We start from the raw sequence: 48,406 nt of genomic DNA on the forward strand, positions 1-48,406 counted from the left end.
AGCTGGCTTTGTCCCTCCTCCTCCCTTCAAGTCTAACCATACAAGCTGGCTTGCCAGCGATGAGGCCAGAACAAACAACAGAAAACTATTTTTCACCACACATTACCGGCATCGGCTCTGCCGCGAACGCCAATGGCTCCCGACGCCCGAAGTACAAGGCCGTCAGCAACCCCACCGTGCCCATGACAAGACAAAAGCCGACACACACCCACGGGCTCCACGGCATCAGCGCAATCAGCGCCAGCGGCGTGGTGCTGGCCCAAAGAGCGTAGGCCACGTTATAGGTGAAGGAGATGCCCGACACGCGGATCTCGGCCGGGAACAACCCGACCATCACTGACGGCACCACGCCCACCACGCCGCAGGACAGGCCCGCCAGCGCATAGGCCAGCCAGGTCACGCCCCACTGTCCCACCAGGCTGGCATACAACGCGCCGATGCCCACCGGCAGCAACATGCTGTAGAACATCAGTGCGCGCCAGGCGCCTGCACGGTCGACCAGCAGCCCGGCCAGCACGCAGCCGATGTTGAGGAAGACGATGCCCACGCTGCTAAGGGCAAAAGTGTGCCCGGCACTCATGCCGAAGCGCTGCTGCATCACTGTCGGAGTAATCACCACCAGCACCACCACGGCGGAAGTCAGCACGCAGGTCAGCAGCGCCGCCGGGATCAACGCCCGGCGGTGTTCGCCCAGCACCCGCCGCAGCGGGAAGCTCACCGGCTGCTCCTGGCGCGCGCGCAGGGCAAGGAACACCGGTGTTTCGCTGAGCCAACGACGCAGCCACACGCCGATCACGCCGAATACCCCGCCGAGCAGGAACGGATAGCGCCAGGCGTAGTCGAGGATTTCCTGCGGGGTGAACACTTGCGCCAGCAAGGTCGCGGTCAGTGCCCCCAGCAGATAACCAAAGGTCAAGCCGGCCTGCAGGAAGCCCAGGGCATAACCGCGCCGCCCGGCTGGCGCGTGCTCGGCGACGAAGGTCCAGGCACTCGGCACCTCGCCGCCCACCGCCGCGCCCTGCAAGATACGCAGTGCCAGCAGGATCAGCGGTGCAGCGTAGCCGATGTCGGCGTAGGTCGGCATCACCCCGATCAACAGGCACGGCAGGGCCATCATCAGGATGCTCAGGCTGAAGACCCGCTTGCGTCCCAGGTGGTCGGCGAAGTGCGCCATAAGGATGCCGCCCAGCGGACGCGCCAGGTAGCCGGTGACGAAGATTCCGAAGCTTTGCAGCAGGCGCAGCCACTCGGGCATCTCGGGCGGGAAGAACAACTGGCTTAGGGTCAGCGCAAAGAATACGAAGATGATGAAATCGTAGATCTCCAGCGCGCCGCCCAACGCCGCCAGGCCCAGGGTCCGGTGGTCGCCGCGGCTGAACCGTGGCGGGCGAGCGGTATCGATGGCAGTCATGGCAGGGTCCGCAAATCGGCAAAGGGCAAGAGGATAGCAAATAGCTGCCCCCTTGCCCCGCCCGCTGCGGCTTTAGCGGTTGAACAGGGTGTTGACGAAATTGGCCTTCGGCAGTGGCCGCGCCGTGGCAACCGGCATGGCGCCCGGCAGCGGTAGCCTGCCGACCTGCAGCGGCGAATCGATGATCGCCATGAATGCCTCCAGTGCCTCGTTGTCGGGCACCTGGGGCAGGCTCATGCTGACGGCCTGCCGCTCGGCCTGCGGCACCAACGGCACTTGCAACTGGTTGGAGTGATAAAGCAGGGCATGCTGGATCTGCGTGCTGACGCGACAGAAGCGCGCCAGATCGACCCCGACATGACTGGCCAGCTCGATATTGCCCAAAAGCAGGTGGAAAGGCTGCAAGGCACTCAGCACCAGGCGCTGCAGCTCCTCGAAGCTTTCCACTGGCGCTATCCGGTAGTAGCCCAGGCCGTTGAGCAGCCGCTCCAGTTGCAAGCGCTGGCAGGGGTGTGCATCGGCGATGAGGATGCGCAGGGTCTTTTTGGCCATGGTGGGACCTGGGCAGTTGGGTAACGGTTAGGCTCCATGACCATACTGCGCCAGTAACGGCTGCTGCCTAGGCTACGCCTGGCAGGGGTCTTCTTTGATAGAAGTCGGGAAAGCCGTGGAAATCAAGTGATCGACTGACGGAATTTTCATCTGCCTTCAACCCGGCGATCACGATTCCCACTCGCGCATGCGCACACGACAGTGCTTCATGGCGTTGACGATGTGCTTTTCCACCAGGCTGCGGGAAATACCCAGGTGCTCGGCAATCTGCTGGTGTGACAAGCCTTCGAGCTTGCGCAGCAGAAAGCAGTCGCGGCAGACCTTGCTTAGCTCATCCAGGGCACGCTGCATCAGCGCCAGGCGCTGGTCGAGCTGCATGTCATGGGTTGGCGCCGGGGTGTGCCAGCGCTCGTCGTTGTCCAGCACCTCCAGTGGCTCGGCCTGGCGCACCTGGTGCCGGCGGTGGCGGTCGACAACCAGGTTGAGCGCGGTGCGGTAGAGGAAAGCACGCGGGTGCTCGATGCGCTCTGCGTCGGTGCGCTCCAGCACTCGCAGGTAGGCATCATGCGCCACGTCTTCGGCGGCCTGACGACTGCCCAGGCGCGAAGAAAGAAAACCCACCAGTTCGCGATAGTAATGTTCCACGACGTTACCTGAGATCGTCCTGCCAGCCTATGCCAGAAAGCCCTTTCAGGCAGCAACGCGGGACCGAGTGATGTCAACGTGCGATCTTACAAATTATAATTATTCTCAGCAACAAGGGTATGTCATGGGCTATCTAGCGCCTGTCGCCATACACCTGTCAGCCCCTGCTCAATACTCGCTAAATCCCCTCCTGCCGCTTTCGTCTATCTGGCACCCACTCGGCTGGATGTCTGCATGAGACCTTTAACCAACACCCGTCGCCGGCTCCTGCTCAGCGGCCTGGGCCTGCTCGGCCTGGGCAGCCTGCTGGCCTGGAAGGCCCTGCCCTACGGCGCACAGCCGCTCAGCACGGTTGCCGTGACCCGCGCCGACATCGAAAGCAGCGTTACCGCACTGGGCACCCTGCAACCAAGGCGCTACGTGGACGTCGGTGCCCAGGCATCGGGGCAGATCCACACCCTGCATGTGGAGGTCGGCGACATGGTGCGCAAAGGCCAGCTGCTGGTCGAGATTGACCCTTCTACCCAGCAGGCCCGGCTGGATGCCGGCCGCTACTCGATCGCCAACCTCAAGGCCCAGCTGGCCGAACAACGCGCTCAGTTCCAACTGGCCCGGCAGCAGCTCAAACGCCAACGGGAGCTGGCCGCCGCCGGCGCCACCCGTGACGAGGACGTGCAAACGGCCGCCGCACAGCTGAAAGTCACCCAGGCACGCATCGACATGTTCCAGGCGCAGATCCGCCAGGCCCAGGCCAGCCTGCGCAGCGACGAGGCCGAGCTGGGCTACACGCGCATCTACGCGCCGATGGACGGCACGGTAGTGGCGGTGGATGCCCGTGAGGGGCAAACCCTCAATGCCCAACAGCAAACCCCGTTGATCCTGCGCATCGCCAAGCTCTCGCCGATGACCGTGTGGGCCCAGGTGTCGGAGGCCGACATCGGCAAGGTCACCCCGGGCATGACCGCCTACTTCACCACCCTGGCCGGCGGCAAGCGCCGCTGGACCAGCACCGTGCGGCAAGTGCTGCCGATCCCGCCCAAGCCACTGGAGCAGGCCAGCCAGGGCGGCGGCAGCCCGGCCAGCGTCAGCAATGGCAGTGCCGGAAGCCAGGTGGTGCAGTACAGCGTGCTGCTGGATGTCGACAACCCGGACGGCGCCCTGATGGCCGAGATGACCACGCAGGTGTTCTTTGTCGCCGGCAAAGCCAGCCAGGTGCTGACCGTACCACTGGCCGCGCTGGACGAAGGCGATGGCCTGCGCCTGGCGCATGTGCTGACCCGCGACGGCAAGGTGGAACAGCGCCAGGTGCGCACCGGCCTGAGCGACCGCCTGCGGGTGCAGGTGCTGGACGGCCTGAACGAAGGCGAACGCCTGGTGATAGGCGCCCCTGGCGTCAGCGGAGGTTGAATGAGCACACCCCTGATCGAGCTGGTCGACATCCGTAAATCCTACGGCGGCATCGAAACGCCCAAGGTCGATATCCTTCATGGCATCAGCTTGCGCATCCATCCCGGCGAGTTCGTCGCCATCGTCGGCGCCTCTGGCTCCGGCAAATCGACCTTGATGAATATCCTCGGCTGCCTCGACCGCCCCACTTCCGGCAGCTACCGCTTCGCCGGCAAGGATGTGGCCGAGCTGGGCAGCGACGAACTGGCCTGGCTGCGCCGCGAGGCATTCGGCTTCGTGTTCCAGGGCTACCACCTGATCCCCTCGGGCTCGGCCCAGGAAAACGTCGAAATGCCGGCCATCTATGCCGGCATCGCCGCCAACGAACGCCACGCCCGTGCCAGCGCCCTGCTCGGCCGCCTGGGCCTGGCCAACCGCACTGGCAACCGCCCGCACCAGTTGTCTGGCGGCCAGCAACAACGGGTGTCGATTGCCCGGGCGTTGATGAACGGTGGCCATATCATCCTCGCCGATGAACCCACTGGCGCCCTCGACAGCCACAGCGGCACCGAAGTGATGGCGTTGCTCGACGAGCTGGCCAGCCAGGGCCACGTGATCATCCTGATCACCCATGACCGCAATGTCGCGGCGCGGGCGCAGCGCGTGATCGAAATTCGCGACGGCCTGATCATCAGCGATTCGGCCGCCGAAAAGCCCATGGTCGAAAACAGTCGCGGGCTACAGGCCGACCAGCTGCGCCAGCGCCTGGACCATGGCGCAACCTTGCACGGGGCATGGAAAGGTGAATTGTTCGAAGCCCTGCAGGCGGCCTGGCGGGTGATGTGGGTCAACCGCTTCCGCACCGCCCTGACCCTGCTGGGGATCGTCATCGGCGTGGCCTCGGTGGTGGTGATGCTGGCAGTGGGCGAAGGCAGCAAGCGCCAGGTCATGGCGCAGATGGCAGCCTTCGGCTCGAACATCCTCTACCTGAACGGCAAGCCGGCGAGCCTGGGCGAGCAGGCCGGCACCATCACCCTCGACGATGTCGCTGCCATCGGCCAACTGCCGCAGGTCAAGCACGTGATGCCGGTGATCGGCGAAAAGATGATGGTGCGCCACGGCAACAACAGCCAGCGGTTCTATGTGGGTGGCAACAACACCGGGTTCACCGAGATTTTCAACTGGCCGGCGGTGCAAGGCAGCTTCTACAGCGATGCCGATGAAGCCAACGCTGCCGCGGTGGCGGTGATCGGCCAAAAAGTGCGGGAGAAGATGCTCGACCCTGGGCGCGACCCTTTGGGGCAGTACCTGTTGATCGGCAATGTGCCGTTCCAGGTGGTCGGTATCCTGGCCGGCAAGGGCGCCAGCTCTGGCGACCAGGACAGCGACGGGCGCATCGTGGTGCCCTACTCCGCCGCAGCCATCCGCCTGTTCGGCCAGCGCGACCCGGACTACATCGCCGTTGCCGCCCTGGACTCCACGCGGGTCAACGAAGCCGAAGCGGCCATCGACAAGCTGCTGCGCCAGCGCCACAACGGCCGCCAGGACTTCGAGCTGACCAATGACGCGGCGCTGATCCAGGCCGAAGCGCGCACGCAGAACAGCCTGTCGCTGATGCTGGGGGCGATCGCCGCGATCTCGCTGCTGGTGGGTGGCATCGGCGTGATGAACATCATGTTGATGACCGTGCGCGAGCGCACCCGTGAAATCGGTATCCGCATGGCCACCGGCGCGCGCCAGCGCGACATCCTGCGGCAATTCCTCAGCGAGGCGGTGATGCTGTCGATGGTCGGCGGCCTGGCCGGCATCGTCCTGGCCCTGGCCATCGGTGGCGGCCTGATGCTGGCCGAAGTGGCGGTGGCCTTTGCCCTGCCCGCCATGCTCGGCGCCTTCGCCTGTGCTGTCGTCACCGGCATCGTGTTCGGCTTCATGCCAGCGCGCAAGGCCGCCCGCCTCGACCCGGTCAAAGCCCTTACCAGCGAATAACCCATGACTCTGCCTAGCCGCATCAGCCTGTTGCCCCTGTGCGTATGCCTCGCCGCCTGCAGCACGCCGCAAACACCCGCCAGCGGTATTGCCGCGCCATCTGCCTGGCAAGGCGAGGCCGCATCACCCTCGGCCCAACTGCCAACGACGCAGTGGTGGCAAGCCTTCGCCAGCCGCGAACTCGACCGCCTGGTGCAGCACGCCCTGCACAATGCCCACGACCTGGCTGCTGCCACGGCACGGGTACGCCAGGCCCAGGCCCGCGCAGTCATCGCCGGCGCGCCGCTGCTACCGGAGCTGAAGCTGGGCCTGGATGGTAGCCGCCAACGCCTGCTGCACGGTGACGGCTACGACCAGCTGGATGTCAGCCGCAGCGAACCCACCAGCACCTCGTTCGACATGCAGCTCAGCGCCAGCTACGAAATCGACTTCTGGGTTGGCCTGCGAGCGACCCGTGACAGCGCCCTGCGCAGCCTGGATGCCAGCCGCTTCGACCGCCAGACCGTGGAGCTGACCTTGGTCAGCGCGGTGGCCGACAGTTACCTGCAGGGCCTGGCTTTGCAGGAACAGTTGCGCATTGCCCGCCTCAACCTGCGCAATGCCCAGGACGTGCTGGGCCTGGTCGAGGCACGCCAGCGCAGCGGTTCCGCCACGCGCCTGGAACTGGCCCAGCAGCGCAGCCTGGTGGCCGCGCAGCAACGCCAGCTGCCGTTACTGGAGCAGAAGTGGCAAGACAGCCGGGTCACCCTGGCGACCCTGCTCGGCGACCCGGTGCAGTCGCTGCCCACCAGCCAGGACGCGATCAACACCCTGCAATGGCCCGCCATTGGCAGCGGCGTGCCCAGCGAGCTGCTCACCCGCCGCCCCGACATTGCCGCAGCAGAAGCTCGGCTCGCCGCCGCCAGCGTCAATGTGCAGGTCGCCCGCGCCGCCATGCTGCCCAAGCTCACCCTCGGGGCCAACCTGGGGGCTGGCGCCAATACCTTTGCCCATTTGTTCGACAGCTCCTACTACACCCTCACCAGCGGCCTGGTCGCACCGATCTTCAACAACGGCCGCCTGCGCGCCGCGCATGAACTGGCCGAGGCTGAACAGGCAGAGTTGCTGGAGAACTACCGCAGCAGCATCCTGGCCGGTTTTGCCGATGTCGAGAAGGCGCTCAATGCGATCCAGGGCGTGGACCGCCAGCGGCAGTGGCAGGATGAAGAAGTGGCGCAGGCGCGCCTGGCATTCGACCTGGCGCAGCAGCGTTATGGCGCGGGAGCGGAGACGCTGTTGAGCGTGCTGGAGACCCAGCGCACCTTGTATGCGGCGCAGGACCAGCAGGCCCAACTGCGCCTGGCCCGGTTGCAGGGTAGCGTGGCGTTGTACAAGGCATTGGGGGGTGGTTGGGTGGTCAGCCAGTAGGGTCACCTGTACCGGCCTATCGCCGGCAAGCCAGCTCCCACAGGATCTGCACCGGGTCAAGACATGCGCTGTACCTGTGGGAGCCGGCTTGCCGGCGATAGGGCCGCTACAGGCAGCAGCTAGTTCCGCACCTTCAGGTTGCGCGCATACCACGGCCGCTGCGGTACCTTGGGCCGCAGCTTGTCGAGCAGGTCGTCATCGCTGTAGATGATGCGCAACGCCAGCTTCATGGTCTCGGGGTCCATCTCTACACTGCGCCCGGGCCGCAAACCCGGCACCGTCGAGCAACCATGGGTATCCGGCCCTAGCCACGGGTCGGCCACCTCCACCCAGCGCCCTGGGGCAAACCATGGCACACCATTGACTTCCAGGCGCCGCACCTCGCCCGGGTGCAGCCGCTCATGAGCGTGGAACCAGTCCTCGATGCGGTCGTCGATCCAGCCATGAAAGTGCCAGAACACCGGGTTCACATGGGATGAAAACGGGTCACCGAGAAAATCGTTCTGTTCTGCGAACCAGCGTTCGGCAAAATCATCCGGCGTGCGCGCCGTCGGCACCGGCATGCCGTTGGAGGGGTCGCGCGGCACCGATGCCCAGCGCATGTGCAGCCAGTCGTGCAGGCCCAGCTCCACTTCCGAACCGAACTGGCCCAGGGTCAAGGTGCTCAGGTACTCCGGGTCGGTGTAGCGTGACTCCCAGACCTGAAAGTTGCCATGGAAGGTATCCGGCGTCTTGATGTCGCGCACCCACTGGGTGTATTCCGCATCACCGCTGGCCAGCCAGGTGGGCGGCAGGGCATTGCCGTCATGGTTGTCGAAGTAGCGGGCGAATCCGGCCCGGTCGCGCTCCAGTTCCGGCTGCGGCAACGGGAAGCGCGTCCATGACGGCAAGTCCTGCAAGGCACGGGCCCTGCCAAGCATGTGCCGGTGCATGAAGAAAAAGTCTTCGCCCGAGCCGTTGCGGTCCTTGTGCCGGCCCCGCGCGTCACGCTCGCGATCACGAGGCCCGGGCTGCCAGCCCAGGCCACGCAGGGCGCCCTGCTTGTCCTTGCCCAGTTTGTGCCATTTGTCCCGCGACGAATGCCACAGCTGGTGGAACAGGCGATGCTCCGGGGCGGTCAGCCAGGCCAGCAGTTGCGGGTTCAGCGGGGTACGCTCGCGCGCCTCGGGGAAGGTTCGCTTCAAGGCCAGGAACTGGTTGTCCTCCACGGGCAATGTCAGAGCGCGGTCCAGGCGTGCAATGCGCCCGTTGAGGGTCGCCGGCCCGGCGTTGCCGAACCGGCCCCAGACCTCGTCGAGCACGATATGGCATTCATAGCGGGCACGGGCCGAAAACAGACGCCAGCGCAGGGTGCCCGGTTTGTCTGCCAACAGGTCGCCTACCACGCGGTAGCGCGGCTCTTCCTGCCCCCGCAGGCGCTCGGGGGTATCCAGGTAGCCGCGCAGGGAGCGCCCGCTGGTTGCCACATCCAGGAACAGTTCCAGTTCACCTGTGGGCAGGCCGTCCAACCCCGCATCCTTGCCTTGCAGGGTCCAACGCCAGATCCCGCGCAGGGTATCGCCCAACTGCTGCAGGCGGGTATCGGCCAACTCGACTACGGCCTCGCCAGGGGTTTCCGGGAATTCCTCGGCGGCACGCTGGCGCTGCACATACAGCGCCCCCAGCGCACCGGGCACCACCACACCCGTCAGTGCCACACCGGCGATGAAACCGCGTCGGGAAATCGTCATTGCATACCTGTGCATTCATTGCGGCCATGGAGCACGGCCCGTCCAAGGCTAGAACGTTGCACGGCAGGCGAAATTTAGCGGCTTGCCACCCCCGCCCTGAGGGCAACTCGGTCAATGTAGGAGCGGCCTTGTGTCGCGAAAGGGCCGCAAGGCGGCCCCGGCAATTTTGCAGAGGTGCGAAGATCCTGGGGCGCTGCGCACCCCTGTCGCGACACAAGGCCGCTCCTACAGGGCCCTGCGCCAGCGACCTAATAGCGGCTAAATTTCCCGGGTGCGAGCTCGTTCACTGCAGGTAGCGGCGACCTCTGTGCCCATCCCTCGACGGTGAACCTACTGAGACCAAGATGACGACTCCACGCTGGAAGAAAGCCCTGTTTATCAGCCTGTCCGCGGCGGTTGCCGCTGGTGCCGGGTTTGCCGCCTGGCACTACTTCGCCACACCCGCTGGCTATTCCAGGGAGGTGACCCGCCAGGCCAACGACCTGCAGGAACGCATCATCTCGTTCGACAGCCACGTCACCCTGCCGCTGACCTTCGGCACCGAAGGCAGTGAGGCCGACAAGGATGGCGATGGCCGCTTCGACCTGGCAAAGGCCGCACGCGGGCGTTTGTCCGGCGCGGCCCTGACCATCTTCGCCTGGCCAGAGTCCTGGACCGGAGACGGCGGCCCGCACCGCCCGACCCCAGGTTTCGTCGAAGCCGCCCGCCACACCCAGGAGGTGCGCTACAACGCCATCACCGCCATGGTCCGCGACTTCCCGCAGCAGGTGGGTATTGCCTATACCCCGCAAGACATGCGGCGCCTGCACGGCGAAGGCAAGCTCGCGGTGTTCCTCAGCATGCTCAACGCCTATGCGCTGGGCGATGACATCGACCAGCTCGACCGCTGGGCCGCGCGCGGCGTGCGCATGTTCGGCTTCAGCTATGTGGGCAACAACAGCTGGGCCGACTCCTCGCGTCCGCTGCCGTTCTTCAATGACACCGCCGATGCCCTGGACGGCCTGTCGCCGGTCGGCAAGCGCGCCGTGCAGCGGCTGAACGACCTGGGTGTGATCATCGATGTGTCGCAAATGTCCAGCAAGGCGCTGGCCCAGGCCGTTGCCCTCAGCCGCGCGCCGGTGGTGGCCTCGCACTCGGTGCCACGGGCGATGGTCGACATCAGGCGCAACCTCTCCGACAAGGAGCTGCAGCTGATCAAGGACAGCGGCGGCGTGGTCCAGCTGGTGGCTTTCTCCACCTACCTCAAGCCCTTGAGCAGCAAGACCCAGGACAAACTCAACGCCCTGCGCGCCCACTACGACCTGCCACCACTGGCCAACCTCGACTACGCACTGATGCCAGGTGACCCGGTGATTGCCGGCTGGCCCGAGCAGAAGGTCGGCCAATATGCCAACGCGCTGTACGGCATTCTAGAGGAGGAACCGCCGGCCACGCTCAAGGACTATGGCGACGCCATCGATTACACCGTGCGCAAGATCGGCATCGATCATGTCGGCCTGAGCTCGGACTTCAACGAAGGCGGTGGCATCGACGGTTGGCAGAACGCCAGTGAAGCACGCAACGTCACCGCCGAACTGATCAGCCGCGGCTACTCCGAAGCGGATATCGCCAAGCTCTGGGGCGGCAACTTCCTGCGGGTGTGGGAGCAGGTGCAGCGCGCCGCTCAACCTGTCGCCACCTCATCCCCCTGACCCTTGCGAGCCATTTGATGAACGATCGTCGCACCTTTCTCAAGCAGGCCGGCCTGCTTGCGGCCGCCCTGCCCCTCACAGGCCCACTGCTGCCTGCCGCCCAAGCGGCGGCTGCGCAGCCTGCAACCGCCAGCGACTGGGCCGGGTTTCGCAACCTGTTCGAGCTGGACCCGGCGTACGCGCACTTTGCCAACTTCCTGATCACCTCGCACCCAAGGCCCGTGCGCGAAGCCATCGAGGCGCTGCGCGCCCGCTTCGACCGCCACCCGGCCCGCATGGTCGACTGGGACAGCCAATCGGAGTGGAAGCACGAGGCCGCCGTGCGTGAATGGGCAGCCCGCTACCTCGAAGTGACGCCCCGGCAAATTGCCCTGACCGGCAGCACCACCGAAGGCCTGGGGCTGATCTATGGCGGGCTGAAGATTGCCCCGGGGCAGGAAATTCTCACCACCGTGCACGAGCATTCGGCCGCCCGCCATACCATGGGCTTTCGCACCACGCGCGATGGCACACCGGTGCACCGGTTGCGCCTGTTCGACGACCCCGCCAAGATCAACAGTGATCAGGTACTGACCACCATCGCCGCGGCCATTGGGCCGAAAACCCGGGTACTGGGCATGACCTGGGTGCACTCGGGCAGTGGCGTGAAACTGCCCGTCGGCGAGATCGGCGCACTGGTGCGCGAGGTCAATCGCCAGCGTGACGAGCAGCACCAGATCATCTACGTGATCGACGGTGTGCACGGCTTCGGCGTCGAAGACATGCGCTTTGCCGATCTCAACTGCGACTACTTCATCGCCGGCACGCACAAGTGGATGTTCGGGCCGCGGGGTACCGGGATCATCTGCGCGGCGTCCACCGAACTGAAGCAGCTGAACCCGACCATTGCCACGTTTTCCGAGAACGAGGACTTTGCCACGGTGATGACGCCCGGGGGTTACCACGCGTTCGAGCACCGCTGGGCATTGGGCAAGGCGTTCGAGTTGCACCTGCAGCTGGGCAAGGCGGCGGTGCAGGCACGGATTCATGGGCTCAATGACTATCTCAGGCAGCGGCTAGAGGCGCTGCCGGGGGTCGAACTGGTGACACCGCGCAGCACGCAGTATTCGGCGGGGTTCACCTTCTTCCGGGTCACGGGGCAGGATGCTGACGAGGTGGCCCGGTATCTCAACAGCCAGCGCATCGTGGTCGATGCGGTGTCTCGGGATGTCGGGCCGGTGGTGCGGACGGCGCCTGGGCTGTTGAATACCGAGGCAGAGATCGAGCGATTGGTCGATGTGTTGAAGAAGCACCTTCGCGGGTGAGGCCGGGGGGCCGCTTTGCGGCCCATCGCGACACAAGGCCGCTCCCACATGGTTCGGTGGGCGCTGTGCTTTGGTGGGAGCGGCCTTGTGTCGCGAAAGGGGCGCAACGCGCCCCCGGCGAGCTCAAGTCAGGACTGGCCACCGACCCGCTTCAACCACGCCCCGACATCCCGGTAAATCCCCTCCACCTGCCCCACGATCCCCGACATGCGCAAGAAGTCATGGGTCAACCCCTCCACCCGGGCAAAGGTCACCGCCGTCCCACCCGCCACCAGCCAGTCACGATAAGCCATGCCCTCATCATGCAACGGGTCATATTCGGCCACGAACAGGTAAGCTGGTGCCAACGGCTGGCGCAGCGTCGACAGCAACGGCGATACCCGCCAGTCAAGGCGCTGCTCGCGCTGCGGCGCATAGTGCTGGTAGAACCACTCCAGGGTAGGCGTCTCCAGCAGGTAACCCTCGGCATGCTCGCGATGGGACTCACGCCAGCAGGAGATATCGGTCACCGGGTAGAACAGCAACTGTGCCAGCGGCTTGAACGCCAGCGCCTCGGGCTGCTCCACTGCCGTAATGGCCAGCACCGCCGCCAGGCTGGCGCCCACGCTGTCCCCTGCCAGCACCACCCGGCGGTTGTCCAGGCCCAGCGAGGCCGCCTGCTCAGCCAGCCAGTTGGCGGCGTCCAGTACATCGTGCAGGGCCTTCGGGAACTGCTGCTCCGGCGCCAGCCGGTAGTCCGCCGCCAGCACCGCGAACTCGCCCAGGGCCGCCAGGCGACGGCACACCGAGTCATGCGAATCGAGGCTGCCGACCACATAGCCGCCGCCATGCAGGTACAGGATCACTGGCTGCAAAGCAGCTCCAGCATTGCCCTGGCGGTACAGACGAGCAGCCAGACGGGCACCGTCGCGCGCGGTAATCTGCAACTCGCTGGCCGTGACGTTGCCGGGCGGGCTCGGGTCGAGTACCTGCGAGCTGCCTTCGAACTCGGCACGGGCCTGGGTCACGTCCATCGCGTGCATGGGCAGGCTCCTGCCCGTCAGCCGGCCAAATTCGACCAGTTCCAGAAATGCCGCCAGATCAGGGTGCAGTGCCATGTGGGTTCCTTGGGTGAACAATGTGACTCGAGCCTCCCTACGGGACGTAGCAGCACGCCGAAAAATTACCCGCCCACACGGCTAAATCGTTGGTGCAGGCACTCGTTATCCCTGCACAACGAAAGACCGCCAGAGGCATACCGTGGACCTTCAGAGCATCCTCAGCAAACTGTTCGCCAACGCCCATGCCGTGGGCATCGAAGGCGTTTTCCAGTTCGTCTTCGGCCAGGACCGGGCCTTCTGGTCGGAGGTGCGTGACAGCAGCCGCACCGGTGCCGGCCGGCACAGCGCCCCGGACGTCACCATCGAGGTGGCCGAGCGTGACTTCCTCGGCATCATGGGCGGCACCGCCAACGTCGAAGAACTGTTCGCCAGCGCCCGCCTGAAGATCAGCGGCAACATGGGTTTGGCCACCCTGCTGCCGCAGATCATCAGCAACGCCCGGCGCGGCGCGCCGGCGACCAAGGTATCGATGAACCAACGCTACCCGACACCGGCACGCCTCAGCGAACGGGTGTCGGCCGCGCAACCGGTGCAGCGCGAGGTGGCACGCGTTGCCCGCGCCGACATGCCGCTGGCGCGCTTCCAGGGCGAATACCTGGCGCACGGCACGCCGGTGGTCATCAGCGATGCCCTGCAGGACTGGCCGCTGTTCACCATGGGCCGCGAAGCTTCGCTGGAGCATTTTGCCGAACTGCAGGGCATCACCCGGCACGGCGACTACGTGAAGAAGACCTTCTCCACCGACCGCGACTTCCGTTCCACTTCCATGGCCGACTTCATCGCCTCGCTGGACACCCCTGCCAAACCCGGCGAAACCCCGGCCTACATGGGCAACAACATCGTGCCGGAAAAGCTGCTGAGGCTGATTCGCTACCCGCATTACTTCGCCCGCGAGAAGTTCATTGCGCCGCGCATCTGGATCGGTCCCAAGGGCACACTGACGCCATTGCACCGCGACGACACCGACAACCTGTTCGCACAGGTATGGGGGCAAAAGTCGTTCATCCTTGCCGCGCCGCACCATCGCCCGGCCCTGGGTACCTGGTCGACCAGCCCCAAGGGCGGCCTGGACGGCTGCGACTTCAACCCCGACGCCCCGGACTACCAGCGCTTCCCGGCGGCGCGCGAGGTGCCGTTCCTGCGCGTGGTGCTGCAGGCCGGTGACCTGTTGTTCCTGCCCGAAGGGTGGTTCCACCAGGTGGAGTCTATGACCACCTCGCTGTCGGTGAACTTCTGGGTGAATTCCGGGCGCGGCTGGTAGCCGGGATTGCCAGGGGCCGCTGCGCGGCCCCGGCAATCGATCAGACCGCCGCGATCAACGCCTCGGCAAAGCGCTGCGCGACCTCGTCGATCTGCTCGCCACTGATGATCAACGGCGGCAGGAAGCGCACCACTGCCCCATGCCGCCCACCGAGTTCCAGGATCAGCCCGCGCTTGAGGCACTCGCGCTGCACCTTCGCCGCCAACTCACGGTTGGCCGCCGGATGCCCAAGCGCATCCCTGTGGCCTTGCGGATCCACCAGTTCCACCCCAAGCATCAGGCCACGCCCGCGAATATCACCCAACTGCGGATAATCTCGCTGCAACTGCTGCAGGTGCTGGCGCAGGCGCTGGCCCATGGCCTCGGCATGCTCTGCCAGGCGATGCTCGACCAGGTAATCGATCACCGCCGAACCCGCCGCCATGGCCATCTGGTTACCACGGAAAGTGCCGGCGTGGGCGCCCGGCTTCCAGGTGTCCAGCCAGTCGCGATACACCACCACCGCCAGCGGCAGGCTGCCGCCAATGGCCTTGGACAAGGTGACCACATCCGGGATGATGCCGGCATGCTCGAAGGCGAACATGCGCCCGGTACGGGCGAAACCGCTCTGGATCTCATCGACGATCAACGCCACGCCGGCCTGCTCGGTGATACGGCGTACCCCCTGGAGCCACTCGATTTCGGCCGGGATCACCCCTCCCTCGCCCTGCACCACCTCGAGGATCACCGCCGCTGGCAGCGGCACGCCGCTTTCCGGGTCGAGCAGCAGGGTTTCCAGGTAATGCAGGTTGGCCCTGACCCCGGCTTCGCCGCCCAAGCCGAACGGGCAACGGTAGTCGTAGGGGTACGGCATGAACTGCACACCGTTGCCCAGCAAGGCCCCCAACGGCTGCTTCGGCCCATGGCTGCCCATCAGGCTCAGCGCCCCCTGGCTCATGCCATGGTAGGCGCCCTGGAAGGCCAGCACGGTGCTGCGGCCGGTGGCAGTGCGCACCAGCTTCAGCGCTGCTTCCACCGCATCGGTACCGGTCGGGCCGCAGAACTGGACCTTGGCTTCACGGCGTAACGCCTCGGGCAGCACACCGAACAGGTCCTGGACGAAGCGGTCCTTGACCGGCGTGGTCAGGTCCAAGGTGTGCAGTGGCAGTTCATCGGCCAGTACCCGCTGGATCGCCTCGACCACCACCGGGTGGTTGTGGCCCAGCGCCAGCGTGCCGGCGCCGGCCAGGCAGTCGATGAACTGGCGGCCTTCGACATCCTCCACATGGATGCCACGGGCGCGCTTGAGTGCCAGCGGGATGCGCCGCGGGTAGCTGCGGGCGTTGGACTCCTGTTGTTGCTGACGTTGCAGCAAAGGCGAATCGGTGAACTCGTACAAGCCACGCGGCGCGCTGGCCGACGGGACCTGGGCAAGGCAGGAAGCGGTGGACATGGGTGAATCCTCGCAAGCAAGCGAAAGTGCGGGTGTTCGTCGCTTGAAAAACGCTTGAGTGCGGGGAGGATTTAGCGGTTGCTGTGGGATTTTTGAAAGCAGGCCCGGCCTCTTCGCGGGTAAACCCGCTCCCACAGGATTGGCACAGATCTCAGGGTTGATGCAGTACCTGTGGGAGCGGGTTTACCCGCGAAGAGGCCGGCACAGGCAATAAAAATCAATGCCCCGAGCGCGCCGGCACTTGCAACAACACCCGCAACCCATCACTGCGGCTGTCGAACTTCAGGCTACCGGCACAACGCTGCACGATCGCCTGCACGATCGCCAGCCCCAGCCCGCATCCACCACTCTGCCCGTTACGCCAGAAGCGCTCGGTCAGGTGCTCAAGGTCCGCCTCGGCAATCCCCGGCCCATGGTCCCGCACCATGAAGCCCACCTGGCCGTCAGCCATCTGCACCTCAAGCTCCACCGCCTCGTCGCCGCCATGGCGCAAGGCGTTGTCCAGCAGGTTGCGCAGCGCCGCCACCGCCAACGGCGCAGGCATACCCAGGTAGATCTGCGTAGCGGCTTCAGGCAAGCGCAGCACGATGCGCCGGTTGTCACCGCCGCCGGCATCCTGCACCGCCTGCCGGGCCACCTGCTCGGCGCTGCACTGTATGCCATCCTCGAACGACAGGCTGCCCTCTACCCGCGCTAGCATCAGCAACTGCTCCAGCGTGCGGTGCATGCGGTCGGCGCCCTGCTCGGCATGCTCCAGCGCCTGCTCGCGCACGGCGCCATCGGTCATCCGTGCTACCTGCAGGTGGGTCTTGATCGCCGTCAGCGGGCTGCGCAGTTCATGCGCGGCATCGTCGGTCAGGCGCCGCTCACGCTCGATGGTCTGGGCAATGCGCAGGAACAGCTGGTTCTGAGTTTCCAGCAACGGTTGCAGTTCGCCGGGCATGCCCGCCACCTGCAGCGGCTCGACGCTGTCCGCGCGCCGGCGGCGCAGGGCATCGCGCATGCGGTTGAGCGGCTCCAGGCCCTTGCCCAGGCCGATCCACAACAACCCCAGGCTGCCAAGCAGGGCCATCAGCACCGGCGCCGAGGCCGCCAGCAGGATCGACTGGTTCAGTGCCTCTCGCTCCATGTGCCGGTCGGCGGTAGTAATGCGCACATCGCCATGGTTATAGGTAAAGGTGCGCCACAGGGCATCGTCGATGGTCTGGTCTCGGAAACCACTGCGTTCATCGTCCATGACGCCATCGTGCTTGTGGTTGCTGGCGAGAATCTCGCCACGCAGTGAGCTGACCTGGCAAGCCATGCCGTCCGGCACGCTGAACTGGTCGGCGGAAAAGTGCGCCTCCCCACCCTTGGCAGTCAGCGGCTGCGGCAGCTGGTCTATCAGCCCGGCAACCATGCGCGCCGAAGCCACCAGGCGCTGGTCGAGGGAGAACATCATCTGCTGGCGCAGGTCGCGCAGCATCCACGCGGCGGCCAGCGCCCAGATGATCACGAAGGCGCTGCCCAGGATCAGGCTCAGGCGTACCCGCAGGCTCATGATGCCGCCTCCTCCGGTGCTTGCGCCGGGCCCAGCCGGTAGCCCAGGCCGCGCACGGTCTCGACGATGCCGTTGCCCAGCTTGCGCCGCAGATGATGGATATGCACGTTCAGGGCATTGCTCTCGACTTCGTCGCTGAAGCCGTACACGCAGTCTTTGAGCTGCTCGCTGGACAGCACCCGCCCGGGGTTCTGCAGCAGCGCCTGGAGCAATGCCTGTTCACGCCGGGACAGGTCGACCGGCTGGCCGGCCAGGGTTGCCTCGCAGCTGCTCGGGTCGTAGCGCAGCGGGCCGTGTTCGATCACATTCACCGCCCGCCCGGCTACGCGCCGCAGCAGGGTGTGCAGGCGAGCAGCCAGCTCGCGCAGGTCGAACGGTTTGAGCAGGTAGTCGTCGGCGCCGGCCTGCAGGCCATCGACCCGGTCGGTAACCGCATCACGGGCAGTGAGCACCAGCACTGGCAGCGTCTCGCCTTTCTCGCGCAGGCGGCGCAACAGCTTCAGGCCGTCTTCGTCGGGCAGGCCAAGGTCGAGGATCATCACGTCGAACTGCGCGGCCTGCAGCATCGCCCGTGCATCGGCGGCGTTGCCCACACGGTCCACGGTCAGGCCCTGGGCGGTAAGGCCGGCGCAGATGCCGGCGGCGATCAGGTCGTCGTCCTCGCAGAGCAGAACGTGCATGGTGGGGCTCCCGGAATGGTGTAGCTGGCATTGCACCTTGGGCGGATTAAGGGGGGATTATGGACCTTTTGTGGGGGATTGGGGATGTGTGGCGCCTGCGGCAACGAGCACCGCGCAACTGCCACACGCTCCCGGGAGCGACAAACATTTGAAGCCCCACCCAAGGCCCACCCCGACAGCCTAACTCCGCCGAACACGCCGGAAACGAAGTCGCATTTTCCTACAACTGGCTCAGAAAACTCCGATCCGAATCCATGATGGGATTTCCCCCTGCACACGCTGTCAGGGAGACACCTCATGTACCTGGATTACCTCGTGCCCTCCTGGCACGAGATCGAGTCACGTGTCATCCAGTCGAAGCACAAAAAGTAGCCATAGAAAAAACCAAAAATCACATGCTGGTAACAGCCGCACTGCACAACCCAGACCTTGTAGCAGGAGGCAGAGACGCGATATCAGACTTTGGAGATCGCCAAGTCAACTCAATAATTGGCCCACAATGGAAAACAAAGATACCGAATTTAAAAAAGGCCGCCGAAACAGTGCCACCGAACCTTAGAAACTCAACACGCATGAATGTAAAATTACACAAATGCTAAGACAAGGAAATTCAAGTGGATAAAATTTTTGCCAGATTCATTGAAAATTTCGGCCCACCAATCGACCGCCGGGAAGTACCTCCATCAACAATCGATCGATATAGAGACAAGCTTCCTCCCAAGCTTCTGGAATACTGGTCCGAACATGGATGGTCGGGTTATGGCGAAGGTATATTCTGGCTGGTCAACCCACAAGAATATGACGCTGTGGTTTCCTACTGGATTGCAGGCACGACACTTGGCTCGCACGACAACTATCACTTGATTGCACGGAGCGCGTTCGGCGACCTGTACCTATGGGGCGAAAAATCTGGCTTTTCATTAAAAATCACGAGCATTAGTTCTCGATACGTCTTTCATAAGACCGACTTTACAACAGAACAGCTCAACACTGAACTCCAAGGCTTCATCCTATCAAGAAAAGTCGACTCAAATGATTTCAACGACCTTTTCAATCCCGCCAGAGAAAAGCTTGGCAGACTTAAACATGACGAGATGTACGGCTTTTTCCCCGCACTCTTGCTGGGTGGCTCTGACTCCCTGCAGCACCTTCAAAAGGTCAGCGCCATTGAGCACTTGGTCTTTCTCGCGCAACTGACAGACCTGCAATCTTACCCCTTCTCCAAGCAACCAGATTGATGCTGCAGCCATTCACTTATCCTTTCTCAACGAACAATGAAGTAGCGCCATCACGGACCAAGCGCCGCCAGGCGCTTGGCACCTATACATGATGGGCACGGTCAAGGCTTAAGTGGCCGCTCTGTGGCTTGTTGCTTTCGGCGGCAAGCACCGAGGCGAGTCCATGTCGCGACTATTCAGTCATCACCCTACCCCATTGACGCTGACCCACCTCTTCGCCGCCATGTTCACCTGAGCTTCGCCGAACCTGCCGGAAACGAAGTCGCATTTTCCTACAACTGACTCAGAAACTTCCGATCCGAATCCATGATGGGATTTCCCCCTGCACACGCTGTCAGGGAGACACCTCATGTACCTGGATTACCTCGTGCCCTCCTGGCACGAGATCGAGTCACGTGTCATCGCCATGGTGGGCTACCAAAGCGGTGGCCAGTTCCGCACCAGCCTCAATGAAGAAGTCGCCTCGCTAGGCCTCAACCTGCGCCGGATCGAAGCCGTCCGCACAGCCTTCTACCACGCCGAATGGCAGGCGGCGCACATGCTGCGCCAGCGCTTCGCCGACCTCGACATCAACAGCATCGTCGACGAACTGCTGATGGTCGTGCGGCAGATGGCGATGATCGTCGCCGGCAGCACCATTACCGGTGGCCTGCTTGGCGCGGGGGTTGGCACATTCGCCGGCGGCGCCGGAACCATTCCGTTCGCCGGCGCGGGCGCGGCTGTGGGCCTCAAGGTCAGTGGCTGGATCCTCGGCGCGCTGGGGCTGGCCTCCATCGCCGAGTTCTTCATCGAGGGCTTGCCGCGTATCGGCGAGTACTACGTCGACGGCATTCGCTTCGCCTGGGAAGGCACCTGCGGCAATGAAGGCACGGGCCCGTTCTGCCGGGACGACCCCTATGCGATATCCCGGGCCACGCATCAGATTGCCCAAGGCCATGTGGAAGTCGTGCTGCTGTTGTTGGGGGCGATCGTGTCGTACCTCACCCGCGGCCGCGGCGATGCCCGGGTGCTGGCCCAGGAAATGGCGGCCAGCCGCAAAGGTGCGCGGCTGGGGCAATGGATGCTCAAGCATGAAGAGGGCTTGAAGAAACGGCCAGACCTGCAGGTGCCGGAGCGACGCAAGGGGGCGGTGGGTGAGCCGCAACCGATGCAGCCTGATCGGCCGGCTGAGAAAGACAAGGAGCCCTCGACAGGGAAGCCCGGTAGCATGCCGTTGCATACCGTGGCGTGCTTCAAGGCCGACAAATTGCCACCCGCCAAGCATGGCGAGTTTGAACGGCAGTTGAAGGGGCAGCAGGATGGGTTGAATCGGCTGACGGTTGAGGAGTTTTTGGAAAATGTGGCCAACCCCGTCAAACGCGATCCCAAGCTTGCCAAAAAGGCACGAAAAGACTTGTACACAAACATAAGAGATAGGATTCACGAGGATCTATCCAAAACGATGGGTCCGCGTGAAGCAAGAAAACTTTCAGAAATGCAAGCCAAAGAGACAATGTCAACGCTTGCAGCCTTGCATAACCCGGACCTCAGTGCTGGTGGACGGGACGCTATCGCTGATTTTGGAGATAGACAGGTCAACTCGAGCATTGGCCCTCAGTGGAAAAACAGGATAGGCGGACTCAGGCGGGCCGCCGAAGAGATGGCTGGTACAGGTGGTGGCTCCGGCCTTTTAAATGTGAAACTGCACAAGTGCTGAAATATCTGGAGGTTATCATATGGACGAAGCATTTTCCGTATTTATTGAGGAAGTCGGTGAACCTATGCATAGACAGGAGGTGCCTGCATCGACCATTGACCGTTATCGAGGAAAGCTACCGGATAAACTTCTACAGTACTGGATTGAGCATGGATGGTGTGGGTACGGTGACGGCATGTTTTGGACCGTAAACCCACAAGAGTATGATGGCGTGGTTGCATCTGTACTTGAGAGTGCAAACCTAGAGAAGTACGACAGATTTCACCTCATAGCCCGCGGAGCCTTTGGTGATCTTTATTTGTTTGGCGAAGAAACGGGATTCTCACTAAAAATTGCAACGCATATTGGCCGTTATGTTGGGAGAACACATGAATTGACAGCAATTGACATGGACAGGCAAGTGCAAAATTTTTTCGCCTGCAGAGATTTGGATTCGAATGATTTTGATGAAATGTTTGAGCCTGCCAAGAAGAACCTCGGCATACTAGGGCCGGATGAGATGTACGGTTTTGTTCCAGCATTGGTGTTTGGCGGCCCAATTCGTTTCGAAAATCTTGAGAAGCTGAAAGCAATTGAACATCTTGTACTGCTTTCTCAGCTTTGCAGCATCGAGCCCTATAGCTTTTCCGACTTCTAAACACTTAAAAAAGGACTTAATCAAATGGACGTCATATTCAGCATCTTCCTCGAAACCTTCGGCGACCCCGTCGGCCACCAACCAGTACCGCCCTCTGCCCTCGATCATTACCAAGGCAAACTCCCCAACCGTCTCCTGGGATACTGGCAAGAGCACGGCTGGTGCGGCTACGGTGGTGGCCTGTTCTGGCTGGTAAACCCTCAGGATTACGAAGACGTAGTAGCGTATTGGCTGTCAGGCACGCACTTCGAAGCACGCGACACTTATCACCTCATCGCCCGTAGCGCTTTTGGCGACCTGTACCTGTGGGGTGAGAACACCGGCTCGGTGCTGACCATTGCGGCGTACCATTCCCGTTACCTCGATGGCGCCCACAGCTCAGGCGACGAAGAGCGGGACAACAAGGTCCACGGCCTGCTCATGTGGCTGATGACCGAATGCATCTATTTCGACGACCTGTTCGAACCCGCCAGGGAACGGCTCGGCATGTTGGCCGCAGACGAAATGTATGGCTTTGTTCCTGCCTTGATGCTGGGAGGGTCAGACAGCCTCGAGCGGCTTGAAAAGCTCAAAGCGGTCGAGCATCTGGTACTGCTCGCCCAACTGAGCGAGCTTCAACCCTATGAGCTGGCTGACGAAGAAGATGAATAGGCCCTGACAAGTGCGTTCACCGGTGCACCGCATCAGGCTTGTCGACATCCAGCAACACACCGGTATCCGGTACTTCTACCCTGACAAAACTCGCCGGGTTGGCCTTGACCACCGAACGCGCCCCTTCATCGCCTGTCAGGCGCGCAAGCGCCGGCCAGAAATCGCGCCCGAACAGCACAGGGTGCCCTTGCTGCCCTTCATGGCAAGGCAACACGATGGTCGACGCGCTGGCCCTGGAAGCCAGCCGGGCAAGGGTTGCCTGCTCCAGCCAGGGCATGTCACCCAACAGAATCGCTACTGCCTGCGCCTCGCTGTCAGCCAGCGAGGCGGCGCCGGCCGCCAGGCTATGGCCCATGCCCAACGCAAAGTCCGGGCTGGAGATGACCCGGCACCCCGCAGGCAGCCCCAGATCCACGCCCCGCTCCCCCTCGCGCAACACCACCCGCACATCATCGAACACTGCACAGGCCCGCTCCACGCTGTGCACCAGCAAGCTGCGACCATCAACCAACAGCGCCCGACGCTTGTCAGCTCCGAAACGCACGCTGCTGCCAGCAGCCAATATCAGTGCAACCACGCTCACAGCGCCACCCGCTCGATACCATTGCGCACGCGAAGGATATCGGCCAGCACCGCCAAAGCGATCTCGGCCGGGGTCTTGCTGCCCAGGTTGAGGCCGATCGGGGCGTGGATGCGGCCCAGTTCGACCTCGGCCAGGCCACCGATCCGCCGCAGGCGTTCGCGGCGCTTGTCGGAGGTGGCCCGGGAGCCCATCACACCGATATAGAACGCCTCGGTGCGCACCGCTTCGAGCATGGCCAGGTCATCGATCTTCGGGTCGTGGGTCAGCGCCACCACCGCGGTGTCGGCATGGCAACCGCCATGGGCGATGAACTCCGATGGCAGCTCGCGGCGCACCTCGATGCCATCCAGCCGCACGCCGTCGAGCACTTCGTCACGCGGCTCGCAGAGGATGACTTCGAAGCCCATGCCCTTGCCGAACTCGGCACAGAAATGCGCGACGCTGGAGTACCCGGCCAGCAGCAGACGCTGGGCGGCCCCCACACGCAAGCGTACACAGGCACTTTCACGCTGCACACGCGGCCCCTGGCTGTGGTCATCGGCAAGCAGGCGCCTGCCCTCGGGCAGGCTCACTTCACGCAGCACGCGGCGCTGGCCCTGCAATGCGCTTTCCAGCTCCCGCAGGTGCGCCTGTACCTCGCATTCGGCCGGCAGGTTCTCCACCAGCACTTCCAGCACGCCGCCACACGGCAGGCGGATGCTCGAACGCGAGTCGCTGCCATCGCCATAACGCACGATGGCCACCGGCTCGGGAAACTCCCCCCGGCCCACGCGCTCGAGAAAGTCGTCCTCGACGCAACCACCGGACAGCGAACCCAGCCACTGCCCGCTGGTGTTCACCGCCAGCAGCGAACCCGGCGCACGGGGCGCCGAGCCGTAGGTGGCGAGCACCGTGCACAACCACACCCGCTGGCCGCCGCACGACCACTGCAACGCCTGGCGGACCACCTGTAGATCGAGATGCTGCACCCTTTACTCCGCCTTCAGCTCGGCGAGCTGCTGTACGCTCAGGTCACCGGGCAATCCACCCCAGGCCTGGCGCAGGTAGTTGACCATATCCGCCACCTGCTGGTCATCGAGCTTGTCGGCAAAGCCCGGCATCGGCTGCATGCGCTCGAAGCCGGTGAACTGCTGTTCACGGATGCCTTCGAGGATCACCTTGACCAGGTTGCGCGAGTCGGCCTGGCGTAGCACCGTGTTGCCGCGCATGGCCACGGCGATGTGCGGCTTGCCCTCGCCGTCCACCCCATGGCAGCCGGCGCAGACATTCAGGTATTGCTGGCGGCCGCGCCTGGCGCTTTCGCTCATCTGCTCCAGCGCCACCGCCTGGATGGCCTTGGCCGGCGGTGGCTGGTCGCCCAGCAGGTAGGTGGCCATGGCCGCCAGGTCGGCATCCTCCAGGTGCTGGGTGCTGTGGTGCACCACCGGGAACATTTCGTTGAACATGCTGCCCTGGGCACTGATGCCGTGCTTGAGGAAGGTGGTCAGGTCCGGCTGGGTCCAGCCGCGCTCGGCCAGATCCTGGGCCAGCAGGCTCGGGGCCAGGTAGCCACCCAGCAGGCCGCCGCTCAGGCGCTGGTCTTGCTGCAACGCACCGATCGGGTTGCGCGGGGTATGGCACTCGCCGCAATGGCCCATGACTTCGACCATGTACTGCCCACGCTGCCAGGCCGGGCTTTTGCCCTCGGTCGGCTGCAACTGCACGCTTTTACCGTACAGCATGTTCCAGCCGCTCAGCCCCTGGCGAACGTTGAACGGAAAGCGCAACGCAGTCTGCGGTGCCGGGCGGTTGATTGGCGGCACGGTCATCAGGTAGGCGAGGATCGCGTCCGAATCTTCGCGCTTGATCAGGTGGTACGAGGTGTACGGCATCGCCGGGTAGAGGTTGGCGCCGTCCTTGCGCTTGCCCTCGGTTACCGCGGCGAAGAATTCGTCGGCGCTATAGTTGCCGATGCCGTACTGCTTGTCCGGGGTGATGTTGCTGCCGTAAATGGTGCCGAACGGCGAATGGATCGGCAGGCCGCCGGCGTACGGCGCGCCGCCTTCGGCGGTGTGGCAGGCCATGCAGTCAGCCGCGCGGGCCAGGTATTCACCGCGCTTGACCTGCGCCTGGTCGGCTGCCTGGGCAAGCGAGGTAAAGGCAAGGCCGAGAGCCAGCGCCAGTGCGCTACGAACAAGACCCATGCTCAACCCTCCTTGACCAGGCCGAGGTCGTTGAGCACCGTGCGGGTGGCGTCGTAGTAACGCACGTAGCCGGTGCAGCGGCAGATGTGGTGGCCCAGGCTCGCCTCGATGCGGTCTTCCACCTCGCTCTTCTTCAGCGGCTGGCGCTGGGCGGTTTCCACCAGCACCGTGGCGGCATTGACGAAGCCCGGCGCGCAGTAGCTGCACTGGAAGGCGAACAGGTCGACGAACTTCTGCTGGATCGGGTTCAGCGTGAGGTTGCCGGCCTCGTCCTGTTTGGCATGGCCCTCGATGGTGCGGACCTTCTTGCCCTCGAAGTAATGCGCGCCGGTAATGCAGGTGCGCACCTCCTCGCTGGTGCCGTCGGGGTTGTCGACGATCACCACGCAGGCGTGGCAGATGCCCTGGCCGCAGCCCAGGCGCGAGCCGGTGAGGTTCTGGTGTTCGTGCAGGTAGTCGATCATCGCCAGGTCGTCGGGGACCTCGACCGGGCCGACCGGTTGACCGTTGAGGGTCAGTTGCAGTGGACGGTTAGCCATTGAGGGCCTCCTTGATACGGGCTGGGGTGATGGGGAGATCGCGAACGCGCTTGCCGATGGCATGCGCGACGGCATTGCCGATGGCACCGACGACCGGGATCATCACCACCTCGGCGATGCCCTTGGACGGGTCGGTGGGTGACAGCGGCGGGAGGATTTCGCTGGTCTGCTGCCACACCGCCACGTCGCGCGCATGCGGCAGGCGGTAGCGGTTGAAGTTCCAGTCGCCCTCCCCGGGCCCGCCCTCGTACAACGGCATTTCTTCGGTCAAGGCATGGCCGATGCCCATGGCGATACCGCCCTCGAGCTGGCCCTTGACCAGTTCCGGCACCAGCACCCGGCCGCACTCGACCCAGCTGTGGTGGTTGAGCACCTGCACTTCGTGAGTGCCTTTGTTCACCTTGACTTCGACAATGGTCGCCACCGGGCTGTAGTAGGTGACCATGGCGTTGTTCAGCTGGGTGTCGGGGTAGGCGGCGTTCTGCCGGTCGAGCAGGTGGTAGCCGTGGCTGCTCATCTGCGCCTTCTTGGCGCTCACCGCGCCATCGCCGTATTTGACTGCCACCGCATCGAGCGGGAAGCGTTCGCGCACGCCATCGATGACGAAGTCGGCCTCGGCCCAGCTCCAGCGGTTGAAGCCGTGCACGCTGACGCCGGTGACCAGGCCCATTTCATGGGCCTTTTGGGCCAGCTGGGCGAACGGGATCGGTGACAGGCCGTTGCCGGTCAGCTCGCCGTTGACCCATACCGCATTCTCGCGGCGCACCACCAGCGGGTTGGCCTGGCCGCCGTACGGGCCCTGGCGCCAGATGGCCATGGCCGCCGGCCACAGACCGTGGATGAACAGCACGCGTGCCGCTTCGCGGGTGGCATGGCTGAAGTAGAAGGCCGAGTTGGTCGCCGACGACGGCGAAGCAAGCTTGCCGACCCAGCGCGGGTTGCGCAGCGCTGCGTCCTGCTCGGGCTGGCTGATCAGGTACGGGTTGCCGCTGGTGGTCAGCTGCAGCTCCGGCCATTCGGTGACCGCAGTCTTCACCTCGTCGGCAGAGCGGCCGAGGAAATCGCTGACAACCAGGGCCTGGGAGGTGGACATGCCGGTACCCAGCTCGGTGCCGATGTGGCGCAGGCTGATGCGCCCGTCGCGGCTGAACTCGATGCTGGCCATGGGGGCTTCGGAGCCGGTGCCGAAGTCTTTCTGGCAGATGGCAAAGCCCACGCCATACCAGTGGTCCGGGTCCTTGGCGTCCATCTGCTGCTTGCGCGCGTCGCGGTTGCGCCACCAGTCGTGCACGGCGGCCTTGTCGAGAATCTCGTACAGGCGCAGGGCGCCGGCCGGGACCGCGCCCTGGGTGTTCTTCATGCCCGACTTCAGCGCGTTGGCGCGGCGCAGGTCGATGGCATCGACGCCCAGGCGCCCGGCAATCTCATCCACCATCATTTCGGTGGCGGCCATGGTCTGCAGGGTGCCGTAGCCGCGCATGGAGCCGGCCTCGACGCCACGGGAGTGATAGGCAGTGACCGACAGGTCGTTCTGCGGCATGTAGTAGATCGACTGCGCCGCCGTGGCGCCGACCGCCGCCACCGAGGGGCTGTAGTTGATACGCCCGCCGCCGTCGCAAGTCATGTCGGCGCGGAAGATCTTGAAACTGTTGTCCTTCTTGTCCACCGCCAACTGGTAGCGGATATCGAAGGCATGGCGCTTGATGCCGCTCTGGAACTGCTCGTAGCGGTCGTTAGCCAGGCGGATCGGCACACCGGCGCCATACAGCGCGGCCACGGCGGCGTAGAAGACGAAGATGTTGTTGTCTTTCGAGCCGTAGCCCACGGTATAGCCCGGGTGCATGTTCAGCGTGTTCAGGGCGAAGCGCGACGGTTTGATCATGTGCACGCATTCCTGCGCCACTTCGAACGGGCACTGGGTCGCCACCACGAAGTGCAGCGTGCCGCTGGCCGGGTCGTACCAGCCGTTGCCGTTGTCCGGCTCCAGGGCGGCCGGCTCGATGGACGGCGTCTTGTAGCGCTCGTCGAACACCAGCCAGTCCTCGGGCGGGTTGTCCAGCTGCTCGGCCATGCGCTTGGCATGGAACAGGCCCTGCTCGGTCAGGTCGCCATGCTGGTTGGGCTGCTTCGACCACACCGGCTTGCGGTTGAGGATGGTGGGGAACAGCATGGAATTCTTCAGGCTGGAGAATTCATCGTCGTCGAACGGTGTGGCACCGCCCACGCGCACGAAGCGGAAGCTGCCGTAGGGGTCGCGCTGGTACAGCGGCGCCTGGGCGCCATAGCGGATCGCCTGGTCATTGAACTGCAGCTTACGCTTGGCCTGGCGGAAGCGCTCGAAGTCGTGCCAGATCAGGATCGCCACCGGGTGACCGATGAACATCGGCACCTTGCCGGGCGGCAGCAGCGGGTCGGGCGAGTGGGCCTCGGGCCAGGCGATGCCGTCCTTTTCCAGGTCGGCCGCGGTGACGATGCGGTCCGGCTGCAGGTCGGCGCCAAGCAGGCTGAGGTCATGGCCGGCATAGATACGGTCGGCCTTGGTCGCCTTGAGCAGCAGCGCATGGCCCTGCTGTGCGGGCCAGCCGGGCATGTCCTTGGCACGGATGTCGCGAGCGAACACCTTGTCGCCGCACACCTTGGACAAGGCATCGTTACGGAAACGTGCCTTGCCATCATGGTTCATCCACTTCTGCGGCGAGGTGGTGACGCGTTCCTCCATCAGCGCGGCGAATGCCTGGCTGCCGAGCGGCGCCATGGTCACGCCGACACCAGCGATCAGGCCGCCTTGCAGGAAGGCGCGCCGGGAAATATCACGGTTGGACATGCTTGATCCTCTGGGCAGCAGGGGGTCTGCCCTTTTTTTGATTCTGGTACTAGCCTGAAAAGCTGACCTGTACGTCAACTTTACAGCAATTGTGTTGGCGCAGGCAAAGTCAAGTCGACAATATGTCGCGACATGCCTGAGGTCTGGGGCGGAATTTGCTCTGGGGCTGGTAGGTGTTTGTCTTAGGATCTCCCAGGCCCAGACAATGCCACGGCAAACACCTGCAAGCCCTGATGCACGCCCCTCACCAAAAACCAGAGTTAACCTTGGGTTAATCGACCCAAGCCAGCATGACCCCTTTCAACGTACTGCCAAGGCGAAGACATGCGCGTCCTCCTGCTTTTCCTGACACTGCTGCTGGCCGGCCCGTTGCAGGCCAACCCGTTCGATGTCAAACCGGACTTCCTGCCGGTCAACCAGGCCTTCGTGCTTACCCACGACCGCCAGGCCGACGGCCAAATGCGCCTGTTCTTCCAGATCCAGCCTGGCTACTACCTGTATCAGAAGCGCCTGAAATTCGACGGCCTGCCTGCCGAACAGCACCCACAACTGCCGGCCGCTCTCAACCACCACGACGAGTTCTTCGGCGACAGTGCGGTGTACCGCGACCAGCTCGAACTGCTGCTTCCGGCCGATGCTCAGGGTCAACTGCGACTGGGTTGGCAGGGTTGTGCCGACGCCGGCCTGTGCTACCCGCCGCAAACCACGTTGGTCGATCTGGGTGGCAGTGTGGCGCCAGCGGCCGAACAAGCCAGTGACCAGGCCCTGGCCAGCGACCTGCAAAAAGGCCACCTGGCCTGGAGCCTGCTCGCGTTCTTCGGCCTGGGCCTGTTGCTGGCCTTTACCCCCTGCTCGCTGCCGATGCTGCCGATCCTCGCCGGGCTGGTGCTGGGCAATGGCGCCAGTGCCCGGCGCGGCTGGATACTGGCCGGGGTCTATGTACTGAGCATGGCCCTGGTGTATGCCGCCCTGGGCGTGGTCGCCGCGCTGCTGGGTGCCAGCCTGCAGGCCTGGCTGCAGCAACCCTGGCTGCTGGGCAGCCTGGCGGGGCTGTTCGTGCTGCTGGCCCTGCCAATGTTCGGCGCCTTCGAACTGCAACTGCCCGCCGCCGTGCGTGACCGCCTCGACCGCGCCGGGCAAGGCACCCGTGGCGGCAACCTGTATGGCGCGGCGCTGCTCGGCGCGCTGTCCGGCCTGCTGATGGGCCCGTGCATGACCGCGCCGTTGGCCGGCGCGCTGCTGTACATCGCCCAGAGCGGCGACGTGCTGCAGGGGGCGCTGGTGCTGTTCAGCCTCGGCCTGGGCATGGGCGTGCCGCTGCTGTTGCTGGTAACCCTGGGCAACCGCTACCTGCCCCGCCCGGGCGCCTGGATGAACCGGGTCAAGGGCGTGTTCGGCTTCGTGTTCCTGGGCATGGCGCTATACACCTTGCGCAGCCTGCTGCCCGCAGCATTGCTGCTGGCCCTGAGCGGCGCCTTGCTGATTGCCCTGGCCTGGGCTGCCTGGCCGGCCCTACAGCGGTTGCCGGCGTTGCGCGCCTTGCCACTGCTGGGTGCCCTGTGGGGCGGCCTGCTGCTGGTGGGGGCGGCAGCCGGTGGCGACGACCTCTGGCAGCCGCTGCGCCCGTTCGCCGGTAGCGGCGCTGCGCCGGCCACCGGCCAGCACACCGAGGACGCCTTCGTCACCGTCAGCCGCCCCGAAGACCTGCAACGCGAACTGGATGCGGCCAAGGCCCGTGGCCAGTGGGTGATGCTCGACTACTATGCCGACTGGTGCGTGTCGTGCAAGGTCATGGAAAAACAGGTGTTCGCCCGCAGCGACGTGCAGGCCGGCCTGGCCGGTGTGCACCTGCTGCGCCTGGACGTGACCGCCGACACCCCGGCCAGCCAGGCCCTGCTGCAGCGCTACCAGGTACCTGGCCCGCCCAGCATCATCTGGGTCGGCCCGGAAGGCGACGAACGCCGCGCGCGGCGCATCACTGGTGAGGTGGATGCAGCCGCCTTCCTGCAACACTGGACCCAGACCAGGAGCCAAGGCTGATGCTGACCGTAACCCTCGGGCCACTGACCATGGCCCTCAACCATCTGCTGATGCTCACCGCCCTGGTGATCGCCAGCATGGTCGGCTGGTGGGTCGCCCGGCGTGGCGGCGAGAGCCCGGAATCGGCACTGTTCAACCTGTTCCTGATCGGCCTGCTGTGCGCACGCGCCGGCTTCGTGCTGGCGTACTGGCCGATGTACCAGGACGATCTGCTGCAGATCATCGATATCCGTGATGGCGGCTTCCTGTTCTGGTCGGGCCTTGCCGGCATCGTGCTCGGCGCCCTGTGGCAGGGCTGGCGCCATCCGGGCCTGCGCCGCCCGCTGGGCTGGGCGCTGTTCAGCGGTGGGCTGTTCTGGGGCCTGGCCAGCCTCGGGGGCCACCTGTACAGCAAGGGCACCGAACTGCCCGATTTAAGCCTGCGCAAGGCCAACGGCCAATCCGTGGCGTTGCACAGCTACCGCGGCAAACCGCTGGTCATCAACATCTGGGCCACCTGGTGCCCACCCTGCCGACGCGAAATGCCGGTGCTGCAACAGGCGCAAAGCGCTTACCCGCACGTGACCTTCCTGTTCGTCAACCAGGGCGAGACCCCGGAAAACGTCAGCACCTTCCTCGCCACCACCGGCCTGAGCCTGACCCACGTGCTGTTCGACGGCACCGGCCTGTTGGCCCAGCGCGTCGGCTCCATGGCCCTGCCCACCACCCTGTTCTACGACGCCGACGGGCGCCTGGTCGGCAGCCATCTGGGCGAGCTGTCCCGGGCCAGCCTGCGCCACGCCCTGGAGCCTTTCGACCGGGCCACCTCGCCCGCCCCTGCCGCACAAGGAAACTGACATGCGACTGACTGCACTGCTGCCCCTGTCCCTGGCTCTGCTAGCTGCCCCTACCCTGCAGGCCGAAGAGCTGCCCAAGGCGATTGCGCAACTGCAAGCCAAGGGCGCCGTGATCAAAGGCAGCTTCGACGCCCCCAACGGCCTGCGCGGGTATGCCGCCGAATACCAGAACAACGGCCTGGCGCTATACCTCACCCCTGACGGCAAGCATGTACTGGTCGGCAGCCTGTTCGACGAACAGGGCAACGACCTCAGTGCCGAGCCACTGAAAAAGCTGGTGTATGCGCCGATGAGCAAGGAAATCTGGGCGAAGATGGAGAAAACCTCCTGGATCGCCGACGGCAAGGACGATGCACCGCGCAAGGTGTACCTGTTCAGCGACCCCAACTGCCCGTACTGCAACATGTTCTGGGAGCAGGCACGGCCGTGGGTGGAGTCGGGCAAGGTGCAGTTGCGCCATATCATGGTCGGCATCATCCGCGAGGACAGCCCGGGCAAGTCGGCGGCGCTGCTGGCGGCCAAAGACCCGGCCAAGGCACTGCACGAGCATGAAAAAGCAGGCAAGGCCAGCAAGTTGAAGGCACTGGAGCAGGTGCCGGAGGCGGTGCAGCAAAAGCTGGCGGCGAACATGGCGCTGATGGAAGAAATGGGCTTGCAGGCGACCCCGGCGATCTTCTATCAGGATGACCAGGGCAACCTGCAGAGCCAGCAAGGCGCGCCGCGGCCGGAGTTGCTTGGGAAGATTCTCGGCAAGCGCTGATGTGAAATCGCCGGGGCTGCCTTGCAGCCCATTCGTAGCACAAGGCTGTGGCGGCCCTGTGGGAGCGGGCAAGCCCGCGAAGAACTCAACGCGGTGTTATGTCACCGGCTGCGCCGGTGTTCGCGGGCATGCCCGCTCCCACAGGTACAGCGCCAAACCTCGAAAACAACGCCATATCTGTAGGAGCGGCCTTGTGTCGCGAAAGGGCCGCATAGCGGCCCCAGAGTTGCTGCATAAAAGCTGAAATTGCTGGGGCTGCCGTGCAGCCCTTTCGCGACACAAGGCCGCTCCTACAAGGGGCGATGCAGGCCTCACTTGCTCTGGTCACAACCCCTCCAGCTCGTCCTTGAGCACATCGGCCCAGATGCCAGCCAATGGCCAAGCTTACATTTGGCAACACTAAGTTATACCACCTAAAGCGACGAACACTTTTCCGAACCGATCATCGGGAAACAACGCTCGGCGATCAAATATATAACAATCCCACAACAACTTCAGATCCGCCCTACAAAAAACAGAAGTCTTTTTCACCCCCATGATCAGTGAACAGATCGCGATCAGACATACCCTTCAGATAGACCCCACAATACCAACTGCAATTCAAACAACCAGATTACACCCCGCCAACACATCACCTCCATCAAACTTGACGTACATGCAGCGTGAATATAAAACCTTACCCCCTGCATTCGCGAAGACACTAAAGGCGAGAAAAATGAACAAAAAGCCATACCCCATAACGCGAACAAGACAGATCCTCATGATCACCAAGGTGTTGATCCTGGAACACCTGCGAGAACCCACTGCGTTGCTGTGGACAGCGGTGGCGCCTTGCTTGATGTTCATACTACTGAGGCAAAGCCGTTCCCTTGCAGCGCCACCAGACTCTCTCTATATATCCTCTGCTGCGTGGTTCTACGCCTACATCGCTGCAAACGTTGCCTTCTTCGGCCTCGGCTTTTATCTAATCGGGCGACGAGAAAGTGGCTTCGTCCGGTCATTCATTTACCAACGCGAGGCAATTGCACTTTTCCTCATATCGCACGCCGTCAGCTACACATTGGTCAGTGTCGTGTACTCTAGCTTTTTCTACTTCATCTCCAAGCCTCTATACGGTTCCTACTCGCTATCAGAACTCCTGTACCTTACAGCCGCGTTCTATACGAGTTACCTGATATTCTCCTGCATCGGCTTGGCGATCGCAGCGATGCCCATCAAATTCAGCACAGCCGGCACGCTATTTTCGCTTCTTTCATTCCTGATGTTACTTTCCGGCTATTTGGGTACCACACAAGACGAACTGGCCCACTGGTCAACGTTGATCAACCCCTTGCACCTGAGCACAAGAATAATTACCGGAGAGATACCACTCACCATTAGTTTTCTGACAGCTTTTGCCATTTCAACAGCGGGACTCTATGCAACAGGAAAGCTATTCAGAATCCACCCCATATGGAGCCGCTATTAAAATGCACCTTCTCACCATCAAAAACCTGGACTTCTCATACAACAGCAGCCCTCTTTTACAAAACATCACGTTACAGTTGAAAAAAGGAGAGGCCGTAGGCGTACTGGGCAGTAACGGAGCAGGAAAGACCACGCTTTTCGACCTGATCTGCAACATCAGAAAACCAAGCAACGGCACAATCATAAATTCATCCAGACAGCAGGCTTATCTGACTCAAGTACTGACACCACCGCCCTTGCTCAGGATGAGCGAAGTCTACCAACTGATTACACATTTAAACTCCAGATCAGCACCGGATCACTGCGAGGTGCTTTCACGCCTCTCTGAATGGTCACCTTCCCTGTCGAAGCGGTATGCTGAAATCTACATGAAAAAGGCATCTACTTGCAGCTATGGCGAAGTCCGGAGTTTTGTCACACTGACGCTACTGCTAATGGGCAGCGACCTGATCATCCTCGACGAGCCTACTGCGGGGGTAGACCCAGAATTCAGACACCACATATGGCTAGGTATAAAGAACGCGTGCAAAAACGGGGCTGGTGTTTTGATTTCATCTCACTATACCGAGGAAATTGCCACAAACTGCCATCATTTCTACATGCTCGCTCATCAACACCTCGAGCCATTTGAGAATGCTCATGAGTTTCTCGCTCGCTACCATGCGAACTCTTATGATGAAGCATTCATCAATGCGTCGATGTCGCAGGAAGAAATCGGAGCTGCATCATGACGGCGAAGAACCGTGGGAAAGATGGGCTTGCAGGTATGGCACCGGCTGCGCCGGTGTTCGCGGGCATGCCCGCTCCCACAGGTGCAGCGCCAAACCTCGAGAACAACGCCGTATCTGTAGGAGCGGCCTTGTGTCGCGAAAGGGCCGCATAGCGGCCCCAGCAATTTCAACTCTTGTGCACCTGCTCAGGTCACAACCCCTCCAGTTCGGCCATCAGGTCACTGAGCCGGTCGACCTTGTCGTCATCCAGCACACTGCCCTGCAGCCCCTGTACATACACCGCCAGCTCCTCCACCGTGCTGCACTCGAACATCGCCCGCAGCGGCACGTTCAGTTGCAGCTGCTTCTGCACCCGCGAGGCGATCTGGGTGGCCAGCAGCGAATGCCCGCCCAGCTCGAAGAAGTTGTCGTGCACCCCGACCCGCTCGGCCTTGAGCACATCCGCCCAGATACCGGCCAGTACCTCTTCCAGCTCATTGCGCGGCGCCTGGTAGGCCTGGCTGTGCTGGCCACCGATGTCGATGGCCGGCAAGGCCTTGCGGTCGAGCTTGCCGTTGGCGTTGTGCGGCAGGCTGTCGAACCAGCCCCAGTGCAGTGGCACCATGTACTCCGGCAACTCGGCACGCAGGCGCAGCTTGAGCTGTTCCAGCAACGCAGCGTCGGCTGCAACGCCCTGATGCGCCACCAGGTAACCCACCAGGTGCTTGCCATTGACGCCCTCCTGCACGCCAACGGCAGCGTCGCGGATCTCCGGCTGTTCGTGCAGGCGGGCTTCGATTTCGCCCAGTTCGATGCGGTAGCCGCGAATCTTCACCTGATGGTCGATGCGCCCGACATACTCCAGCACCCCGTCCGGGCGCTGCCACGCCAGGTCGCCGGTGCGGTACAGGCGTTCGCCCGGTGCACCATGAGGATGGGGAATGAACGCCAGCGCCGTGCGCACCGGGTCGCCGACATAGCCACGGCCCACGCCGGTGCCAGCCACGCACAGCTCACCTGTCGCACCCAGTGGCACCAGCGCCTGGTCCTCGCCGAACAGGTACAGACGATTGTTGTCGGTCGGCGTGCCGATCGGCAGGTAGCTGCCACGGGTCGAGGCGGCATCGACGCGGAAGAACGCCACGTCATCGGAGCACTCCGCCGGGCCGTAGGCGTTGACCAGGCCGATCTGCGGGTAGCGCTGCAGCCACTGCGCCGCCAGCTCCGGAGGCATGGCTTCGCCGGTCGGCAGCATCCAGCGCAGGCAATCGAGGGCCTGGTGGTCGTTGGCCAGCATGCCCTGGATCAGCGACGGCACGCTCTCCAGCACGCTGATGCCGGTGGCTTGCACATGCGCCAGCAGGCCCTGCGGGTCATGGGCGATGGCGTTCGGCACGATCTCCACCCTGGCGCCGAACAGCGGCGCGGCAAGGAACTGCCACACCGAAATGTCGAAGCTCTGCGAGGCCGTTTGGGCGATCACGTCGTGCTCGCCGAGCGCCAGGTAAGGCACCTTGCTCAGCTGGTTGTTGAGCATGCCGCGCTGCTCGACCATCACCCCCTTCGGCAGGCCGGTGGAGCCTGAGGTGTAGATCACATAGGCGAGGTTATCCGGCCCGCTGTGAATGCCGGGGTTGTGGCTGGCCACCGGGCAGGCCTGGATGTCTTCCCAGACCAGCAGCTGCGGCCGTGCCGCCAACGCAAGCTGGTCCAGCAAGTGCCGCCCCTGCCCGGCACAGGCCGCGCTGCACACCAGCACGGGTGTACGGCTGAGCTCGATGATGCTTTGCAGGCGCGCCGCCGGCAGGCCCGGGTCCAGTGGCAGGTAGCCGGCGCCGGCCTTGAAGCTGCCGACGATCATGCCCAGCAGCGGTAGCCCGCGCTCGGCCAGCAGTGCCACCGGCTGGTCCACGTTCACACCCGCCGCGATCAAGGCATGGCCCAGACGGTTGGCCGCCAGGTTCAAGCCGGCGTAGTCGTAGGACGCGTCCAGGCAGCGGGCCACGGTACGTTGCGGATGCGCGGCCACCTGCGCCTCGAACTGCGCGATGTAACTCTGTTCCAACGGATAGGCGCGCGCGGTGCGGTTGCAGTCTTCCAGCAGGAAGCGCTGCTCTTCCGCACCCAGCAACGGCAGTGCGCTCATCTCCCCTTCAAAGCCTTGCACCAGCGCCAGCAGCAGGCGCTTGAACTCGGCCAGCAGGCGCTCGACGGTCGGGTAGTCGAAATAGCGCTGGTCGAACGACAGGTGCAGGCCAAGGTCATCGCCCGGGTAGCACACCGCTGTCAGTGGGAAGTTGGTGTGGGTACGGCCCGAGTCGGAGCTGGCATTCAGGTGCTGGGCGTGGTCGAGCACGGCAGTTTCCACCGGCGCGTTCTCGAACACGAACAGGCTGTCGAACAGCGGCTGGCCCTTGGGCAGTTCGCTGCATTCCTGGATCGCCACCAGCGGCAGGTATTCATACTCGCGCAGCTCCATGTTGCGCTCCAACAGGCCTTGCAACCACTGCCGCACACTGCAGCGCTCACCCGCCACCGGCAATTGCACGCGCAGGGCGACGCTGTTGATGAACAGGCCAACGGTACGCTGCATCTGCGGCATGCTCACCGGGCGCCCGGCCACGGTCACGCCAAAGGCCACGTCGCGGTCGCCACTGTAGCGCGCCAGCACCAGTGCCCAGGCCGCCTGGGCGAAGGTGTTGACGGTGAGCTGGTGGGCCTGGGCCAGTTCGCGCAGGCGCACGCCGTCGCTCACCGCCAGGCGGGTGTAACAGTCGCCGACGATCATGCCGCTACCGGCATGGTCGTGGCGCAGCGGGCGGTCGCTGGGGATGGGGGTGGCACGTTCGAAGCCGGCCAGGTTGGCCTGCCACCAGGCTCGCGCGTCGTCCAGGCCCTGGCGTTGCAGCCAGCCGATGTAGTCGCGGTAGCGCGGTGGCACCGGCAAGCGGGCCTGGCGCCCCTCGCCGAGGGCCTGGTAGATCTCGAAGAAATCGTTCATCAGCAGCGAACGGCACCAGGCATCGATGAGGATGTGGTGGTTGCTCATCATGAACCAATAGCGCTCGTCGGCCACACGCACCAGGCGCAGGTGGAACGGCGCCTCGCTGAGCAGGGCGAAACCAGCCTCGCGTTCCTGCTTGTGCAGGGCCTGCAGGCGCTGCTCCTGGGCGTCGTCGTCGAGGCCACGCCAGTCCTGGTAGTCCACCGGCGTGTTGCCCGGCTTGTGAATGATCTGCAACATCGCCTCGCCGGTGTTCCAGCTGAACGATGCGCGTAGCGCCTCGTGGCGTGCCACCACCGCCTGCCACGCCTGGGCGAAGCGTTCGGGGTCGAGCGCGCTGTTGATGCGGTAGCGGTCCTGCATGTAGTAAAGGCCGGTGCCCGGCTCCAGCAGGGTGTGCAACAGCATGCCCTCCTGCATCGGCGTCAGCGGGTAGACGTCCTCGATCTGCGCGGCCGGTACCGGCAGCGCGTCGATCTGCGCCTGGGTCAGGTGCGCCAGCGGGAAGTCCGATGGCGTGAAACTGCCGTTGCCATCAGCCAGGCAATGCTCGACCAGCGCCAGCAGCTCCTGACGATAGGCCTCGGCCAGGCAGGCGATGGTCCGCTCGTCGTAGCGTTCGGCACTGAAGGTCCAGCGCAGTTGCAGGGCACCGCCATACACCTGGCCATCGACACTCAGCCAGTTGGGCAGCGGTGCATCGAGGTCGTGGGCCAGGCCGGCCGGGGCGTCCAGCGGCCGGAACAGGGCTGTGCTGTCGAACTGCTGGTCGAACTGGCCCAGGTAGTTGAAGGTGATGCGTGCCTGCGGCAGGGCCGCCATCTGCTCACGCACTGCCGTATCGGCCAAGTAGCGCAACACGCCATAACCCAGCCCTTTGTGCGGCACCTGGCGCAGTTGCTCCTTGATGCGCTTGATCGAGCCTGCCCGCGCTGCATCGTCCTCGCCTGGCAGCGGGCGCAGGCTCAGCGGGTAGGCGTTGGTGAACCAGCCGACGCTGCGGGTCAAGTCCATGTCTTCGAACAGCCCGTCACGGCCATGGCCTTCAAGCTGTACCAGCACTTCTTCGTCGCCGCTCCAGCGGCACAGGGCACGCGCCAGCGCGGTCAGCAGCAGGTCGTTGACCTGGGTGTGATAGGCCGCCGGGGCCTGCTGCAGCAACTGCCGGGTCTGCTCCACATCCAGGCCGATGGCCAGGGTACGGGCATGGCAGTGCAGGTTGCCGCCCTGCGGGTGATCGCATGGCAGTTCGCGGCGCACGCCGCCCAACTGGCCTTGCCACCAGCCCAGCTCGTCGCGCAGCGAATCGCTGCCGGCATAGCTGGCCAGGCGTGCGGCCCAGTCGCCCATGGCGTGGGTCTTGGCCGGCAGCGGCTGGCCGCGGTATAGCGCTTGCAGGTCTTCCAGCAGCACGCGCCACGACACGCCATCAACCACCAGGTGATGGATAGCCAGCAACAGGCGCTGGCCGCCCTGGCCGTCATTTACCAGCAAGACGCGCAACAGTGGGCCCTGTTCCAGGTCGAGGCTGCGTTGCAGGTCGGTGTACAGCGGTTGGCAATCGGCGAAGTCGGCGATCGTGGCTGTCCACAGTAACTGCCCGCTGGCAGGCGAAGCATATTCGGCCTGCCAACGGCCCTGGGCCTGGCCAAAGCGCAGGCGCAGGCTGTCGTGGTGCTGCATCAGGTCGGCCAAGGCTCGCTTCAGTACCCCCTCATCCAGCGGCTTGCGTGCCTCCAGCAGAACAGCCTGGTTCCAGTGCTGCGGCTGTGGCACTTCACTGTCGAAGAACCAGTGCTGGATCGGCGTGAGGCCGGCCTGGCCCTGGCGCAGGCCCTGTTCGATGCTGCTGGCGGCTTCGCTGCGCTGAACAATGGCGGCCAGGGTCTGGATGGTCTGATGCTGGAACAGGTCGCGCGGGGTGAACTGCAAGCCGGCCTGACGAGCACGGCTGACCACCTGGATCGACAGGATCGAGTCGCCGCCCAGTTCGAAGAAGTTGTCCTGCACGCCGACCCGGGCAACGTTGAGCACGTCGCGCCAGATCTGCGCCAGTTGCGCTTCCACCTCGTTGCCAGGCGCCTGGTACTGCTGGCGTGCCTGTTCCAGGTCCGGCAGCGGCAGCGCACGGCGGTCGAGCTTGCCGTTGCCCATCAGCGGCAGGCTGTCGAGCAGCACCAGGTGCGCCGGCACCATGTAGTCCGGCAAGTGCTTGCGGGCATCGGCTTTCACCGCGTCGCGCAGCAGGCCCTGGGCCTCGCTGTCGGCAGCGGCCTGCCTGCACACCAGGTAACCTACCAGTTGCTTGCCGCCCGGCAGGTCGAGGGCCAGCACCACAGCTTCGTCGACATCGGCATGCGCCTGCAGGCGGCTTTCGATTTCGCCCAGCTCGATACGGAAACCGCGAATCTTCACCTGCTGGTCGGCGCGGCCGACGTACTCGACCAGGCCATCGCTGCCCAGGCGCACCAGGTCACCGGTGCGATACAGGCGCCCGCCTTCGCTGCCGAACGGGTCGGCGACGAAGCGCTCGGCGCTTAGGCCCGGGCGGTCGTGGTAACCCTGGGCCAGGCCGGCACCGCCGACATACAGCTCGCCAATACCGCCTTGCGGCAACAGGGCAAGGTCTTCGTCGAGGATGTAGGCCGTGCGGCTACCGATGACGCGGCCGATCGGTACGCTGCCCAGCTCCGCCGGCAGTGTCTGTGGTGCCAGGCAGGCCAGCGGCATGACCACGGTTTCGGTCGGCCCGTAGGCGTTGAAGAACTGCTGCGGCGCAAAGGCTTGGCGGATGCGCTGCAAGTGTTCGCCGGTCAGCGCCTCACCACCGGTAATGACCAGGCGCACTGGCAACTGCTCGCCCTGCCCGGCCAGGTACTGCGCCAACTGGCTGCCGTAGCTTGGCGTGAAGCCGAGGATGCTCACCTGCTCCTCGCGCACCAGCTGGCAGATGTCTTCGGCACCCCACTGCCCCTGGGCGCGCAGCACCACGCGGGCGCCACACAGCAGCGGCACCCACAGGCGTTCGCTGGCGGCGTCGAAATTGATCGAATAGAAGTGCAGCTCGCAGTCATCGCTGCGCATGCCGAACGCCTCGATCACCGCCTGGCAATGCATGGCGAACTCGCCGTGGCTGACTACCACGCCCTTGGGCTTGCCGGTGGAACCGGAGGTGTAGATCAGGTAGGCCTGGTGCTGCGGCAGGTTGAGGTTGTCCAGCGGCGCATCACTGTAGGCCGACAGGCTCGCGCTGTCGTCCTCCAGGCTCCAGCGCGCCACACCGTCGGGCAGCTCGCCCAGGGTTTGCAGCAACGCGCGCTGGCTGAGCAGCACGCCAATGCGGCTGTCCTCGATCATGTAGCGCAGGCGGTCGAGCGGGTATTCGGGGTCGAGCGGCACGTAGGCGCCACCGGCCTTGAGGATGGCCAGCAGGCCGACGACCATTTCCAGCGAACGCTCCAGCGCCAGGCCCACACGCACCTGCGGGCCGACGCCACGCTCGCGCAGGGCGCGGGCCAGGCGGTTGGCCTGCTGGTCGAGTTCGGCATAGGTCATGTGCCGGCCGGCAAACGTCAACGCGCCAGCGTGTGGCGTGCGCGCAGCCTGGGCGGCGAACAGGCCGTGCACGGTCTGGTCGAGTGCGAGATCCTGCTCGCCCTGCAACTGGCCCGCCAGCACCTGCTGCTCGGCGCTGCTCAGCATCGGCAGCTCGCACAGGCGCTGTTGCGGGTTGTCGAGCAGGCCCACCAGCAATTGCTGCCAGTGCTCGGCCATGCGTGCGATGCGTGGTTCGTCGAACAGATCACGGCTATAGGTCAGGCAGCAACCCAGGCGGCCGTCGAGGTCGGTCACCTCCAGGTACAGGTCGAACTTGGTGGCGCTGGCGTCGTTGACCAGGTAATCCACCTGCATGCCGGCAAGCTGGCGGCTTTGCTGGAAGGCCCAGCGCTGAACGTTGCACATCACCTGGAACAGCGGGTTGTAGGCGCTGCTGCGCGGTGGCTGCAGGGCTTCCACCAGCTGGTCGAACGGCAGGTCCTGGTGCGACTGGCCTTCGATGGCAACCTGGCGTACCTGCTCCAGCAACTGTGCGGCGCTCATCTGGCCGTCCAGCTCGCAACGCAGCACCTGGGTGTTGAGGAACGCGCCAATCAGCCCTTCGCTTTCCGGGCGGATGCGGTTGGCCACCGGCGCGCCAATGCGCAGGTCACGCTGGCCGCTGTAGCGGTGCAGCAAGGCGGCCAGGGTGGCAGTCATGGTCATGAACAGGGTCAGGCCGCGCTGGCTGTTGAAGGCATGCACGCGGGCAACCAGCGCCGGGTCGAGCTCAAAGCGGTACAGCTCGCCACGGTGGCTCTGCACTGCCGGGCGCGGGCGGTCGGCAGGCAACGCCAGCACCGGGTGCTCATCGCCCAGGCGGGCCTGCCAGTAGGCCAGCTGGCGGGCGCCCTCGCCGCTTTCCAGCCATTGCCGTTGCCACACGCTGTAGTCCAGGTACTGCACCGGCAGCGGCGCCAGCGGCGATTCGCGGTCATCGACGAAGGCCTCGTACAGCTCGCCCAGTTCGCGGGCGAAGATGTCCATGGCCCAGCCCTCGGTGACGATATGGTGCAGGGTCAGCACGAAGAAATGCTCGCGCTCTTCGGCTTTGACCAGGCAGGCACGCAGCAGCGGGCCGCGCTCCAGGTCGAACGGCTGGTGCGCCTGGTCGTCGGCCAGTTGCTGCAGGCGTTGTTGGCGGGCATCTGCGGGCAAGGCGCTGAAGTCTTGCCAGTCGAGGTGCAGGCTGCTGTCTTCGGCCACGCACTGATACGGCACGCCATCGATGCTGGGGAAGGTGGTGCGCAGGGTTTCGTGGCGCACCACCAGCGCCTGCAGCGCACGCTCGAAGGCATCCACATGCAGGGTGCCGCGCAAGCGCGCCATGCCGCCGACGTTGTACGCCGGGCTGCCCGGCTCCATTTGCCAGAGGAACCACATGCGCTGCTGCGAGTACGACAGCGGCACCGCCTGGCGGCGGTCGACGCGGGTGATTACGCCTTGCAGGTTGCGCTCACCGGCAGCACGAATACGCGTGATCTCGGCACAGAAGGCGCCCAGCTCGCTGGCGTCGAACAGGGCCTTGAGCGGCAGCTCGACATCGCAAGCCTGACGCGTGCGCGAGACAATTTGAGTGGCCAGCAGCGAATGGCCGCCGAGGGCGAAGAAGTCATCCTGCAAGCCGATGCGCGGCAGGTTCAGCACTTCGCGCCAGATGGCGGCGACCTGCTGCTGCAACTCGGTTTGCGGCTCGACGTGTTGCCGCTGCTGCCACACCGGGGCGGGCAATGCCTTGCGGTCGACCTTGCCGCTGGGGCCCAGTGGCATCTGCGCCAGCGGGATGAGTTGTGCCGGCACCATGTAGGCCGGTAGTTGTTCAGCCAGCACCGTCAGCAATGCATCAGGCTGAGCGCTGCCACTGTAGTAGCCGACCAGTTGCGCACCTACGGCATCCTTGTGAATCAGCACCAGCGCCTGTTCGACCCCCGGCTGCGCCAGCAGGCAGGCCTGGACTTCCTCGGGTTCGACACGGAAGCCACGCACCTTGACCTGCTGGTCTAGGCGGCCAAGGTATTCCAGCGCCTCGGTCTGCACCTGCCAGCGGGCGCGGTCGCCACTGCGGTACAGGCGCTCGCCATTGCCGTCAGCCTGGGGCACGAAGCGCTCGGCGGTGAGGCCCGGGCGGCCCAGGTAGCCACGGGCCAGGCCTGCACCGCCGAGGTACAGCTCGCCCGGCACACCGGGGGCGGTCAGTTCCAGCTCGTCATCCAGCACACGGCACAGCACATTGCCCAGCGGGCGGCCGATCGGCGAGCGTTCGCCATCGGTGGCCTGGCAGTGCCAGTGGGTGACGTTGATGGCGGTTTCGGTCGGGCCATAGCGGTTGTGCAACTGCACCTGTGGCAGCACCTGCAGCACGCGGTCACGCAGTGCCGCGGACAGCGCTTCGCCACCGGAGAACAGCCGGCGCAGGCTGCCGCAGGCACCCGCCTGCGGCTCCTGGACGAACACCTGCAACAGCGGCGGCACGAAGTGCAGCGTGGTCACGCCATGGGCCTGCACCAACGCGGCGATGCGCTGCGGGTCGCGGTGCTCGCCAGGGCCGGCGAGCACCAGCTTGCAACCGGTCACCAGTGGCCAGAAGCATTCCCACACCGAAACGTCGAAGCTGATCGGCGCCTTCTGCATCAGCACGTCGCTGTCGTCCAGCACATAGCTGGCCTGCATCCATTGCAGGCGCTCGGCCAGTGCCGCGTGGGTATTGCCCACGCCCTTGGGCTGGCCGGTAGAGCCGGAGGTGTAGATCACATAGGCCAGGTTGTCGCCATGCAGATGCAACCCGGGGGCATGGCTTGGCCAGCTGTCCAGGTGCAGCTGGTCGAGTGCGATGGCGCTGACGCCATCAACCTGTGGCAGCTTGCCCAGCAGGCTGCTGTGGCTCAGCAACAGGCCAGCGTTGCAGTCGGCGAGCATGTAGGCCAGGCGCTCGGCCGGGTAATCGACGTCCAGCGGCACATAGGCACCACCGGCCTTGAGAATGGCCAGCAGGCCCACCAGCAGCTGCGGCGAACGCTCGATGGCGATGGCCACGCAAGTGTCTGGGCCCACGCCTTTGTCACGCAGGTAGTGGGCCAGACGGTTGGCTTGCTGGTGCAACTCGGCGTAATCCAGGCTGCCACCGTCCCACATCAGGGCGGTGCGCTGAGGGGTCAGGCGTGCCTGTTCATTGAGCTGCTCGACCAGCAGGCGCTGCGGCGCCGCAGCGGGTGCCTCGCCCCAGCTCAGCAGTTGCGCGCGGCCAGGCTCGTCGAGCAGTTGCACCTCGCCCAGCGCCCGCTGCGGCCCGGCACACACCTGCTCGAGCAGGGCCAACAGGTGCTGGGCCAGACGCTTGACGGTACTGGCATCGAACAATTCGGCGGCATAGTCGAAGGCCAGGCTCAGGCGGCCCTGATGGTCTTCTTCACTGTGCAGCTGCAAGTCGAACTTGGCTTCGCGACTGTGCCACGGCAGCTCTTCAGCCAGCAGGCCCGGCAGGCGGCGCAGCGCAGACAGGTCACGTTGCTGGTGGTTGAACATGACCTGGAACAGGCCTTGCTCGCGAGCCTCGGGCAGGGCTTCGAGCAGTTGCTCGAACGGCAGGTCCTGGTTGGCCTGGGCATCCAGGGTGGTCTGGCGCACCTGGGCCAGCAACTGTTCGAACGGCAGGCGGCCGTCGAGCTGCGCACGCAGCACCTGGGTGTTGATGAAGAAGCCGACCATGCCTTGGGTTTCCAGGCGCGGGCGGTTGGCGTTGGGCACGCCGACACGAATATCGGCCTGGCCACTGTAGCGGTGCAACAGCGCCTGCCAGCCGGCCAGCAGTACCATGAACAGGCTGGCCTGCTGTTCGCGGGCCAGGCCCTTGAGCGCTTCGGTGAGCCTGGCCGGTACCTTGAGGTTGAAGCGGGCGGCGCGGTGGCCGCGCTGGCTGGTGCGCGGGTGGTCGGTGCACAGGTCGAGCACCGGCAGATCATCCCCCAGACGCGCCTGCCAGTACTGCAGCTGACGCTCGGCTTCGCCTGCGGCCAGCCACTGTCGCTGCCAGGTGCCGTAGTCGGCATAACCCAGGGTCAGCGGTGCCAGGTTGGCCTCAAGGCCCTGACAATGGGCGGCGTACAGTTTGGCGAATTCGTCGAGCAGGATGTTCAGCGACCAGCCGTCGGCGACGATATGGTGCAGGGTCACCCACAGTTGATGGTGTTCATCGTCCAGGCGCGCCAGGGTCACCCGCAGCAACGGCCCCCGGGTCAGGTCAAACGGCTGGCGAGCTTCGGTTTCACGTTGGGCGGCGACCTGTTCGGCGGCCTGGCCTTCGAGGTCCAGGCGGCGAAGGTCGAACGGCTGCTGCGCCTGGATGCGCTGCAGGGCCTGGCCGTTCTCTTCGGCAAACAGGGTGCGCAGCGATTCATGGCGCGCCACCAGCGCCTGGAAGGCTGTTTCCAGGGCGTTTTCGTCCAGCTCACCGCGCAACTGCAGGCCGGCCGGAATGTTGTAGGCCGCCGACTGCGGGTCCAACTGCCACAGCAACCACAGGCGGTTTTGCGCCAGCGACTGGGGCAGCGCCTGGGTGCGTTCCAGTGTAGCGATGGCACCGACCCGGTCACCGCCTTCGGCGATGATCGCGGCCACGGCCTTGGCGTAGTCAGCCAGTATCGGCGCTTCGAACAGGGTGCGCAGGCCCAGCTCGATGCCCAGTTCATCGGCCAGGCGTGCGGTGGCGTGGGTGGCGGCGATGGAGTTGCCGCCCAGCAGCAGGAAGTGGTCGTCCGCCGCCACCGCCTCGACCTTGAGGATGTCGCGCCACACACCGGCGATGCGTGCCTGCAGTTCATCGCCTTCGCCCACTGAAGCAACGGGCTCGCCCACCTCAGGGAAGCGGGCATAGCAGTCCAGGCTGCCATCGTCCATGCGCAGGCGGCAGGCCGAACGCTGCAGCTTGCCGCTGGAGGTCTTGGGTAGCGCCCCCGGGTTCAGCAGCAGGACCACGGCCGGGGCCTGGCGGCAGGCGTCGGCAACCACCTGGCGCAGGGTCTTGATCAGCTCCTGGGGCTTGATCGCCTTCTGCACGTTGCGGCTGATTTCCACCGCCACGCCAATACCCTCCTCGCCTTGCTGCTCGACGGCGAACACTGCCACCCGGCCTTTGCGCAGCACCTCCACTTCGCGCTCGAGGGTCTTTTCCAGGTCCTGCGGGTACAGGTTCTGCCCGCGCACGATCAGCATGTCCTTCAGGCGACCGGTGACGAACACTTCCCCTTCGCGCATGAAGCCCAGGTCGCCGGTACGCAGCCAGGTCTGGCCGCCCATCTCGACGAAGGTGCGGGCGCTGGCCTCGGGGTTGCGCCAGTAGCCCAGGGCGATGCTCGGGCCGGCGGCCCAGATCTCGCCCACCTGGTTGTCGCCTAGTACTTGCAGGCGTTGTGGTTCGACAATGCGCACGGCATGCCCGGGCTGCGGGTAGCCACAGCTCATCAGCACACTGCCCTTGCCTGGCTCCGCACGGTTGGCGGCGAAGGCTTCGGCGTCCAGCTCCAGCGCGGCGATGCCCTGGCCACGGCGGCTGCCGCTGACGAACAGGGTCGCCTCGGCCAGGCCGTAGCTGGCGAAGAAGCTCTGCGGGTCGAAGCCGCAGGCCTGGAACTTGTCGGCAAAGGCCGCCAGGCTGTCCTGGCGGATCGGCTCGGAGCCAGAATAGGCCACCCGCCAGCGGCTGAGGTCGAGCCCGGCCAGGGAGGCCTCGCTGACCCGCTCGCTGCACAACCGGTAGGCGAAGTCGGGGCCGCCGCTGATGGTGCCGCCGTACTCGCTGATGGCCTGCAACCAGCGCAGCGGCCGGGCCAGGAAGTAGCCCGGCGACATCAGCACACAGGGCACGCCGCTGAAGATCGGCTGCAGCAGGCCGCCGATCAGGCCCATGTCGTGGTACAGCGGCAGCCAGCTGACGATCACGTCGTCGGGGTTGAGGTCGATGCCAAAGCCTTGGCGGATCAGTTGTTCGTTGGCCACCAGGTTGCCATGGCTGACCTGCACGCCCTTGGGCAGTGCTGTGGAGCCGGAGGTGTATTGCAGGAAGGCGATGTCATCACCCTTGAGCGCGGGTTCGCGCCAGTTTGCAGCCAGTGCCGGGTCCAGGCCATCCACCGCCAGCAGTTCGGGGGCGTTGGCCGCTGTCAGGGCTTCCAGGCCCTGCAGGCTGTCGTGCAGGGCCGCGACAGTCAGCAGCAGGCGCGGCTCGGCGTCGTCGATGATCGACAGTAAGCGCTGCTGGTGGTGCTGGCGCGCGGACTCCGGCGGGTAGGCCGGCACCGCAATCACACCGGCATACAGGCAGCCGAAGAATGCCGCCACATAGTCTGGCCCGCTGGGGAACAACAGCACTGCGCGGTCGCCGAAACCGGCCCGGCTTTGCAAGGCAGCAGCGATGGTGCGTGCGCGCTGGTCGAGGTCCCGGTAGCTGAGCACGGCCTGCTCGCCGGGAGCGTCGGCCAGAAAGCGCAAGGCGACTTTGTCCGGGGTCTGCACGGCGCGCTGCGCCAGGGCCTGGACCAGCGAGAGCGGGAGTTCGAAGGCGTCCGTCATGGGGTGTTCCTGCCAGTGTCTGGTTGGGTCGGGCCGGCTGCTGCGCGAACGTGGGCGCAGCGGCATGTGGCGGCCTGAGGTGTACACAGGGGACGGATGGGCGGGGGGAGAAATTAGCGGTGGTGAGGCTTTGGGGGCACGTGAGGGTTGCCAGGTGTTTGCCTTGAGAAATGTTGCGCCTGACATGCACCCAGCCATCTCTGCGCTTTAGAACTGAAATCACATGAAACCAATTACATTTCGCATTTGACAATCATTATCATTCTGAATAGCTTGTCGCCCGTCGTAGGAAGCTTCCCAAATTTGGGTGCGTCCTTTCCCCTCTGTGACAAGGTGATTTCCATGGCGGAACAACTATCCACAAGTAAGTGCGATTCACCATTACTGCAGGCCTTCGTCGACAACCGCAGCATTCTGGTCAAGATCGCTGCCCGCATCACCGGCTGCCGATCGCGCGCCGAAGATGTGGTGCAGGACGCCTTTTTCCGGCTCAGCGCGGCCCCGCAGATCACATCGTCGTTCAAGGCGCAGCTGAGCTACCTGTTCCAGATCGTGCGCAACCTGGCCATCGACCACTACCGCAAGCAGGCCATGGAGCTGAAATACTCCGGCAGCGAGGAGGAAGGCCTGAACGTGGTCGTGCAAAACGCCTCCCCCGAAGCCACCCACATCAACCTTGCCGCGCTGGATGACATTGCCGAGGCGCTGAACGAACTGCCCCAGCGCACCCGCTATGCCTTCGAGATGTACCGCCTGCATGGCGTGCCGCAGAAGGACATTGCCAAGGAGCTGGGAGTGTCGCCGACGCTGGTCAACTTCATGATCCGCGATGCGCTGGTGCATTGCCGCAAGACGGCCAGTCGGCAGGCCTGAACCTTCAAGGTTGCTGAGGGCACGTGTGGGAGATTCTATGGTTTTCAGCAAGCCAGTTTCGCGCCTTTAGTGACGTATT

At 64.5% G+C, this 48,406-nt stretch carries 30 protein-coding genes and 1 pseudogene; 17 read left to right on the forward strand and 14 right to left on the reverse strand.

All coding sequences use genetic code 11. The features are described from left to right. Positions 1-85 precede the first annotated feature (85 nt). The 3 genes from MJ643_RS23495 to MJ643_RS23505 form a co-directional block, all read right to left on the reverse strand. A complete protein-coding gene (locus MJ643_RS23495) occupies positions 86-1,411 on the reverse strand; it encodes an MFS transporter (RefSeq protein WP_041505756.1) in 1,326 nt (441 codons plus the stop codon). A gap of 72 nt (positions 1,412-1,483) precedes the next feature. Continuing rightward, positions 1,484-1,963: a histidine kinase gene (locus MJ643_RS23500; RefSeq protein WP_208209717.1), complete on the reverse strand. Its 480-nt coding sequence runs from the start codon at positions 1,961-1,963 to the stop codon at positions 1,484-1,486. A gap of 168 nt (positions 1,964-2,131) precedes the next feature. After that, positions 2,132-2,608 carry a sigma-70 family RNA polymerase sigma factor gene (locus MJ643_RS23505; RefSeq protein WP_169775065.1) on the reverse strand — a complete coding sequence of 159 codons (477 nt, stop codon included), beginning with the start codon at positions 2,606-2,608 and terminating at the stop codon, positions 2,132-2,134. 234 nt (positions 2,609-2,842) lie between these two features. Here MJ643_RS23505 and MJ643_RS23510 point away from each other — a divergent pair, with 234 nt between their 5' ends. From MJ643_RS23510 to MJ643_RS23520, 3 genes are read left to right on the forward strand one after another with little or no spacing between them, the layout of a single operon-like run. Next, a complete protein-coding gene (locus tag MJ643_RS23510) occupies positions 2,843-4,015 on the forward strand; it encodes an efflux RND transporter periplasmic adaptor subunit (protein ID WP_208209716.1) in 1,173 nt (390 codons plus the stop codon). Then, positions 4,016-5,980 (forward strand): MacB family efflux pump subunit, encoded by a 1,965-nt coding sequence (locus MJ643_RS23515; RefSeq protein WP_024087419.1) that lies wholly within the window; start codon positions 4,016-4,018, stop codon positions 5,978-5,980. Between the two features lie 3 nt (positions 5,981-5,983). After that, positions 5,984-7,387: an efflux transporter outer membrane subunit gene (locus MJ643_RS23520; RefSeq protein ID WP_247727011.1), complete on the forward strand. Its 1,404-nt coding sequence runs from the start codon at positions 5,984-5,986 to the stop codon at positions 7,385-7,387. 119 nt (positions 7,388-7,506) lie between these two features. Here MJ643_RS23520 and MJ643_RS23525 read toward each other — a convergent pair whose 3' ends face one another. Beyond that, positions 7,507-9,117 carry a hypothetical protein gene (locus MJ643_RS23525; RefSeq protein WP_038410008.1) on the reverse strand — a complete coding sequence of 537 codons (1,611 nt, stop codon included), beginning with the start codon at positions 9,115-9,117 and terminating at the stop codon, positions 7,507-7,509. 344 nt (positions 9,118-9,461) lie between these two features. Between MJ643_RS23525 and MJ643_RS23530 the strand changes: the two genes are divergently transcribed. Together MJ643_RS23530 and MJ643_RS23535 are read left to right on the forward strand one after the other, a co-directional pair. Further along, positions 9,462-10,808: a dipeptidase gene (locus tag MJ643_RS23530; RefSeq protein WP_208209715.1), complete on the forward strand. Its 1,347-nt coding sequence runs from the start codon at positions 9,462-9,464 to the stop codon at positions 10,806-10,808. Between the two features lie 17 nt (positions 10,809-10,825). After that, a complete protein-coding gene (locus MJ643_RS23535) occupies positions 10,826-12,112 on the forward strand; it encodes an aminotransferase class V-fold PLP-dependent enzyme (protein WP_208209714.1) in 1,287 nt (428 codons plus the stop codon). A 128-nt stretch (positions 12,113-12,240) separates the two neighbouring features. Here MJ643_RS23535 and MJ643_RS23540 read toward each other — a convergent pair whose 3' ends face one another. Beyond that, positions 12,241-13,209 (reverse strand): alpha/beta hydrolase, encoded by a 969-nt coding sequence (locus MJ643_RS23540; RefSeq protein ID WP_013973465.1) that lies wholly within the window; start codon positions 13,207-13,209, stop codon positions 12,241-12,243. Between the two features lie 142 nt (positions 13,210-13,351). Between MJ643_RS23540 and MJ643_RS23545 the strand changes: the two genes are divergently transcribed. Further along, the gene (locus MJ643_RS23545) at positions 13,352-14,473 is read left to right on the forward strand and encodes a cupin-like domain-containing protein (protein ID WP_013973466.1); all 1,122 of its coding nucleotides are present in this window, start codon (positions 13,352-13,354) and stop codon (positions 14,471-14,473) included. Between the two features lie 40 nt (positions 14,474-14,513). On the opposite strand, the gene MJ643_RS23550 is transcribed toward MJ643_RS23545, so the two are convergent. The 3 genes from MJ643_RS23550 to MJ643_RS23560 form a co-directional block, all read right to left on the reverse strand. After that, a complete protein-coding gene (locus tag MJ643_RS23550) occupies positions 14,514-15,905 on the reverse strand; it encodes an aspartate aminotransferase family protein (RefSeq protein ID WP_013973467.1) in 1,392 nt (463 codons plus the stop codon). Positions 15,906-16,122: 217 nt separating this feature from the next. After that, on the reverse strand, positions 16,123-17,445 hold the full coding sequence (locus tag MJ643_RS23555; protein WP_013973468.1) for an ATP-binding protein: 1,323 nt from the start codon (positions 17,443-17,445) through the stop codon (positions 16,123-16,125). Next, positions 17,442-18,125: a response regulator transcription factor gene (locus tag MJ643_RS23560; protein ID WP_013973469.1), complete on the reverse strand. Its 684-nt coding sequence runs from the start codon at positions 18,123-18,125 to the stop codon at positions 17,442-17,444. Before MJ643_RS23560 ends, MJ643_RS23555 begins: the two co-directional genes overlap by 4 nt. A 356-nt stretch (positions 18,126-18,481) precedes the next feature. Here MJ643_RS23560 and MJ643_RS23565 point away from each other — a divergent pair. The 5 genes and pseudogenes from MJ643_RS23565 to MJ643_RS23585 all read left to right on the forward strand — a co-directional run. After that, positions 18,482-18,724 (forward strand): annotated as a pseudogene (locus MJ643_RS23565) (polymorphic toxin type 15 domain-containing protein); the annotation flags it as partial. A gap of 15 nt (positions 18,725-18,739) precedes the next feature. Continuing rightward, entirely contained in the window at positions 18,740-19,363 is a 624-nt protein-coding gene (locus MJ643_RS23570) for a GAD-like domain-containing protein (protein WP_013973470.1), read from the forward strand. A gap of 349 nt (positions 19,364-19,712) precedes the next feature. Continuing rightward, positions 19,713-21,059 carry a DUF6861 domain-containing protein gene (locus tag MJ643_RS23575; protein ID WP_247727012.1) on the forward strand — a complete coding sequence of 449 codons (1,347 nt, stop codon included), beginning with the start codon at positions 19,713-19,715 and terminating at the stop codon, positions 21,057-21,059. Between the two features lie 19 nt (positions 21,060-21,078). Further along, positions 21,079-21,696 carry a GAD-like domain-containing protein gene (locus MJ643_RS23580; protein WP_023661099.1) on the forward strand — a complete coding sequence of 206 codons (618 nt, stop codon included), beginning with the start codon at positions 21,079-21,081 and terminating at the stop codon, positions 21,694-21,696. 24 nt (positions 21,697-21,720) lie between these two features. Further along, a complete protein-coding gene (locus MJ643_RS23585; protein WP_013973473.1) occupies positions 21,721-22,347 on the forward strand; it encodes a GAD-like domain-containing protein in 627 nt (208 codons plus the stop codon). Positions 22,348-22,363: 16 nt separating this feature from the next. Here the strand turns inward: MJ643_RS23585 and MJ643_RS23590 are convergent, their stop codons facing one another. Genes MJ643_RS23590 through MJ643_RS23610 form a run of 5 tightly spaced genes read right to left on the reverse strand, consistent with a single transcriptional unit; the run spans position 22,364 to position 28,476 of the window. After that, the gene (locus MJ643_RS23590) at positions 22,364-22,930 is read right to left on the reverse strand and encodes a nucleotidyltransferase family protein (RefSeq protein ID WP_208209740.1); all 567 of its coding nucleotides are present in this window, start codon (positions 22,928-22,930) and stop codon (positions 22,364-22,366) included. Then, on the reverse strand, positions 22,927-23,898 hold the full coding sequence (locus MJ643_RS23595; protein WP_208209741.1) for an XdhC family protein: 972 nt from the start codon (positions 23,896-23,898) through the stop codon (positions 22,927-22,929). The genes MJ643_RS23590 and MJ643_RS23595 overlap by 4 nt, the downstream gene beginning before the upstream one ends. Positions 23,899-23,901: 3 nt before the next feature. Next, positions 23,902-25,113, reverse strand: a complete 1,212-nt coding sequence (locus MJ643_RS23600; protein WP_023661102.1) for a cytochrome c — start codon at positions 25,111-25,113, stop codon at positions 23,902-23,904. A 2-nt stretch (positions 25,114-25,115) separates the two neighbouring features. Then, a complete protein-coding gene (locus tag MJ643_RS23605) occupies positions 25,116-25,652 on the reverse strand; it encodes a (2Fe-2S)-binding protein (protein ID WP_013973477.1) in 537 nt (178 codons plus the stop codon). Continuing rightward, positions 25,645-28,476, reverse strand: coding sequence for a xanthine dehydrogenase family protein molybdopterin-binding subunit (locus MJ643_RS23610; RefSeq protein WP_247727013.1), 2,832 nt, complete (start codon positions 28,474-28,476; stop codon positions 25,645-25,647). The genes MJ643_RS23605 and MJ643_RS23610 overlap by 8 nt, the downstream gene beginning before the upstream one ends. Before the next feature lie 324 nt (positions 28,477-28,800). Here MJ643_RS23610 and dsbD point away from each other — a divergent pair, with 324 nt between their 5' ends. The 5 genes from dsbD (at position 28,801) to MJ643_RS23635 (ending at position 34,310) form a co-directional block, all read left to right on the forward strand. Beyond that, positions 28,801-30,516: a protein-disulfide reductase DsbD gene (dsbD, locus tag MJ643_RS23615; RefSeq protein WP_208209706.1), complete on the forward strand. Its 1,716-nt coding sequence runs from the start codon at positions 28,801-28,803 to the stop codon at positions 30,514-30,516. Further along, complete coding sequence (locus tag MJ643_RS23620) at positions 30,516-31,352, forward strand: TlpA disulfide reductase family protein (RefSeq protein ID WP_208209705.1); 837 nt, start codon at positions 30,516-30,518, stop codon at positions 31,350-31,352. Before dsbD ends, MJ643_RS23620 begins: the two co-directional genes overlap by 1 nt. Position 31,353: 1 nt before the next feature. Further along, complete coding sequence (gene dsbG / locus MJ643_RS23625; RefSeq protein WP_046615068.1) at positions 31,354-32,112, forward strand: thiol:disulfide interchange protein DsbG; 759 nt, start codon at positions 31,354-31,356, stop codon at positions 32,110-32,112. Between the two features lie 760 nt (positions 32,113-32,872). Beyond that, a complete protein-coding gene (locus tag MJ643_RS23630; protein ID WP_208209704.1) occupies positions 32,873-33,580 on the forward strand; it encodes a hypothetical protein in 708 nt (235 codons plus the stop codon). Position 33,581: 1 nt separating this feature from the next. Then, positions 33,582-34,310, forward strand: a complete 729-nt coding sequence (locus MJ643_RS23635; RefSeq protein WP_023661979.1) for an ATP-binding cassette domain-containing protein — start codon at positions 33,582-33,584, stop codon at positions 34,308-34,310. A gap of 190 nt (positions 34,311-34,500) precedes the next feature. Here MJ643_RS23635 and MJ643_RS23640 read toward each other — a convergent pair whose 3' ends face one another. Further along, a complete protein-coding gene (locus MJ643_RS23640) occupies positions 34,501-47,454 on the reverse strand; it encodes a non-ribosomal peptide synthetase (RefSeq protein WP_208209703.1) in 12,954 nt (4,317 codons plus the stop codon). 342 nt (positions 47,455-47,796) lie between these two features. Here MJ643_RS23640 and MJ643_RS23645 point away from each other — a divergent pair, with 342 nt between their 5' ends. After that, the gene (locus MJ643_RS23645; RefSeq protein ID WP_015271130.1) at positions 47,797-48,327 is read left to right on the forward strand and encodes an RNA polymerase factor sigma-70; all 531 of its coding nucleotides are present in this window, start codon (positions 47,797-47,799) and stop codon (positions 48,325-48,327) included. Positions 48,328-48,406 lie beyond the last annotated feature (79 nt).

Origin of the sequence: Pseudomonas sp. PNPG3, from assembly GCF_023093815.1 — a bacterium.
Lineage (GTDB): Bacteria > Pseudomonadota > Gammaproteobacteria > Pseudomonadales > Pseudomonadaceae > Aquipseudomonas > Aquipseudomonas asiatica.

What these genes read in the sequence shown, in the direction of transcription:
- MJ643_RS23495 (WP_041505756.1), bottom strand. Translation starts at nt 1,411, where the DNA reads ATGACTGCCATCGATACCGCTCGCCCGCCACGGTTCAGCCGCGGCGAC.
- MJ643_RS23500 (WP_208209717.1), bottom strand. Translation starts at nt 1,963, where the DNA reads ATGGCCAAAAAGACCCTGCGCATCCTCATCGCCGATGCACACCCCTGC.
- MJ643_RS23510 (WP_208209716.1), top strand. Translation starts at nt 2,843, where the DNA reads ATGAGACCTTTAACCAACACCCGTCGCCGGCTCCTGCTCAGCGGCCTG.
- MJ643_RS23515 (WP_024087419.1), top strand. Translation starts at nt 4,016, where the DNA reads ATGAGCACACCCCTGATCGAGCTGGTCGACATCCGTAAATCCTACGGC.
- MJ643_RS23520 (WP_247727011.1), top strand. Translation starts at nt 5,984, where the DNA reads ATGACTCTGCCTAGCCGCATCAGCCTGTTGCCCCTGTGCGTATGCCTC.
- MJ643_RS23525 (WP_038410008.1), bottom strand. Translation starts at nt 9,117, where the DNA reads ATGACGATTTCCCGACGCGGTTTCATCGCCGGTGTGGCACTGACGGGT.
- MJ643_RS23530 (WP_208209715.1), top strand. Translation starts at nt 9,462, where the DNA reads ATGACGACTCCACGCTGGAAGAAAGCCCTGTTTATCAGCCTGTCCGCG.
- MJ643_RS23535 (WP_208209714.1), top strand. Translation starts at nt 10,826, where the DNA reads ATGAACGATCGTCGCACCTTTCTCAAGCAGGCCGGCCTGCTTGCGGCC.
- MJ643_RS23540 (WP_013973465.1), bottom strand. Translation starts at nt 13,209, where the DNA reads ATGGCACTGCACCCTGATCTGGCGGCATTTCTGGAACTGGTCGAATTT.
- MJ643_RS23550 (WP_013973467.1), bottom strand. Translation starts at nt 15,905, where the DNA reads ATGTCCACCGCTTCCTGCCTTGCCCAGGTCCCGTCGGCCAGCGCGCCG.
- MJ643_RS23555 (WP_013973468.1), bottom strand. Translation starts at nt 17,445, where the DNA reads ATGAGCCTGCGGGTACGCCTGAGCCTGATCCTGGGCAGCGCCTTCGTG.
- MJ643_RS23560 (WP_013973469.1), bottom strand. Translation starts at nt 18,125, where the DNA reads ATGCACGTTCTGCTCTGCGAGGACGACGACCTGATCGCCGCCGGCATC.
- MJ643_RS23575 (WP_247727012.1), top strand. Translation starts at nt 19,713, where the DNA reads ATGTACCTGGATTACCTCGTGCCCTCCTGGCACGAGATCGAGTCACGT.
- MJ643_RS23580 (WP_023661099.1), top strand. Translation starts at nt 21,079, where the DNA reads ATGGACGAAGCATTTTCCGTATTTATTGAGGAAGTCGGTGAACCTATG.
- MJ643_RS23585 (WP_013973473.1), top strand. Translation starts at nt 21,721, where the DNA reads ATGGACGTCATATTCAGCATCTTCCTCGAAACCTTCGGCGACCCCGTC.
- MJ643_RS23600 (WP_023661102.1), bottom strand. Translation starts at nt 25,113, where the DNA reads ATGGGTCTTGTTCGTAGCGCACTGGCGCTGGCTCTCGGCCTTGCCTTT.
- MJ643_RS23605 (WP_013973477.1), bottom strand. Translation starts at nt 25,652, where the DNA reads ATGGCTAACCGTCCACTGCAACTGACCCTCAACGGTCAACCGGTCGGC.
- MJ643_RS23610 (WP_247727013.1), bottom strand. Translation starts at nt 28,476, where the DNA reads ATGTCCAACCGTGATATTTCCCGGCGCGCCTTCCTGCAAGGCGGCCTG.
- dsbD (WP_208209706.1), top strand. Translation starts at nt 28,801, where the DNA reads ATGCGCGTCCTCCTGCTTTTCCTGACACTGCTGCTGGCCGGCCCGTTG.
- MJ643_RS23620 (WP_208209705.1), top strand. Translation starts at nt 30,516, where the DNA reads ATGCTGACCGTAACCCTCGGGCCACTGACCATGGCCCTCAACCATCTG.
- dsbG (WP_046615068.1), top strand. Translation starts at nt 31,354, where the DNA reads ATGCGACTGACTGCACTGCTGCCCCTGTCCCTGGCTCTGCTAGCTGCC.
- MJ643_RS23630 (WP_208209704.1), top strand. Translation starts at nt 32,873, where the DNA reads ATGATCACCAAGGTGTTGATCCTGGAACACCTGCGAGAACCCACTGCG.
- MJ643_RS23635 (WP_023661979.1), top strand. Translation starts at nt 33,582, where the DNA reads ATGCACCTTCTCACCATCAAAAACCTGGACTTCTCATACAACAGCAGC.
- MJ643_RS23640 (WP_208209703.1), bottom strand. Translation starts at nt 47,454, where the DNA reads ATGACGGACGCCTTCGAACTCCCGCTCTCGCTGGTCCAGGCCCTGGCG.
- MJ643_RS23645 (WP_015271130.1), top strand. Translation starts at nt 47,797, where the DNA reads ATGGCGGAACAACTATCCACAAGTAAGTGCGATTCACCATTACTGCAG.